The organism is Fibrisoma limi BUZ 3 (assembly GCF_000296815.2).
Lineage (GTDB): Bacteria > Bacteroidota > Bacteroidia > Cytophagales > Spirosomataceae > Fibrisoma > Fibrisoma limi.
In genome coordinates, this window is sequence record NZ_CAIT01000009.1 from 1613690 (window position 1) to 1671360 (window position 57671).

40 protein-coding genes (2 of these 40 running past the window's edge) are annotated in these 57671 nt (G+C 51.7%); 26 read left to right on the forward strand and 14 right to left on the reverse strand.

Annotated features, from left to right (window positions below; translation table 11 throughout):
- Positions 1–1743 carry the 3' portion of a M16 family metallopeptidase gene (locus BN8_RS26490; RefSeq protein ID WP_009285031.1) on the forward strand. It extends 1182 nt beyond the left edge of the window, so the window shows 1743 of its 2925 coding nt (coding positions 1183–2925); its start codon lies off the left edge, out of view; the stop codon is at positions 1741–1743.
- 66 nt (positions 1744–1809) lie between these two features.
- Here BN8_RS26490 and BN8_RS26495 read toward each other — a convergent pair whose 3' ends face one another.
- The 3 genes from BN8_RS26495 to BN8_RS32090 form a co-directional block, all read right to left on the reverse strand.
- Positions 1810–2565, reverse strand: a complete 756-nt coding sequence (locus BN8_RS26495; protein WP_009285032.1) for a LytR/AlgR family response regulator transcription factor — start codon at positions 2563–2565, stop codon at positions 1810–1812.
- Positions 2566–2636: 71 nt separating this feature from the next.
- The gene (locus BN8_RS32085) at positions 2637–4565 is read right to left on the reverse strand and encodes a tetratricopeptide repeat-containing sensor histidine kinase (RefSeq protein WP_009285033.1); all 1929 of its coding nucleotides are present in this window, start codon (positions 4563–4565) and stop codon (positions 2637–2639) included.
- Complete coding sequence (locus BN8_RS32090; RefSeq protein ID WP_009285034.1) at positions 4562–6601, reverse strand: sensor histidine kinase; 2040 nt, start codon at positions 6599–6601, stop codon at positions 4562–4564. The genes BN8_RS32085 and BN8_RS32090 overlap by 4 nt, the downstream gene beginning before the upstream one ends.
- Before the next feature lie 321 nt (positions 6602–6922).
- Between BN8_RS32090 and BN8_RS26510 the strand changes: the two genes are divergently transcribed.
- From BN8_RS26510 to BN8_RS33715, 9 genes are all read left to right on the forward strand, one after another.
- Complete coding sequence (locus BN8_RS26510) at positions 6923–7372, forward strand: hypothetical protein (RefSeq protein WP_009285035.1); 450 nt, start codon at positions 6923–6925, stop codon at positions 7370–7372.
- Between the two features lie 20 nt (positions 7373–7392).
- A complete protein-coding gene (locus tag BN8_RS26515; RefSeq protein WP_009285036.1) occupies positions 7393–7992 on the forward strand; it encodes a hypothetical protein in 600 nt (199 codons plus the stop codon).
- A 47-nt stretch (positions 7993–8039) separates the two neighbouring features.
- Positions 8040–10502 (forward strand): outer membrane beta-barrel family protein, encoded by a 2463-nt coding sequence (locus tag BN8_RS26520; RefSeq protein WP_009285037.1) that lies wholly within the window; start codon positions 8040–8042, stop codon positions 10500–10502.
- 322 nt (positions 10503–10824) lie between these two features.
- Positions 10825–11901: a hypothetical protein gene (locus BN8_RS26525; RefSeq protein ID WP_009285038.1), complete on the forward strand. Its 1077-nt coding sequence runs from the start codon at positions 10825–10827 to the stop codon at positions 11899–11901.
- 12 nt (positions 11902–11913) lie between these two features.
- Complete coding sequence (locus tag BN8_RS26530) at positions 11914–13401, forward strand: MBOAT family O-acyltransferase (RefSeq protein ID WP_009285039.1); 1488 nt, start codon at positions 11914–11916, stop codon at positions 13399–13401.
- 279 nt (positions 13402–13680) lie between these two features.
- On the forward strand, positions 13681–14943 hold the full coding sequence (locus BN8_RS26535) for a DUF418 domain-containing protein (protein ID WP_009285040.1): 1263 nt from the start codon (positions 13681–13683) through the stop codon (positions 14941–14943).
- A 60-nt stretch (positions 14944–15003) separates the two neighbouring features.
- Entirely contained in the window at positions 15004–15567 is a 564-nt protein-coding gene (locus BN8_RS26540) for a cupin domain-containing protein (RefSeq protein ID WP_009285041.1), read from the forward strand.
- Between the two features lie 137 nt (positions 15568–15704).
- Positions 15705–17000: a serine hydrolase gene (locus BN8_RS26545; protein ID WP_009285042.1), complete on the forward strand. Its 1296-nt coding sequence runs from the start codon at positions 15705–15707 to the stop codon at positions 16998–17000.
- 14 nt (positions 17001–17014) lie between these two features.
- The gene (locus tag BN8_RS33715; protein ID WP_009285043.1) at positions 17015–18778 is read left to right on the forward strand and encodes an amidohydrolase family protein; all 1764 of its coding nucleotides are present in this window, start codon (positions 17015–17017) and stop codon (positions 18776–18778) included.
- Between the two features lie 46 nt (positions 18779–18824).
- Here the strand turns inward: BN8_RS33715 and nadC are convergent, their stop codons facing one another.
- A complete protein-coding gene (nadC, locus tag BN8_RS26555; protein WP_009285044.1) occupies positions 18825–19673 on the reverse strand; it encodes a carboxylating nicotinate-nucleotide diphosphorylase in 849 nt (282 codons plus the stop codon).
- A 142-nt stretch (positions 19674–19815) separates the two neighbouring features.
- Between nadC and BN8_RS26560 the strand changes: the two genes are divergently transcribed.
- From BN8_RS26560 to BN8_RS26580, 5 genes are all read left to right on the forward strand, one after another.
- Complete coding sequence (locus BN8_RS26560) at positions 19816–20187, forward strand: hypothetical protein (RefSeq protein WP_009285045.1); 372 nt, start codon at positions 19816–19818, stop codon at positions 20185–20187.
- Positions 20188–20296: 109 nt separating this feature from the next.
- Entirely contained in the window at positions 20297–23377 is a 3081-nt protein-coding gene (gene secDF, locus BN8_RS26565; RefSeq protein WP_009285046.1) for a protein translocase subunit SecDF, read from the forward strand.
- Between the two features lie 148 nt (positions 23378–23525).
- Positions 23526–25037, forward strand: a complete 1512-nt coding sequence (locus BN8_RS26570; RefSeq protein WP_009285047.1) for an APC family permease — start codon at positions 23526–23528, stop codon at positions 25035–25037.
- A 114-nt stretch (positions 25038–25151) separates the two neighbouring features.
- Positions 25152–25955, forward strand: coding sequence for a sulfite exporter TauE/SafE family protein (locus BN8_RS26575; protein WP_009285048.1), 804 nt, complete (start codon positions 25152–25154; stop codon positions 25953–25955).
- Between the two features lie 24 nt (positions 25956–25979).
- Positions 25980–27383, forward strand: a complete 1404-nt coding sequence (locus BN8_RS26580) for an MBL fold metallo-hydrolase (RefSeq protein ID WP_009285049.1) — start codon at positions 25980–25982, stop codon at positions 27381–27383.
- A 38-nt stretch (positions 27384–27421) separates the two neighbouring features.
- Here BN8_RS26580 and BN8_RS26585 read toward each other — a convergent pair whose 3' ends face one another.
- The gene (locus BN8_RS26585; protein ID WP_009285050.1) at positions 27422–27781 is read right to left on the reverse strand and encodes a hypothetical protein; all 360 of its coding nucleotides are present in this window, start codon (positions 27779–27781) and stop codon (positions 27422–27424) included.
- A gap of 188 nt (positions 27782–27969) precedes the next feature.
- Positions 27970–28950, reverse strand: a complete 981-nt coding sequence (locus BN8_RS26590; RefSeq protein WP_009285051.1) for a pyruvate dehydrogenase complex E1 component subunit beta — start codon at positions 28948–28950, stop codon at positions 27970–27972.
- A gap of 313 nt (positions 28951–29263) precedes the next feature.
- Here BN8_RS26590 and BN8_RS26595 point away from each other — a divergent pair, with 313 nt between their 5' ends.
- A complete protein-coding gene (locus tag BN8_RS26595; RefSeq protein ID WP_009285052.1) occupies positions 29264–31708 on the forward strand; it encodes a TonB-dependent receptor in 2445 nt (814 codons plus the stop codon).
- Between the two features lie 6 nt (positions 31709–31714).
- Here the strand turns inward: BN8_RS26595 and BN8_RS26600 are convergent, their stop codons facing one another.
- The 4 genes from BN8_RS26600 to BN8_RS26615 all read right to left on the reverse strand — a co-directional run bounded on the left by BN8_RS26600 (position 31715) and on the right by BN8_RS26615 (position 36650).
- Positions 31715–32659, reverse strand: coding sequence for a nucleoside hydrolase (locus tag BN8_RS26600; RefSeq protein WP_229368332.1), 945 nt, complete (start codon positions 32657–32659; stop codon positions 31715–31717).
- Between the two features lie 63 nt (positions 32660–32722).
- On the reverse strand, positions 32723–33706 hold the full coding sequence (locus BN8_RS26605) for a phosphotransferase (protein WP_009285054.1): 984 nt from the start codon (positions 33704–33706) through the stop codon (positions 32723–32725).
- 76 nt (positions 33707–33782) lie between these two features.
- The gene (gene porZ, locus BN8_RS26610) at positions 33783–36017 is read right to left on the reverse strand and encodes a type IX secretion system anionic LPS delivery protein PorZ (protein ID WP_009285055.1); all 2235 of its coding nucleotides are present in this window, start codon (positions 36015–36017) and stop codon (positions 33783–33785) included.
- Between the two features lie 6 nt (positions 36018–36023).
- Positions 36024–36650 (reverse strand): thymidine kinase, encoded by a 627-nt coding sequence (locus tag BN8_RS26615; protein ID WP_009285056.1) that lies wholly within the window; start codon positions 36648–36650, stop codon positions 36024–36026.
- Positions 36651–37509: 859 nt separating this feature from the next.
- Here BN8_RS26615 and BN8_RS26625 point away from each other — a divergent pair.
- The 6 genes from BN8_RS26625 (at position 37510) to BN8_RS32630 (ending at position 45374) form a co-directional block, all read left to right on the forward strand.
- Entirely contained in the window at positions 37510–38790 is a 1281-nt protein-coding gene (locus BN8_RS26625; RefSeq protein ID WP_009285057.1) for a DUF8457 domain-containing protein, read from the forward strand.
- A 141-nt stretch (positions 38791–38931) separates the two neighbouring features.
- A complete protein-coding gene (locus BN8_RS26630; RefSeq protein WP_009285058.1) occupies positions 38932–41010 on the forward strand; it encodes a ComEA family DNA-binding protein in 2079 nt (692 codons plus the stop codon).
- Positions 41011–41257: 247 nt separating this feature from the next.
- Entirely contained in the window at positions 41258–42481 is a 1224-nt protein-coding gene (locus tag BN8_RS26635; protein WP_009285059.1) for a S8 family serine peptidase, read from the forward strand.
- Between the two features lie 220 nt (positions 42482–42701).
- On the forward strand, positions 42702–43154 hold the full coding sequence (locus BN8_RS26640) for an ABA4-like family protein (RefSeq protein ID WP_040006546.1): 453 nt from the start codon (positions 42702–42704) through the stop codon (positions 43152–43154).
- Positions 43155–43259: 105 nt separating this feature from the next.
- Positions 43260–44756 (forward strand): S41 family peptidase, encoded by a 1497-nt coding sequence (locus BN8_RS26645; RefSeq protein ID WP_009285061.1) that lies wholly within the window; start codon positions 43260–43262, stop codon positions 44754–44756.
- 75 nt (positions 44757–44831) lie between these two features.
- A complete protein-coding gene (locus tag BN8_RS32630; protein WP_009285062.1) occupies positions 44832–45374 on the forward strand; it encodes a 3'-5' exonuclease in 543 nt (180 codons plus the stop codon).
- Here BN8_RS32630 and BN8_RS26655 read toward each other — a convergent pair.
- On the reverse strand, positions 45362–48607 hold the full coding sequence (locus BN8_RS26655) for a sensor histidine kinase (protein ID WP_009285063.1): 3246 nt from the start codon (positions 48605–48607) through the stop codon (positions 45362–45364). The two genes, BN8_RS32630 and BN8_RS26655, sit on opposite strands and share 13 nt — an antisense overlap.
- A gap of 206 nt (positions 48608–48813) precedes the next feature.
- On the opposite strand from BN8_RS26655, the gene BN8_RS26660 reads away from it, so the two are divergent.
- On the forward strand, positions 48814–50934 hold the full coding sequence (locus tag BN8_RS26660; RefSeq protein WP_085950554.1) for a prolyl oligopeptidase family serine peptidase: 2121 nt from the start codon (positions 48814–48816) through the stop codon (positions 50932–50934).
- A 65-nt stretch (positions 50935–50999) separates the two neighbouring features.
- Here the strand turns inward: BN8_RS26660 and BN8_RS26665 are convergent, their stop codons facing one another.
- Together BN8_RS26665 and BN8_RS26670 are read right to left on the reverse strand one after the other, a co-directional pair.
- Positions 51000–51512, reverse strand: coding sequence for a hypothetical protein (locus tag BN8_RS26665; RefSeq protein WP_040006551.1), 513 nt, complete (start codon positions 51510–51512; stop codon positions 51000–51002).
- Between the two features lie 277 nt (positions 51513–51789).
- Positions 51790–52083: an ArsR/SmtB family transcription factor gene (locus BN8_RS26670; RefSeq protein ID WP_009285066.1), complete on the reverse strand. Its 294-nt coding sequence runs from the start codon at positions 52081–52083 to the stop codon at positions 51790–51792.
- Positions 52084–52766: 683 nt separating this feature from the next.
- Here BN8_RS26670 and BN8_RS26680 point away from each other — a divergent pair.
- On the forward strand, positions 52767–55199 hold the full coding sequence (locus BN8_RS26680) for a TonB-dependent receptor (RefSeq protein WP_009285067.1): 2433 nt from the start codon (positions 52767–52769) through the stop codon (positions 55197–55199).
- Between the two features lie 164 nt (positions 55200–55363).
- Here BN8_RS26680 and msrA read toward each other — a convergent pair whose 3' ends face one another.
- Positions 55364–55936: a peptide-methionine (S)-S-oxide reductase MsrA gene (gene msrA, locus BN8_RS26685; protein WP_040006897.1), complete on the reverse strand. Its 573-nt coding sequence runs from the start codon at positions 55934–55936 to the stop codon at positions 55364–55366.
- A gap of 194 nt (positions 55937–56130) precedes the next feature.
- Between msrA and BN8_RS26690 the strand changes: the two genes are divergently transcribed.
- Both BN8_RS26690 and BN8_RS26695 read left to right on the forward strand, forming a co-directional pair.
- Positions 56131–57024, forward strand: coding sequence for a PPK2 family polyphosphate kinase (locus BN8_RS26690; RefSeq protein WP_040006553.1), 894 nt, complete (start codon positions 56131–56133; stop codon positions 57022–57024).
- Positions 57025–57061: 37 nt separating this feature from the next.
- Positions 57062–57671, forward strand: the 5' portion of a protein-coding gene (locus tag BN8_RS26695) for a PPK2 family polyphosphate kinase (RefSeq protein WP_009285069.1). Its footprint extends 266 nt past the window's final position; only the first 610 of its 876 coding nucleotides appear in the window; the start codon lies at positions 57062–57064; the stop codon falls past the right edge of the window.

A 57671-nucleotide genomic window follows, 5' to 3' on the forward strand; every position in this document is an offset into this window, starting at 1 on the left:
AACGCCCGCGTGAAGCAGTTTGGCTTTACCGAAACCGAGCTGGCCCGCGCCAAGCAGGAATTTTTTACGGGTGTTGAGCAGGCGTATAAAGAGCGCGACAAAACCCGCTCGTCGAACTTCGTCAACGAATACGTACGGAACTTTACCGACAAGGAACCATACACAAGCATCGAGTTTTACTACGACTTCCTGAAGAAAGAGCAGGCAACGATCAAACTGGCCGAGGTGAATGCACTGGTTGATCAGTTCATCCGGAACGAAAACCGGGCGGTGGTCGTGATGGCTCCCGATAAAGACAAGGATAAGTTACCCAGCGTTGAGCAGATTATCAGCTATATCGATAACGCCGGTAAGGGGCTGACCGCCTACAAGGACGAAACGCTGAACAAGCCACTGCTCGCCAAAGAGCCTGTTCCCTCGCCCGTGGTTAGTGAGAAGCCCTTGAAAGACATCGGTGCAACCGAATGGACGCTCAAAAACGGGGTGAAGGTTGTCGTGAAACCCACGAACTTCAAGAATGACCAGATTCTGTTCTCGGGTACCAGCTACGGCGGTACGTCGCTCTATGCCCTCAAGGACTTTATGTCGGCCCGGTTTGCCTCGACGTTGGCAACCCTGGGTGGAACCGGCGAATATAACCAGATTCAGTTGGGTAAGTTCCTCGCCGGAAAATCAGTTAGTGCGTTTCCATACATCGGGGAACTGAACGAAGGTGTCAGCGGCAGCGCAGCGCCCCGCGACCTGGAAACGGCCATGCAACTGTTGTATAGCTACCTGACGCAGCCCCGGAAAGATGCCGACGTTGTGAAAGGGTTCCTGTCGAACCAAAAGAGTGCGTTGCAGAACCAGATCAACACGCCTACACCGGCACGGGTGTTCCAGGATACGGTATCGGTGACGCTCGGTAACTACAACCCACGCCGGATGCCGCTCAAACCCGAGGATCTGGACAAGATCGACCTCGACCGGGCATTGACAATTTACAAGGAGCGCTTCGCCAACGCCGGTGATTTCACGTTCTTCTTCGTGGGTAACTTCGACGAGAAAACGCTGAAACCGCTGGTCGAGAAGTACCTTGGTGGCTTACCCACCAATGGCAAGCCCGAAAAATTCAAAGACCTCGGCATCCGAATTCCGGCCGGGCAGATCAGCAAAACGGTGTACCGGGGTGTTGATCCAAAGGCTACGGTTCAGTTGGTGTACAGCGGTGACTTTACCTGGACGACCGATAACACGACTCAGCTCGATGCGCTGGCCGAAGTGCTTGAAATCAAACTGATTGAGAAACTACGCGAGGAAGAAAGTGGCGTGTATGGCGTTGGGGCCAGTGCGATTTACAGTAAGTACCCCGTACCACGCTATACGTTCCGCATCGGCTTCGGTTGTGCGCCGGAGAACGTCGAAAAGCTGATTGCCAAAACGCAGGAACTGATCAACGATCTGAAGCAGAAAGGCGCTGCCCAGGGCGATATCAACAAATTCAAAGCCGAAACCCGACGCGAGACGGAGTTGCAGTTAAAGGACAATCAGTTCTGGCTCAGCTACCTGGCAAATCAATATTACAATGACGACGACCTTAATGAAGTGTTGCAGGAAGACGAGCATCTGAAGAAGGTAACCGTCGAAAGCACGAAGGAAGCCGCCAACAACTACTTCGGCAACAACTTTGCCCGGTTCGTGTTGATGCCGGAGCAAAAAGCCAGTACCAGCACCGCCAGCCAGCAAGGTGGAGGTAAGCAGTAATCATTGATTAGACAGCAAAGCCACGTAGCCAGTCCAGTTACGTGGCTTTGCTGTTTTTATACCCGCTCATACCCAGCCAAACCGCTCCATGAGTCGGTCTTTCTGCTGACGAGCTACAGGGATGCTGACGCCGTTGGTGAGCAGGAGGTAGGTGCCTTCACCTTTCACCAGCTTCTGAATGTGTTCCAGATTGACCATGTACTGCCGGTGTACCCGCAGGAAATCGCGGCTTTCAAACACTTCCTGTACATCCCCAAGGGTTTTGGCTACTACGTACTGCTGGCCTCCTTCGAGATGAAAGCGAGTATAATTACTATCGGCTTCACAATAAACAATCTGCTTTGTATCGACAAACACCATCCCGCTGGCGTGGGGGAGAGCAATGCGCCCTCTCGCGGGAGGGTTAATCCCCGCTGTGCCGGTGGGGTAGTATTGCCGCATCAGTTCCAACTGCTGGGGATTGATGCGGGCAGTCGTTTCAGCCCGGCGCACGGTAGCAATCAGGTCAACGGTATCAATAGGCTTGAGCAGGTAATCCAGCGCTGAAAACCGGAACGCCCGCACAGCGTATTGATCATAGGCTGTTACGAAAACGATGTGGAAGTTGATATCCCCCACTCGTTCGAGTAGTTGAAAGCCGTTCATAATCGGCATCTCGATGTCGAGGAACACCAGGCCGGGCCGCAGGGTCTGAATGGCCCGCAGTCCTTCGGTACTATCGGTAAACTGCCCAACCAGTTCAACCTGTGGGCAGTGCCGGTTCAATTGCAGGGCCAGCAGCCGGACGTTGTCGGGTTCGTCGTCAATGATGAGAGCGCGCATGTCTTTAAATAGTGAAAGAGTGAATGAGTGATTCAGCCTTTCGCTCTTTCACTCATTTACTCGTTCGCTCTTTAGATAGGTATCTGTAAAATCACTTCTGTTCCGGCGGGCTGACCCCCGGCACCAACAAGATCCTGAATGGCTACCTGTGCCTGAGTCTGGTACAACTGGTTGACTAAGGTGATGCGCTCGGAGGTTAACTTTAAACCAAATGACTTGCGGTGGCTGGCCGATTTACTGCGTAACTCGGCAGCTCTGGCCCGGCCTATGCCATCGTCGGTAATGGTCAGTTGAAGCAGATTTTCTTGTGGCTGGCTGGCCCGGACGCGGACAGTACCGCCTTCGGGTTTGTGCATCAAGCCGTGCCAGATTGCATTTTCGACGTAGGGCTGCAACAGCAGGGGCGGTATCTCGACGAAGTCAGCATCAATACCCGGTTCGAGCTCCACCACAAACGACAGTTTTTGCTTGAAACGCATAATCTCCATATCAGCGTAGAGCCGGAGCATATCTAACTCGTTACGAAGTGTCACGCGCTCTGAGCGGGAGTTTTCCAGTACCATGCGGATAAGCCGGGAGAACTTAGTCAGGTATTCAGATGCTTTTTCTGAATCGTTCTCAGTGGCGTAGAGTTTGATGGAGTTGAGACAGTTGAAGATAAAGTGGGGATTCATCTGCGCCCTTAACGCAACCATTCGCTCTTTTTCGATTAGCTGTATTTGAGTGGCTTTCAGCGCATCAAGCGTTTGTTCCAGGGCTTTACGTTGTGCCTCAACTTGTTCGTTCTGACGATTGAGGATATGGTTAGCACGTTGCTGTTGTTGTCTGCTTCGCCATAGGAAGAAAGCAACTAGAATAGATACTGCCAATCCTACTAACAGGCTTAAACGAAGTACCCGACTATTAGATCTTTCCTGCGCTTGAAGTAACTCATAACTGCGTTGCTGCTCATTCAGAATGAACATTTGCAGCCGACGAAATCTATCTGCACTAAATAGGCTGTCTTTGACTTTGGAAGCTACTTCCTGAAAATAGAAGGCACTATCTATCTGGTTTTTTGATTTATACAGTTGAGCCAGCAGGCTGCTTGTACTTAACAACAAAGGCTTCTGTAAGACTTTTTGGGCATCCTGAAAAGCCCCTCTGGCATAATACAAGCCGGAGTCGGCCTTGCCCAGAGCAGCATACACCTCCGCAAGCTGATACTTACTTCTTGTTTTGTTGAGCAAATCATCTACCTGGCTTGCCACTATAAGTGCCTGATGGTTGTAAACCAGGGCACCCTGCAAATCATGTCGAAGCTGTTTAATCAACGCTAACCGTTCCAGAATCAAGGCTTTCAGCCCTTGGGAGGGAATATAACTTAAGCCGGAGCTGGGCATACGCAGCGCTTGCTGCTGGAAGAAAAGAGCCGAGTCAAGCATGCCCAATTGTTGATAGGCGTCACCAATATTTGATAATCGAAATCCCGCGTAGGCCGCTCTCTTACCGAACGGTCTGTAGGCTCGCGACTCAAAAGGACTTTGGTGATAGATACGCTCCGCTTGGAACAAGTAATCAAGCCCTCGACGATATTCACCCAACTCGTTGTAGACTATAGCGGCAAAGCTCAGCGTATTAGCTTCTTCCGATAAATCATTCGTTTTCCGACTCACAGAAAGCGCTTTAAAGTGAGTGTCCAGCGCTTTGGCATAATCGCCCCGAAGTCTGTACACTTCACCCAGGCGGGTTAGTGCAGCCGCTTCCCCTTTGGGAAAGTGACTGCGGACGGCAATTTCAGAGGCCTGTTGCGTCAGTAAAATGGCCGTATCCGCGTTGAAGAACTGATAATTTGCTGCTAACTCCGTTAGTAATAACGACCGAACGTCGTCCTGCTGCGAGTGCGCTAAGTTAAACTTCAGACTGTCAATAACCTGTCGCTGTGCAAAAGTACAAGTAAGGCTACTGTTCAGTCCTGCCAGCAGATAAGATAACCACCTATACTGTCGCAACGCTCTCATACCGGTATCTCTAACGTTACGCGCGTCCCACAAGCCTCCCCGAAACTATCTACCAAGTCCTCAATCCGGGCCTGGGTCTGCATGTTATACAGTTGGTTAATCATCCGGATGCGGTCGGCCGTTACCTGCATGCCAAACGACTTGTGCTTGCCCGCCGACTTGCTTTTCAGCTCAGCCGCCCGCTGCCGCCCTATGCCATCGTCAGTGATTTCAATATGCAGCAGGCTCTCGTGCGGTTGCTCAATCTCGATGGTAATGATGCCGCCTTCGGGCTTGTGCATGAGCCCATGCCAGATGGCGTTCTCTACGTACGGTTGCAACAACAACGGCGGGATACGTAGATACTGCTGGTCAACGGCTGGGTCCACCTGGATACTGTACTGAAGTTTATGTTTGAAACGCATGGCCTCCAGTTCGATGTAGAGCCGCAGGGCTTCGAGTTCATTGTGCAGAGTGACCAGTTCTGATCGGGAGTTTTCCAGTACCAGGCGAATGAGCCGGGAGAACTTGGTTAGGTATTCCGAAGCCCGTTCTGCGTCGTTCTCCAAGGTGTAGAGCTTGATGGAGTTGAGGCAGTTGAAGATAAAGTGCGGGTTCATCTGGGCACGCAGGGCGGTCATTTCGGTATCGGCCAGCTTCTGCTCAAACTCGGTTTCAAGCTGGCGGATGTGCTGTGCTTCGATAAGGCGGCTTTGGGTTTCAATTTCCCGGGTACGTTCGGCTACCTGCCGCTCCAGGTTTTCTTTTTGGCTGATAAGCAGTTGCTGCTTTTCAGACGCTAATTGTTGTATTTCGATGAGCTTGGCTGATAAACTCCGGTTGATAAAAGCAAAGTTTTCGCCCAAAAACCACGATATACAAAGCGGGATACTCATCACCCCAATGAAATCTAATAAACTTGCAATATGCCCTTTCCACAATTGGGGAAAATATCCATAAAGGTGTATCAGGTATCGTATCTCTAAGGCCACCATCGATAGCACCATGCCACAAAGAATCAGGAGGGCGTTTCGCTTCTTGTCTAAAAGGGCCTTGATCGCTACGTAAAAGCAGGCCAATGCACTTATGTTGGTCGTCCAGACTTCAGACAATCGTACGCCATTGTAATAATCAGTATAAAAGAGTACCAGAAGGAAAATGCAACAAGCAACTGTACTCCAGAAAATGAAATCCGGTTTGTAATTAAACAGGGCGAATAAAGCCCGTAGCAGCAGCAGGTAAGTAAGTGTATAGACAGGGCCACGCAGCAAACCACAATACAGTATGAGGGGCAGATTGTCCATTGGTTTGTTATACACAAACAGAACCCACATCAGAATGTGGATTCCGTAACATAGGGCCATGCCGGAAAAATAGAGGTTGGCTTTCTGAACCGGATAGAAGGTGTAGAAGGTGAAATGCAAGAAAAACAAAAGCAGGAAGGCACCTACTTTAGTGAACGCAAACGCCATCATTGTTCCAATAAAATAAAGATTGAAATTTTCAACCTCCTCAACCGGAACCAGTGAAGCATTAAAGAAGAAATTGGGCACACTACCAAATCGGTTATATGGTAATCCTTTCTGAAAAGCACCCCGAATCGCTATCAAGACATTAGAACGGCTGATAGGTAACCCAAGAAACGTAGAATAACAGCCGGCTTTTACAGATGAAGCGTTCAGGGCACCAAACCGTTTTATCAATTGTCCATTAACATAGACTTCGGAAGCCCCGACATGAGAAATTTTGAGTGCTAACGATTTACCCGGCAAGACCGTATCAAGGCTTATCCTGAGCCGCATCCAGACAATCTTACCGTCCTGAATCTGGGATAAGTCCATAACATCCTGAGTAGGGTCAATGGGAGGCCATTGACTGTCATCAAATTCTGGTCTTGCCCACGCCAACGTATCGCCTGGATGCCACTTCCAGCCTTTACTGAGCTGTAGCCCCTCCATAGGAAATCTCATCGACATCTTCTCTATTGGAGCCGTTAGCCCCCAATACAATATAGCCGTAATAAAAGCCAGCCAAATGAAGCGGTAGCGATTCCTCATGCGACGGTTTAGATAAGGCAGTCTCTAATTCATATACTCCCTGAGGTAAGCTACTAAAATCCAGATCATTACAATACTTCAAGCAGCGTGAATGGTCAGTCTTTTGAGTGACTGGTCGTTTTTCTGAGTGGGGCAAGCGAACGGTCGTGTTCGCTACCGTTCGTTCAGTGGCTCATAAATGCTACGCTTTACGCAGAAACTTAATACGCTCGTCCTGAAGTGTTTTCGGGTGCGAAAGCCGACTTATACGTTTGTCAGCATAATTCTGTTACCAACTACCTGTCTATCAACGACTCAGCAAGAAAGCTATCTATTCACCCCATGAACGCACTTTACCTACGTCCGTCACTGCGGAACCTGATCAGTTGTGTACTGTTCCTGGGTTTCGCTCTGACTACGCCTTCGCTCTACGCCCAGACCTTCGCTGGTCGGGATTATCTGACCGAGTCACCGGTTAGTATTCGTGCTTTTATTCACCCTGATGCCCGAAGAACCGCCATTATAGTTCGCCTGGACGGCTACCCGAGCGGTGCCGTACGAATCCATATCACGAACGAAAAGCAGGAAACATTTTACAATGACTACGTATCAAAACCGAAGTATGCCGGCCGACTCGACTTGTCAGCTTTACCTTACGGGGTTTACACAATTGAGTTGAGCGACCGCTTTGCCCGGTATACGCAGCAATTCCGGATTGAACCGAAAATGACTGATCGTATCGTGATGATCACTGCCCCTCCTAAGTCAGACAGCTTATTGGCAAGTCATTAACTACAACCTCCACAACCCATATGAAAACGACCGTAATCCTCCCCCTCCTTTTTAGCGCCCTGACGTCAGTACAGGCGCAGGACTTTCGGGCACTACCGCCTTTGGAGCAGCCTAACGCGGCCGAACTGGCTTACTTCAGCGGTAAGTATCCTGATCTTACGGCTGAGAACATTCTGGACTCCGCCAGTGTGCGACTGGTTACCGGATTTATGAATGACATCATGGAGGGTCAGTTTGAAGCCGCCCATGAACGAATCGCCAACAATTTTCGCGCTTATGGCCCTGGACTTTACGAGTTCCTGATAGCTGACGAGTTGTTTACCCAGTGGGAACACAACGGGCGGCTGTTCGCAGACCAGCAGTTCATTATTGAAGATAAGAAGTTTGTCAGCGTCTCGGATGGCGACCGGCAAGGTACATGGGTGTTCATAAAGGCAGTCTGGTCAGCGCAGGATAAGCGCTACCAGTGCAAACCCGTTCGGATAGCTTTCTACGAACTGGCGCATGTACGGGACAACAAGATTCTGAAAACCTACACCAGCTACGGCAACGATCAGCTCTTCTACGACCTCGGCTTTCCGCTCTATTCCAACCGTCCGGAGGTAACGCAAAACAGATAACAAATGGTACCGCTGGGCTACCCCTGGCCTTACAACTCTTTTTAACCATGAAAACAACATTACTTCTTTTGCTCATTATATCTGTGCCGTTCACGAGAGTCTGGGCACAGACGACACTGCATGGATTGGTCCACGACAACGCGGGTAAACCATTACCCTTCGCGACGGTGGCTCTACTCAACGCCCGAGATTCAGGCGATACGTTGGACCGGCTCGTTAAAGAAAGGAATAGTGACGCGCAGGGGCTGTATGCCTTTGAGAACGTACAGGCGGGAGAGTATCTGGTGCGGGTTACGGCGGTTGGCTACCAGAAAGCCTACTCATCGGCTATTAGCGTAACAAACGAACCTGTCAACGTACCTACGCTGACGTTGACGGAAGCCACCAGCAAACTGGCCGAGGTCAAGGTTACGGCCAAGAAGCCGTTTATTGAGCAGCAGATCGACCGGATGGTGGTCAACGTTGCGCAGAGTATCGTGGGTAGCGGCAGCACGGCGCTCGAAGTGCTGGAGAAAGCACCTGGCGTTACGGTCGATTACCAGAACGAGCGGCTGCAACTGCGCGGCAAAGATGGAGTGATTGTCCAGATTGATGGTCGGCAAATGTACCTTTCCCAGCAGGAAGTGATCACGTTGCTACGGTCGATGTCGAGCGATAATATCGAGACGGTTGAACTGATAACGAATCCCGGTGCCCGTTATGACGCGGCTGGCAATTCGGGTATAATCAACATCCGACTCAAGAAAAACTCGAATGTTGGCACCAACGGCACGATCTCGATAGCGGGGGGCTCAGGGCGGTTCGACCGGGAGCGGGGTAGTCTGCAACTGAATCACCGGGCCAATAAGCTGAATCTGTTCGGCTCCTACAGCCTGAACCGGGGCGGTAACTACTGGGACTTCCTGATGGACACTAACCAGCCTGACCCGACTCAGGATAACCCCAACCAACGTAATTTTGGCCGACAGACGACTTACCTGCGCTTCCGCGACCTGGGCCAGAACGCCAAAGCCGGGCTGGATTTTTCGCCTAACCAACGTACAACCATCGGTCTTGTCTGGACCGGCCTGTGGAGCGACCACCGGGAACGCGGCCCCGCCGACGCCGTGTTTCGGCGCACCGAAAACGGGCCGGTTTATCTGCGGGCACGTACCGAAAAAACATATGACACCTTCAGCCAGAATCAGGTCGGCAACTTGAACGTACAGCATTCATTTGGCGAAAAGCACGGGCAGGTTACGGCTGATGTTGATCTGGGACACTTCAGCCGACAGCACGCCAACAGCCTGCTGACCGAAACGCTGGTGGTTTCGGAGGGAGCAACTCCGCCCGTGGGTGGCCTATTGCTGACTCAGCCGACCACCATCGACATCCGCACGGCCAAAGTCGATTACAACCGCCTGCTGCCGGGTGGCTGGAAACTGGAAACGGGCTTGAAAACGGCTTCGGTCAAAACGGATAACGACCTGCGCATACGTATTGGGACGCTGGCCGAAGGGCAACAGGGTCGGTTACAGCCCGATCCTAGCCAATCGAACCGGTTTCAATATACCGAACGAGTCAATGCGGGGTATGTGAGTATGTTGGGGAAACTCCTTAAAAAGACAGACGTTCAAATCGGTTTGCGGGTCGAGCAGACGCATTCAGTGGGTCATTCGCTCACGTTGAACCAGCGCGTGGAGCGGAACTACCTGAAGTGGTTTCCGAGTCTGTTTGTAAACCACCCACTGGCGAAAGGGCAAACGCTGACCTTGTCGTACAGCTACCGCATCGACCGGCCCAGCTACCAAAATCTAAACCCGGCGCGGGGCTTTGTCAATCCGTTTGCGTTCAGCATCGGGAATGCGTATCTGCAACCCCAGTTCACGCACTCCACCGAAGCAAAATATACGCTGAAGAACAACGTATTTGCATCACTGGCGTACAGCCGCACCACCGACCTGATGTTTTTCACGATTCACCCGGTAGAGGGTAATAAAACCTACGTCACGTTTGAAAACCTCGGCCTGATGCGGGGCTATACCCTGACGCTGGGCGTGCCACTGACGGTAATGAAAGGCTGGCAGTTGCAGACCAACTGGCTAGGCTATTACAACCGCTTTCAGTACGATTATGAAGGAACACTCCTGCAGGTCGAGAACGTAGCGGGACGGCTTAACGCCAACAACGCCTTCACACTGGGCAAAGGCTGGACCGCCGAACTCAACGGTTGGGTTAGCACCCCGGCCGTGAACGGCATTTGGCGTACACCCTGGGTAGGATCGCTGGACGTGGGTGTTCAGAAAGCGGTGGGTACCCGGTTGAAACTGAAGCTGAGTGGGCAGGATGTACTGCATACAAACCAGTTTATTCCTACAGCCAACACTCCGGATTATCAGTCCCAAACTCGTTTAGCGTTCGACACGCGCATCGTACTGCTGAATCTAACCTACAGTTTCGGTAACCAGCAAATCAAAAGCGAACGTCAACGGCGCACTGCCTCCGAAGACGAAACCCGCCGGGCTAATTGATTGGCCCGGCACTAGGGTTATTGCTGGCTTAGCAGCTTAATATAACCAGCCGTTCACAAAATAGATTCTACCGTTCGCTCAAGCAAAGCAGCATTGTTACACATTGATTTACAGATTTATATAGATTTTTATTGAGGCCCTTCATCCTACTTTCTGGGAATAGTATGAAGCATAAAATCGAGTAGCTATGGTATCGACTGCGGCAGGCACTAACGATTAATTCGGATGTGGCCGACTCAACCCTGATCGATATGAATTAGTCCAGACAATCTTACCAGCCGACTCAACCATTCTCCTAAACATAAACCCAACCCGTATCGGGATGAACACAACACATTACTCCAAAGCCGCCTGGCTAACCCTGGTACTCGTGCTGACCTGTGTGGCCGGGTGGGAAGCCTATTGGCGGCATAAACACTACATTCTCGCCTATAATGACGACGAAAGTCTTTGGGCTTATACCCGCAAACAGATTTACGAGAGTAGTCCGGCCAGACCTGTCCTGATTGGCTCCTCCCGAATCAAATTCGATTTAGATTTAGCTACCTGGCAACGTATCACCCGTGAAAAACCAATTCAGCTCTCCCTCGTCGGTACGTCTCCCCGACCCTTGCTGACCGATTTAGGAAATGACCCGAATTTCAAAGGAACCTTATTGATCGACGTAACAGAGCCTTTGTTTTTTACGCCATCAGGTTCCTTTCCAGAAAAGGAAGCGAACAAACGAGTCGCTGCTTATCCGAACTGGTCGCTTTCGCAACAGATCAGCTTTCAGATCAACCGCGCTCTGGAAGCGAATTTTCTGTTTCTCGATGATCTGAATCTAGCGCTGAATCCGATTCTGAGTCAGGTGCCGATTCCGGAAAGGCCTGGTACGTGGGGTGGCCCAAAATTTCCGTACGAGTTTTCAGTCAATGAATTTGACAGGCAAACGCACATGACCGATGCTATGGTCGCGGATACGGCCATTCAGAATAAAGTAAAACGAATGTGGCTGGAGATTGGGGCGCATAGCCCCAGAGGAGCTATAGCAGGTCCACCCTTACTGGATATTCTGAAGGCGACTAAGCAGTCAATTGATCAGATTCGGTCACGGGGTGGTCAGGTTCTTTTTATCCGTACGCCTTCGGATGGACCGATGTATGAGACGGAGAAGAAACTGTTTCCGCGGGCGCAATACTGGGATCGACTCCTTTCCTATACGCAAACGCCGGGAATTTACTTTTCCGATTATCCAGCCTTAACCCGCTTTACCTGCCCGGAATGGTCTCACCTGTCGCCTGAAGATGCCGAACGATTTACACAGGCACTAATACCGATCATTGAGCAGAAAATGGGCTGGTCGTTGCAACGAGATTTATCCGCATCGTCATCAAAATCATCTTCCTCGTCGCTTTAACTAACCCCAACCATGGTCTTCAACTCCTACACCTTCATCGTCTTTTTTGCGGTCATTCTGGTGCTGCACAACCTGCCTTTTTCCTGGAAGGTAAAGAAGATAAATCTGTTGCTGGCCAGTTATCTGTTTTATGCTCTCTGGAATCCGCCTTTCATTCTGCTACTGTGGCTCTCAACGGTCGTCGATTTCTACATGGCGAAGCTGATTGCCATTGAACAACGCCCCCGCAACCGGAAACTCCTGCTGACAGTCAGTTTGATACTTAACCTGGGAATGCTCTCTTACTTCAAGTACGGCGGGTTTTTGCTGGAAAATTTCACGGCTTTGCTGTCGGTCCTGGGCGTTACCTTCCAGGCCGCGAAGCCCGACATCATCCTGCCGGTCGGTATCTCATTCTACACCTTCGTTACGCTTTCGTACACACTGGATGTGTACCGGCGCAAGTTTGCGCCCGAGCCTTCATTTCTGAATTTCGCCCTGTTCGTTACGTATTTCCCGCACCTGGTGGCTGGGCCTATCGTACGTCCGGAAGACCTGATTCCGCAATTTAAAACACCTCGGCGGGCCACAGCGGAGCAACTGAGCTGGGGGTTGTTCCTGCTTTCGCTGGGCTTGTTTATGAAGGTGACCATTGCCGACGGATTGCTGGCTGATACGGCTGATCTGATCTTCGGCCTGCCATTTCCGGTACAAACGCTCGATGCCTGGATGGGAGTACTGGCTTTCTCGGGGCAAATCTTTTGTGATTTTGCGGGTTATTCAACCTGTGCTATTGGCGTGTCGCTCTGCCTGGGATTCGTGCTGCCCGACAATTTTCGGTACCCGTATGCCGCTATTGGTTTTTCGGATTTCTGGCGTCGCTGGCACATCACCCTTTCTACCTGGCTTCGTGATTACCTCTACATTCCATTGGGAGGCAACCGCCATGGCACGGTCAGGACGTACATCAACCTCATGATTACCATGCTGCTTGGTGGACTCTGGCATGGAGCTTCGTGGACGTTTGTGGTTTGGGGAGCGTTGCACGGGTTGTTTCTCTGCATCGAGCGATTCTGGCGGGAAAGGGCCGCCCGTCGCCGGGAAATGCGGACGGCAGCAGCAGTCAGTGAATCGGTAGTCAGTCGCGCGGGTGTTATTCCGCCCATAAACGTTTCCAGTCCATTAGCGCAGTTTGGTCTGGCAATGCTGACGCTGTTTCTGGTAAACATAACGTGGGTCTTTTTCCGGGCTCCTACGTTCGGTGGTGCTACTTTACTACTGTTGTCGATGTTCGGGATCATTCCAGACGGTGCACCCATGCTCACAAATCTGGCCATCCTGACGGTCAGTAGTGTTACGGCCGGTATCATCATCTGCCACTGGTTGATGCGAAACAGTTCGCTGCTGGCCCTGTCGCAGCGCCTACCCTGGTGGGGGCTGAGTCTGGGCTGGTCGAGCCTGCTGATTCTGGTGATTCTGACGCAGAAAAGCAGCGGTTCATTCATCTACTTCCAGTTTTAACGCTGCGATGAGTTGGCGTTTGGCCAATCCTACTAATATCACAGGCACCCATTTGACTAATAGAAGAGATGTGCTCTGCCGACCTTCGCTTTCCTGATTGGCCAACTGAAAGAAAAGTCAACGCTATATTGACCATTGTGGGCTAACAAACCCGCCGGGCGTATTAATACGCCTGATAGGCAGATAATTACGCTTTGTGTTATCATACTGGCATTTCGGCATTGAACCGATTGGCAATGAACGTGGCTGGCCTTAATCTTACCACACCATCTGATACATATGGAACCTTCTTCGCTGAAAAATACGGACCGCATTCAGGTCATCGATGCCTTGCGCGGCTTCGCACTCATTGGTATCATTGTCGCCCATAGCAGTGGTCAGTTTCTGGCTGGCCCGTCTCCGGCTACTTACAACATCCTTTTTTCTCCGTTGGACAAGTGGGTCAATGACCTTGGTACGTACCTAACGTTTGGTAAATTCTTTACTATTTTCTCTTTTCTGTTCGGGCTGAGTTTTGCCATTCAGATGGATAACGCAGCTAAAGCCGGGCGTTCTTTTGCAGGCCGAACACGCTGGCGATTAGTTATCCTGTTTGCCATTGGTTTCATTCACAGCCTGTTTTACTCGGGCGATATTCTCAGAATTTATGCTGTTCTAGGTCTTCTCCTGATCGTAGTACGTCGGCTACCCAATTGGGCAATACTAATGCTTGGTACATTGCTGGTACTCAACGCCCCATTGCTGGTGGGTCGGCTAACCTCCGTAAATGCCCCTCCACCAACGGCCGCTCAAGTGGAAGCGAGTCAAAAAGAAGGCGCTGCGTTCGCCCGGATGGCCGAAGAGGGATATCGAATCAAAAGCAGCGGTACACTCGCAGACGTTATCACGATGAATGCCCGGGAGGGATTGATCAGCACGCTCTTTTTCCAGCTTTTCACCGGTCGATTATTCATCACCTTCGGGTTATTCCTGCTGGGTCTGTACGTAGGTCGCAAGCGCTATTTTACCGATAGCCCTGCTCACCGACAATTCTTCCGGCGGCTATTCATTTCGTCTGGATTGATGGCCGTTGTGTCTACTACAGTAGCCATACTGACCGGTGGCGTTACGTTGGGGCCACCGACTCCAGGGTGGCAGGGCGTTATTAACCTGACTGCTTTTGATCTACATCAGGCAAGCCTGTCGGCGTTCTATGTGGCAGCCGTTACGTTGCTATTCTGGCAAACAAAAGCCCAATTTTTGCGGTCGCTGGTAGCCGTTGGGCGGATGGGACTGACAACCTATCTGTGCGGAACCGCTTTTGGCGTACTCGTCTTTCTGGGGTACGGCTTAGGCCAGATCGGCAAACTCGGCATGACTACGTCGGTTGGTTTAGGACTGGCGTTTTTTGCCTTGCAGATTCCTTTCTCAAACTGGTGGCTAAGCCGTTATCAATTCGGTCCGGTCGAGTGGCTGTGGCGGTCGCTGACGTACGGGAAAGCGCAGCCGTGGCGAAAAAAGGCCCGGCTGAATCAGTCAAGCGAATTACTTACCGCTGAATAAAGAGCTGACTATCAACAATTGACAAATCTGTATCTTTTATTACGCAATCGCCCCTTAGTCATGCAACGACGCTTGTTCCTCCAACTACCCTTTGTCGCTACTTCGTTCGCTTTTGTCCTGCCGCCATTAGCCGAAGCACATGATGCCAGCCGGAAAATCCCTAAAAAAGGTGTATTGGTCAGGGCTGGTCAAGATCGAATTAATCAACCATTCAAATTTTTAGATGCCACCTTTACCGTGAAAGTATCCGGTAAAGACACCGATGGGCGCTGTGTTATTTTCGACACCCTCCGACATGAGAAGGTTGGCCCGTTGCTACACGCGCATACCGACTGCGATGAGTGGTTTTTTGTCATGGATGGTGAGTTCAAATTCCAGGTGGGCGATGACATCCTTCGACTGAAAGCGGGTGATTCGTTGTTAGCACCGCTGGGTGTACCTCATGCCTTCGTAAAAACCAGCGAAGGCACCGCCCGTCTCGTTATTATGCACCAGCCTGCCGGCACGATGGAAGAGCACTTCCGCACGGCCAGCCAGGAACCAGACCAGAGCCTGGAGGCCCGTCGGGCGCGGGCAGAAAAACACGGCATACGATACGTCGGCCCTCCGCTCAAACCAGATTGACGTCATAACCCGAAGCAGGTCGTTTTACTGCCTACATGTAAGTTCAGGCTGTAAAACGACAACCGGGAACATGGCCATTTCGTCGGGGTGATTTTCAGGAGCAGGCTTTTCTGCCCGAATTTCGTATTTTGTTGGCCATGCAGCGACATAAGACCCTCTTGTCTGGGCTTCTATCCCTATGTTTCTTTACGAGCTTCGGACAGCCCCGAACCGACTCGTTCCTCACCAAGCTCTTTGCTACCAACCGCAATGCTACGTTCCAGCAGGTCATTCAACACCCGGCCCAATACCGGTTGCAGATTATTTACACGCAGATAAATCGGGACAAAAACAACGTACCCACCTTCACGAACTACTATTTTCGGGTCGACAGTACGGAATATTTTAATCCCGCTTCTACGGTCAAATTACCGCTGACGTTGCTGTCGCTGGAGAAGCTGAATAACCTGAAAAATCCGCAGGTGACGAGGTCTACGGCCATGCAGTTTGATAGCGCCTACAGCAAACAAACCAAAGAGTGGACCGACACAACGGCGCAGTCGGGTTATCCGTCCATTGCGCATCTGATCCGGAAAGCCTTTCTGGTCAGTGAGAACGATCCATACAGTCGCATGTACGAGTTCGTTGGTCAGCAGGCTATCAATGAGTCCCTACACGCTCGCGGCTACCTCGATACGCGCATCACGCACCGCTTCGTGCGCATGACGGCCGACGAAAATCGGCATACCAACCCGGTCCGGTTTATTCAGGAAGATGGTAAACTGATCCTGGCGCAACCAGCGGCTTACAACACCGTTCCGTTTGATTTTAGTCGGTCGGCCAAACTGGGCAAAGGGTATTACGTCCGGGATAGCCTTGTCAACGAACCGTTTGACTTCACAACGCGCAATAAGCTGCCGCTGGAAAGCCTCCACCAGATACTGAAATCGGTCATGTTCCCCAACGCTGTGCCACCCCGTCAACGATTCAATCTGACCGACGACGATTATACATTCCTGTACCAGTATCTTTCTCAGTATCCCGGCGAAACCAATTACCCCAAATACGACGCAACGCAATATTACGACAGCTATGTCAAGTTCTTCTTCCGCGACAGCCTGCATAAACAGATGCCGGACGGCCTTCGGGTATTCAATAAAGTGGGGTGGGCGTATGGCTTCCTGACGGATGCCTCCTACGTAGCTGACTTCAAGAACAAGGTTGAGTTCATGCTGTCGGCCACGATTTACGTCAACAGCGACGGCATTCTGAATGACGACAGGTATGAATACGAACAAGTGGGCCATCCGTTTCTGTACCAACTGGGCCAGACCATCTACCAGTATGAATTAAAACGCAAACAACCGAACGCTCCTGACCTCAGCCGCTTTCGCGTACCGTATGAGAAGCGGCTGAACGACAAGCGGCCGGTGATTAAGAATGTTGACAATTAAAACCGAACAGATTCATGAAATACGTTTTACTGATTTTGGCCCTCAGTACTACCTTGATAGGGTGGGGACAACCTACAGCCCGTGATTCCAGCCGGGCCGTTACGTTACCCAGCCAACCCGTTGTTGTTGTGGGTGGCAACCTCATCGACGTTGAAACGGGTAAGGTACGTGAGAACGTCAGCCTGTTGATTGAACAGGGAACCATTACCAGGATTGGCAAGAACCTTAAAGCCCCCGCCGGTGCTACGGTCATTGATGCCAAAGGCAAGTGGCTGATACCGGGTATGATCGACAGCCATATTCACCTGTTTCAGTCGGGAAGTATCTACACACGCCCGGATGGCTTTAATTTAACGAAGTACCGACCTTACGAAACCGAACGCCAGTGGCTGCGCGACAACATGGGCGACCTGCTACGCCGGTATCTGGCCTGCGGCATCACGACCGTTATCGACGTCGGCGGGCCGATGTCTCAGCTCCCCTACCGCGACCGTTTCAACCAGCAATACACCAGCCCGAGTATTTTGCTGACGGGCCCTCTGGTCTCGACCTACCAGCCCGATGCATTTAAGGTTGATGACTCGCCCATTCTTAAAGCCAACACGCCCGAAGAAGCCCGCGACATCGTCCGTAAGCAACTGCCCTACAAACCCGATTTCATCAAAGTCTGGTTTATCATTCGCGGCATAGGCAAGTCCAACGATGAGATGATACCGGTTGTGCAGGCTGCCATTGACGAAGCACACAAAAATGGCCTTAAGGTAGCCATTCATACGCAGGAGTTGCTGGCGGCTAAACTAGGCGTTAAATATGGTGCCGACTTCCTGGTACATAGCCCGGAAGATGGCGTTGTGGATGACGAACTGCTCGATCTGATGCGCAAAAACAAAGTCAGCTATTGCCCGACCATGATTGTTAATCGGGGCTATGCCGATTTTTTTACTACGGACCGCATCCTTACTACGTATGAATTCAACAAAGCCAATCCCTACGTGCTGGGTACCCTGTTTGACATCAAACACCTGCCGGAACCCGAACTCCGCAAACGATACACTGGTGTTTTTACCAGTACGGCCTACAAAGAGCGAGCAGCCCGCATTGACTCACTGAAGCGAATCAATTTAAAGAGGGTGTGGAACGCGGGTATCAACGTAGCGGCCGGAACGGACGCCGGTAATCCGGGTACATTTCACGGTACGTCATTCATCGATGAACTAAAAGCCATGCAGGCGGCCGGGCTAACCAACGCCGATTTGCTGAAATCGGCCACCATAAACGGAGCCCGGATTTTTGGTAAAGAAAATCAGATGGGAAGTTTAGTCGAGGGGAGGCTGGCCAACGTAGTTATCCTGAAGCAAAACCCGCTCGAAACCATCGACGCGCTGACCAGCATCGAAACGATCATCAACCGCGGCTACGTAACAACCCCTGAAAAGCTCCTCCCCGACACTCCTATCGATCTGGCGCAGCGGCAATTGAACGCCTACAACGCCCGCAACATCGATGCCTTCCTGGAACCCTATGCCGACGACGTTGAAATTTACGCCTTCCCCGACAAGCTTCAGTACAAGGGCAAGGAGACTATGCGGAAGCAGTACAGCGGTATGTTTGAGCGGACTCCGATTCTCCATTGCGAACTCGTCAACCGCATTGCCGTTGGGAATACAGTGATCGACCATGAAAGCGTGACATTTGCTGCGGATCAGGCGCCCGTGAAAGCCGTGGCTATCTACAAAATTGAAAACGGTAAAATCGCGAAGGTCTATTTCGCCAGATAAGTCTGTTGATGCGCAATGACTGGAAGGCCAGCCATTGCGCATCTTTTCAGTACGCTTTCAGGCTCAGGTCCAGACTCCGGACACGGTGCGTTAACGCACCTGACGAGATGTAGTCCACACCGGTTTCGGCATAGGCGCGGAGCGTCGTTTCGTCAATGCCTCCGGATGCCTCCGTGATGAACCGGCCGTTGATGAGCCGTACCATATCCCGAACGCCATCGGGTTTGAAGTTATCCAGCAATATGATGTCGACTTTGGTGCCTTCAGATTGACCAATGCGCAGCACCTCTTCCACTTCGGCCCGGTTCCGGGTCTCAACCTCGATCCGTAGTGAACGGCCGGTTTCGTTCAGGTACGTGTTTGCTTTACGAATAGCCGCTTCAATTCCCCCGGCGTAGTCCACGTGATTATCCTTGATCAAGATCATATCGAACAGGCCGAACCGGTGGTTAATGGCTCCGCCTATCTTCGTCGCCATCTTTTCACAAATGCGGAAATTAGGCGTGGTTTTGCGGGTATCGAGCAACTGTGCCCGCGTGCCTTCCAGTAAGTCTACCATCTGGCGGGTATGGGTGGCAATGCCGCTCATCCGCTGCATACAGTTAAGAACCAATCGTTCGGCTTTCAGGATCGACTGTGCATTACCACTGACGATCAGCACTACATCGCCGGGATTGATGGCTGCACCATCGGTGAGCAGTACATCTACTTGCAAAGCGGGATCAACTTCCGCAAATATGGCCAGCGCAACATCAACGCCAGCCAGAATACCCGCTTCCTTTACCAGCAGCCGGGCTCGCTTCTGCGCGTCGGCCGGAATGGTTGATAATGAAGTATGGTCACCATCGCCGACATCTTCAGCCAGCGCTAATTGAATAAATTCCTGCAGATTCATGGGCGAAAGTTAACGGTTTCTTTACAAAACGACCTGTTGAACTATTGTTTCGCCTAATTAAAAACCTACCAAATTAATAGATTATCAAACACTTGCATTGTTCATAAAATGGTACGAAATTTGTCTTCCTTTTACCATTTCTATGAAGCAACCGCGTGTCATACAGCGTCTTTCGAGCCTGCTTCTGGCCACTTTTCTGCTTTTCACGGCAGTTTGGGGGCAGGGAGGCCTGATGGCACAGCACGCCATGTCGGCGAAAGCGGTAAAAGAGCAGCAGAAAGCCACTGATTCACACACGTCGGATGCACAACTGACCACGGCTTCGTTCGAGGCCGTCGTTACGCCGGCTATTTCCTTTGATTTCAACCAGACGGCGTTTCTGCTTCCTGCGCCTACGCTGCTCATTCTTCTGCTGTTAAGCGTACCCCTGCTCCGGTATTTTACCATTCCGCATTATTATTTCTCGTTTTTTCGCCACGTCTTTGGGCATCATATTGCCACGAACGCGCCCTAACGTTTCGTAGCGCGGACGCATCACCTCCGTGCCGATTCTGTCTTTCTATCTATTTCATTTTTACCAATCAATTATCTCTCCGCACGGACTAACCGTCCTTGCTACTTGTATGCAAAACCGAACCGGAATAATCATTCTGACGGCGGTGATTGCTCTACTGAGCATTTACTACCTGTCGTTCACGTTCGTATCGCGCAGCATTAAGGCCGATGCCGAAGCTTATGCGACGAACAAACAGGGCGTGGTCGACCGCGCCAAAAAACAGCGCTACCTGGACTCTCTCTGGAAAGAAGAGGTCTATCTGGGCAATACGCTTCAGGAGGTAACTGAACGAGAACTGGGCCTGGGTCTTGACCTGCAGGGCGGGATGCACGTAGTGCTGGAAGTGTCGCCGGCCGACATTCTACGTGGCTTGTCGGGCAACAACCGTGACCCGAAGTTCAATCAGGCGCTGCAACAAAGCATTGAAGACCAGAAGCGGAGCAGCGCGAGCTTTGTTGACCTGTTTGTTGACAATTACAAAGAACTGGCACCGAACACCAAGCTGGCCACGATCTTCGCAACCAGCGCAAACCGGGGCAAAATCAACTACCAGTCGACGGACACTGAAGTTCGTCGTCTGCTGAACACCGAGGTTGAAGATGCCATCAGCCGGGCGTATCAGATCATTCAGGCCCGTGTCGATAAGTTTGGGGTTGCAAACCCGAACATCCAGCGGCTGCCGGGTTCTGGCCGGATTCAGATTGAATTGCCGGGTATCGACAACCCCGAGCGGGTACGTCGCCTGCTGACCGGCGCGGCCAAGCTTGAGTTTGTGGAAGTGTACCGCCTGAACGAACTGGCCCCGGCTATTGAAGGGATGGGCGCTTACCTTGTGAAGCAGGAAGCCGCTCGCAAAGAGACCCAGAAGGCAACGACACCGGCTACCACCAGCGCAACCAGCGGCAGCGGTACGTCGAGCCTTGAGTCGCAGTTGGCCCAGCGTAACCAGCCGACCGATTCAACTAAGAAGGACACTACGGCTCAAGCTGCTCAAAGCACAGCGCTGACGCAACTGTTCATTCCTATCTCGCAGGATCAGCTCGGCGTATACCTGAAAGATACGGCCCGCGCCAATGACGTGCTGAACGATCCGGAAGTACGGACTCTGTTCCCGGCCGACGTAGCCTTTTCCTGGGACCGGAAAGCCATTGAAACCAACGACGGCAAGGAAATCCTGCCGCTGTATTTCCTGAAGAAGCCGGGTGGTCGCGCTCCGCTGGAAGGTGACGTCATTACGGATGCTTCTAACGACTACGATGATCGTGGCCGGCCTGAGGTGACGATGAACATGAATGCCGAAGGAGCGCGCAAGTGGCGTAGCCTGACGGCCGCTAACGTAGGTCGTCCGGTAGCTATTATGCTCGATAACCTCGTGTATACCGCGCCGAACGTACAGAACGAAATACCGAACGGTCGTTCGAGCATCTCGGGTAACTTCACTGTTGAAGAAACCAAAGACCTGGCGAACGTATTGAAAGCGGGTAAGCTGCCCGCACCGACCAACATCGTGGAGGAAAGCGTGGTGGGTGCTACGCTCGGTTCAGAAGCCGTTCAGGCCGGGGTTCTGTCGTCAATCATCGGTATTCTGCTGGTGCTGGGCTTCGTGCTGTTCTACTACAACCGCGCCGGTCTGATTGCCGACGCAGCGTTGCTGGTCAACCTCTTCTTCCTGCTGGGTATAATGGCCTCATTGGGCGCCGTACTGACAATGCCGGGTATTGCTGGTATCGTTCTGTCAATTGGTATGGCCGTCGATGCGAACGTGTTGATTTTCGAGCGTATTAAAGAAGAACTGGCGGAAGGTAAAGGCTTCAAGCAGGCCGTACACGACGGTTTCAAGAATTCGCTGTCGTCAATCATCGACTCGAACGTAACAACCTTCCTGACCGGGGTGGTTCTGTTTATCTTCGGTACGGGTCTGATTCTGGGCTTTGCCACTACGCTGATCATTGGTATCCTGACGTCCCTGTTTGCGGCTATCTTCGTGACGCGACTGCTGCTGGATTCGTACATCCGGAACGGCAAAACGCTGACGTTCAGCTCATCGTGGGCTAAGAACCTGTTCAAAGATTCAAACTTTGATTTCGTATCCCGGCGTCGTCTCTACTACACGCTGTCGTCGGCGATTATCGGCCTGGGTATCATCTCGGTTATCTTCAAAGGCTTTGGCCTGGGCGTTGACTTCAAAGGAGGGCGTTCATACGTCATTCGCTTTGAAAAATCGATCAGTACAGACGACGTTCGGAACGCGCTGGAGAACGTACTGGGTAGCTCACCGGAAGTAAAAACCTACGGCGGTACGGGGATTGGCGCTAACCAGGTGAAGGTTACTACGCCGTATCTGGTTGACGTGAATACGCCGGAAGCCGATAAGCAGGCTGAAGCAACGATTTACAAAGGCCTGGCTACCATCAGTGGTAATCCGGCAAAGATTGAAAGTTCGCAGAAAGTTGGTCCAACGATCGCTAATGACATTCTGACTTCGGCTATCTGGTCGATCCTGCTGGCCGTAGCAGTTGTATTTGCGTACATTCTGATCCGGTTCAAACGGCTGGCCTTTGGTTACGGAGCCATCGTGGCCATGTTCCACGACGTACTGATCATTCTGGCAATTTTCTCGATTTTCAACGGCTTCCTGCCGTTCTCGCTCGATATTGACCAGGCGTTTGTGGGCGCTCTGCTGACCATCATGGGTTACTCGATGAACGATACGGTGGTGGTATTTGACCGGGTTCGGGAATACCTCAACGAAAACCGGGGTAAGCGCGAAAGCATCGCTACGGTCATCAACAATGCGTTGAACAGTACGCTGAGCCGTACGGCCGTAACCGGTTTCTCAACAATTCTGGTCCTGCTGGTCCTGTTCATCTTCGGGGGCGAAACCATCCGGGGCTTCTCATTCGCGATGCTGATTGGGGTTATCGTGGGTACGTATTCGTCGCTGTTTGTGGCTACGCCGATCGTGGTCGACTCCCTGAGTCGCGACCAGGAGAAGGAAGGTGATGCACCGACTGGTGGAACAGGTGAAAAGCGGCTGGATCCGATCCCGGCCGATTTCACGACGAAAGCCGCTCCTACGCCTGAAGAATTTACGGCCAAGAAGGAGAAAAAACCGAAAACACCCCTGATCCGGCCGTCGCAGTCCTAATCGATTAGCGAATGAGTGAACGAGCGGCCATTTTCCAAGGCATACATTCGCCCGTTCACTCATTCGCTAATTAAATTTTGTATCTTCCCAGCGTTTTACGTGAGAATCTTTTTCCGATCGGCATCCCAACCAAACTAAATTTTCCTGCATGGAAACCAAACTCAAACCAGTTGACACCAGTATCTGGCGCAAGAAGCCGCTTGCGGCCTATGAGTCGGATGTTAAAAAAAGTGAACTCAAACGCGTACTGACCCGCTGGGGTCTGACGTCGCTGGGTATTGGTGCCGTCATCGGGGGCGGTATCTTCGTTTTGACTGGCATTGCGGCCCATGACTGGGCTGGCCCGGCGTTGGCACTTTCGTTCGTGCTGGCTGGAGTAGCCTGTACCTTTGCAGCACTGTGCTACGCCGAATTTGCGTCGATCCTGCCCGTTGAAGGGTCAGCTTATGCTTATTCGTACGGTACAGTCGGCGAGATCTTTGCCTGGCTTATTGGTTGGAATCTCATTCTGGAATACATGATGGGGGCCACTACCGTAGCCGTGAGCTGGTCGGGTTACTTCGAAAAGCTGATGCATCTTTTCGGGATCAATCCGCCACTTTACTTGATGAACGACCCCATTACAGCCCGCGAAAAAGCGGCTGCACTGCGGGCCGCCGGTGAAGCCGTACCCGATTATGCCTTCGCGGTCAATCTGCCTGCTTTTCTGATTGTACTGGTCGTGACATACATCCTGGTCCGGGGTATCAAAGAAGCAGCCAGCACCAACAACCTGATCGTTATGATGAAGGTAACGGCCGTAATTTTCGTAATCATTGTCGGTGCCTTCTACGTTGATGCTGCCAACTGGACCCCCTTTATTCCGCAGCCGGTAACGGACAATGGCAATCAGGTTCACTACGGTTTCAGCGGTATCGTAACAGCCGCCAGTATCGTGTTCTTTGCCTACATCGGGTTTGATGCCGTATCAACCCAGGCCGGCGAAGCCATCAACCCAAAGAAAGACGTACCATTTGCAATCATTGCGTCGCTGATTATCTGTACGCTGCTGTACATCCTGGTATCGCTCGTGCTGACGGGTATGGTACGTTACGATAGCCTTGACCTGAAGGCACCGGTAGCGCAGGCCTTCGCCGACAAAGGACTGACGTGGGCAGTGTACATCATCACGATTGCGGCTATTGCCGGTCTTACTTCGGTTATGCTGGTGATGATGCTGGGCCAGACACGGATTTTCCTCGGCATGGCTAAAGATGGTTTGCTGCCCAGAAACCTGTTCGCGTCGATTCACCCGACGTTCAAAACACCCTGGAAAAGCACGATTCTGGTAGGCCTGATCGTAGCGACCGTTGCAGCGCTGACTCCGATCGACAAGGTGTCGGAACTGTGCAGCTCAGGTACGCTGCTGGCCTTTGCCATGATCTGTGGCGCTGTTTGGCTGCTGCGCGTTCGTGAACCGCAGTTGGAGCGCCCATACCGGACTCCTGCCCTGCCGGTTATTGCTACGCTCGGTATTCTGGCTAACCTGTACCTGATGTACAACCTGCGGACCGACACCAAGATTTCATTCGTTATCTGGTGTACGCTGGGTATTATCGTGTATTTCGCCTACAGCCGTCGGCATAGCAATTTGAATAACCCGACTGACTATAACTCATAATCGGTTTTTTCACAGCGGATACGCTCGTGGCTTTACAAGGCTCCAGACTAAACGTTTGGAGCCTTTTTGCTTTGCTAATGAACATCTTCCCCGTCCGTACTAGTTTTGTACTGGATGGATACACACTACTCTATAGGCTATACACTGGCGTTGGTAGTAGGGCTGGTTATTGGGCTTGCCGGGGGCGGAGGGTCCATTCTGACTGTCCCCATCTTTGTCTATGCCTTTGGCATACCGCCTATTCTGGCTACTACGTATTCCCTGTTCGTTGTCGGCACTACGTCGCTGGTTGGCTCGGTAAACCACCTCTGGCAAAAACGGGTCGACCTTCGGATTACGGCCGCCTTTGCTCTTCCCTCCTTCGTTTCGGTTTACCTCAGCCGCCGGTTCCTGGTTCCTGCCATCCCAGACCCCTTGTTTCGCGTAAATGAATTCATTCTACCCAAAGACAACGCGATCCTTTATTTCTTTACCATCGTGATGGTGCTGGCGGCCCGGGCCATGATACGTAACGACCAGCCCGAACGAGGAGAAGCCGCCGACGGTCGCCCCCGATACATAACCTTGGCGCTGGATGGGCTGGCCGTGGGTCTCCTGACTGGGACGATCGGTGCCGGGGGCGGCTTCCTTATTGTACCCATGCTGGTGCTACTGGCGGGGCTTCCCATCCATCGGGCCGTGGCAACATCTGTGCTGATTATTGCGGTTAATTCGTTCGTTGGGCTGCTGGGCGACATCCACCACACCAACCTTAATTGGAATTTTTTATTGCCCTTTACGGGTTTGTCTGTTGTAGGAATCTTCGTGGGAATGTACCTGGCGCGTTTTGTTGCGCCCGAACAGTTAAAAAAGGGATTTGGCTGGTTCGTGCTGGCAGTGGCCATCTACATTCTTTCGCGAGAGATTTTGCAGTATTGATCCGGGTCTCAAACCGCCTTCCTCATGATTGTTGAACAGTTGTATACCGGTTGTCTTGCCCAGGGGGCTTATTATATCGAAAGCAAGGGCGAAGCAGCTATCATTGATCCACTTCGCGAAACCACCCCTTATGTGCGTCGGGCGGAGCAGAGCCAGGCCGTTATCAAATACGTATTTGAAACGCACTTCCACGCCGATTTTGTGTCGGGGCATCTGGATCTGGCCCAGAAAACCGGGGCGACCATTGTGTATGGACCTAACGCCAACACCCACTACGATGTATATCAGGCCCACGATGGCGAAGTTTTCCGGCTAGGCGACGTAGCGATCAAGGTTCTTCATACGCCGGGTCATACACTGGAATCTACTACGTATCTGCTGCTTGATGAAGAAGGCAAAGACCACGCTATTTTCACCGGCGATACCTTGTTCATCGGCGACGTTGGCCGACCGGATCTGGCCATTAAAGGCGATCTGACCGAGCGTGATCTGGCCGGTATGCTCTACGATAGCCTGCAAACCAAGATCATACCCCTGGCTGATGATGTTATTGTGTATCCGGCCCACGGCGCCGGGTCGGCCTGCGGCAAGAACATGAGCAAGGAAACTACCGATAAGCTCGGCAATCAGAAACGGTTCAATTACGCGCTTCAGGCCAAGTCCAAAGAGCAGTTTATCGAGCAGGTACTCGACGGTCTGACCACGGCTCCGGCCTACTTTACCGAAAATGCCCGGCTCAACAAAGAAGGATACGAACCGCTGGAACGCGTTATGCAACGCGGCAGCCAGGCTCTGTCGCCGGACGCGTTTGAAGCAGCCGTGAACGAAACAGGAGCGTTGGTCCTCGATGTTCGGAAGGCCAGCGAGTTTGCCAGCGGATTCATACCCAATTCGGTAAACATTGGCCTGGATGGACAGTTTGCTCCCTGGGTAGGTGCCTTGGTGCCTGATCTGCGCCAGCCAATAGCCCTTGTAGCTCCTGCCGGTCAGGAAACGGAAACCATTCTGCGGCTGGCCCGGGTAGGTTATGATAACTGCATTGGCTACCTCGACGGAGGCTTTGATCACTGGCGGCAGGCAGGTCGGGAGATTGACCGGATCGACTCTATTTCGGCCGACGAATTTGCGAACCGCCTACAGCTAAACCCCGATCTGACTATTGCTGATGTTCGCCGGCCAGCCGAATATTCTACCGAACACGTAGCGAGTGCAGAAAATATGCCCCTCGACAATCTTAACGATTTTATGGCTGGTCTGAATCGTGATGAACCTATCTATGTTCACTGCGCCGGCGGCTACCGGTCGATGGTGGCCAGTTCCATTCTGAAGGCTCGTGGTTTCGAGAACGTGGTTAACATTGACGGGGGAATGGCCGCCCTTCGGAAAACCGGCCGGGTTTCGTTCACATCCGAATCATTAGCCCACTGAGCGTTTTCCGGGTGAATTGAGTATGACCGGCACTGGCTTTAACGGGTGGGATTATCGTCTATTTCCAGCCGCGGAAGAGCTGGATTCAGTACTCGTGGCACAATCTTGATACGAAACACCCGTGTTCCGGCTACGTCAAAGTCACAACTGTAGAAGCCTCGTTGCTTAACTCCCCGGTATACCGCCATGTAATTCACTTTGGCCGGCCAGTTGGTCATTGCCAGTTCGGCCGTGACAGCATCAACGGCTTTTCTCAGGTTTGAAAAGAAAATAACCGTCGGATCTCGCTGACGTAATACGTTCAGCGAACCGACATGCTGAACTGAAACCTCATAAATAATTCGGCTTGTTGTTTTTATACCACTGTTTTCTTTGGACAACTTTGCCTCTTTATCCACATTCGTTAAATTTTATGAAAAATAGTTTTACTATTTTTCAATAGCTAAACTAAAATACGTCTTCAGGCGTTTTGACATCAATAACAAAGCAAAAACCCGGCCGTTCTCGACCGGGTTTTTGCTTTTCCGCCAACAAATAAGCCGGAGTTCAGGCCCCGGCTTATTTGTTTTTATTGAGTAGGTTGTTTTTACTTCTTATACATCACCGCATCTACGGCCTGTAGCGTTTTCTTCACGTTCGGCAGAATAGCTTCGATCAGCGTTGGTGCATACGGCAGAGGCAGGTCGAAACTGTTAACGCGAACCACCGGTGCATCCAGATAATCGAATGCATTGCGCTGGATGTTGTACGTAAGTTCCGATGATATAGCAGCCAGCGGCCAGGCCTCTTCTACAATCACGCAGCGATTCGTTTTCTTTACTGAGTTGATCACCGTAGCATAATCGATCGGGCGAACTGTACGCAGGTCGATAACTTCGGCCGATATGCCGTTTTTTGCCAGTTCTTCGGCGGCCTGAATAGCGACCTTCAGAATTTTACCAAACGACACGATCGTTACGTCGTTGCCTTCCCGAACGATATTAGCCTGTCCGATGGGAATCAGATACTCCTCTTCCGGAACCTGACCTTTATCACCGTACATCAATTCCGACTCCATGAAAATAACCGGGTCGTCATCGCGAATGGATGATTTTAACAGTCCCTTCGCATCGTAGGGATTCGACGGTACAACTACTTTCAGACCGGGCGTATTGGCGAACCAATTCTCAAAGTTCTGCGAGTGCTGCGACGACAGCATCCCGGCATTACCCGTTGGGCCACGGAATACGATGGGTACTGAGTACTGACCGCCTGACATGGACATCATCTTAGCGGCCGAGTTGATGACCTGGTCAATGGCTACCAGCGAGAAGTTGAAGGTCATAAACTCGATGATGGGGCGCAGGCCGTTCATGGCCGAACCAACACCAATACCGGCGAAGCCTAATTCGGCAATGGGCGTGTCAATAACCCGCTCCGGACCAAATTCATCGAGCATGCCCTGGCTCACTTTGTAAGCACCGTTGTATTCGGCAACCTCTTCGCCCATCAGATATACCTTTGGGTCCCGGCGCATTTCTTCCGTCATGGCCTCCCGCAGGGCTTCGCGGAACTGTATTTCTCTCATGCTGAGTGCGTTAAGTTAGATGTAGTCATTCGACGACCTGATGTCATGCGGATAACTAACGCGTTGGCTGAAAAACCGGTCAAAATTAGGTAAAAGTGGCTGATTCGTCAAATGACACGCCAAGTTGCTGACTGGATGTATGCCCCGGACAATTGACACAAATAAAATTCTGATTCTAAGCAACCTTACCGGTCGGCTTGTCATCATTCGGACGTGAGCAACCCGCACCCGCTGTTAAATAATCTTAATGCACAAGCAAGCCTTTTGACCGCACTCTACATTTGCTCCGGCAACCATTAACCTTCTCTCCTCTATGCGCTTTCTACTCATCGTTATACTGTTGGGCTGCGTTATCAGCGCGAGCGCTCAATCTCCGTCAAACCCCGGAAAAATCTCCGGGACGATTGTTGATTCTACGTCGGCAAAAGCAGTGCCCTATGCCACGGTAGCGCTGCTGGATGGTACCAGGCTCATTACGGGCACCACGACCGATGGAGCCGGTGCGTTTATCATGCCCAGTCTGCCACTGGGCAGTTTCCAGCTCAAACTGTCGTTTGTTGGGTACCAATCAAAAACTCTTCCTCTACAACTCACAGCTACGCAGCCTACGCTCGATTTGGGTACCGTTACCTTGTCAGTTGAAGGCAAAACGCTCGGCGAAGTAAACGTTACGGGCCAGAAAGCGCTGATTGAGGACAAAGGCGATCGTCTGGTGTACAATACCGAGAAAGACATTTCGAATGCCGGCGGTACGGCGGTTGACGTTCTACGAAAAGTACCGATGCTGACGGTTGACCTGAATGGTAACGTATCGATGCGGGGAAACAGCAACCTGAAAGTGCTCATCAACGGTAAGCCCTCGGCCATGATGGCCCGTAACCTCGCTGATGCCCTTCGGCAAATGCCGGCCAATACCATTAAATCAGTGGAAGTTATCACCAGTCCCGGCGCGAAGTACGATGCCGAAGGGGCTGCCGGGGTTATTAACATCATCACGAAGAAAGCTTTACAGGGGTTTAATGGCTCCGTCAATGCCACAGCGGGGAACTTCAACAATTCAGTCGGAACCAACCTTAACCTGCGCAAAAAGAAACTAGGCGTTGCGCTGTCGGCCAATCTGTACAACTACCGAAACATTAATGAGAGCATCGCCCGCCGAACCAGCCTACAGAACGGCGTACCAACGAGTTTCCTGACGCAGCAGAACCAAATGGACAACTGGGGCGTGGGCGGCTACGGTGAGATGAGCGCTGATTATGACTTTGACAGCACAAGCCGAATCAACTTTGCAGCCAATGTCTGGGGTGGCAATTTCCCCAATAACTCAACTTCGACGGTTCAGTTAACGGACCCCTCCGGGCGCGAGCTACAAGCGTTTCGCAACAATATTCAGTTTCGGAATCCGTATGGCAACGGTCAGCTGGACCTGGGCTATACCAAGACATTCAAACGACCGACGGGTGTTTCCTCCGACAGGGAGTTTTCTCTCTTAACGCAGTTTAGCCGGATGCCCGACAATTATTTCTACGATACTGACCGCTATTCAATCACGGGCGAATTGCTGCTATACCGCGAGCGCAGCACCAATTACAGCCGTAACAAAGAATACACGGTACAAGCCGACTACACCCATCCGTTTGCGAAACGGGGCCTAAAAGATACCACGACGTTTACGCTTGAAGTAGGTGCCAAAACCATCCTGCGTGATATTGGTAGTGAATTCCGGGTCGAACAGTCGGCCGACGGTCGCCAACCTTTTGTAGCAAACCCAGCACTGTCGAATGATTTTGGCTATACGCAGCTTATCTACTCCGGTTATGCCTCGATGCGGATGGAAACCAAACGCGGCTGGAGCCTGAACGCCGGTGCCCGGCTCGAACATACAGGCATCCGCGCCGACTTTATCACGACGCAGACTAAATTCTCGACGGATTACCAGAACCTGATCCCAAGCCTGACACTGTCCAAGAAAATCAAGCAACAAACGGTCAAGGTTAGCTATACGCAACGGATTACGCGCCCGCTTATCTGGTTCCTGAATCCCTGGGTAAATGCTGCGGACCCGAAAAACATCAACGTCGGTAATCCGTATCTGAATCCGGAACTCATGCACGCGACGGAATTATCCCATAGCATCACGACCAAGAAAGGGATGTCGGTTAACTCGTCGCTGTACTGGCGGCAAACCGACAACGCCATTGAATACCTATCGACAGTTGATACGGCCGGCGTTTCGACCAACAGCCCGCGGAACATCGCCCAGCGGAAAGCCTATGGCCTGAACATCAACCTGTCGGGCCAACCCAACAAAGACTGGAACCTGAGCGGGGGAATCGACGGACGATACGTGTCGCTCAACAGCCCGGCTCTGCAACAAAGCAACAGCGGGCTAATCTGGAGCTTCAACCTCAACAGCACCTATAAATTACCCAGGAATTACACCCTACAGGTCAACGGCAATTATGGCACGGGCTGGGTGTCGCTGCAAGGCAATTCGACCGGCTGGCTATGGTACGGCATTTCGGCTAAACGGGAATTTTGGGACAAAAAGGCCAGTCTGACACTGGGCCTGAATAACCCGTTTGCCCGCGGCTTTACGCAAGTCAACCGGCAGGAAGCACCTTCGTTCGTAGCCGAGAACCGCTGGTCAATTATCAACCGCTCGGCCCGCCTGACGTTTGAGTGGCGATTCGGGCAAATGACCGCGGGCGGTGGCAAACAAAGCAAGAAGATCAGCAACGACGACCGGGGCCGCTAAGCCCTATCATCGGTTGCCAGCCGAAGCCCGCTTCAGGTCTTCAATGACAATCTCCTCAAAACCCGGCAATGTTTTGTAGGCGTACGTAGCCCGCCAGGGGGTGTCGTTGAAATCGTAGGAAACCTCCAGATACGGTTTATCACCTTCAGCATCCGTATCGCTCGCACGGACATTGATCCGAACCGGTATGTCGTGGAAATACTTGAAATAATTCGGGTGAGTCAGATACCCCAGGGGCGTTGTGTCCCAGGGCACGAATCCATCAACGCCAAACAACGACTCGTTGAACTGCTGCCACGGACGTAGCTGATCGTACACCCACTTATCTGACTCAGTTGCGTTGTTCAAAAACTCGATGTCCGTTTTTCCCAGCAACAGATACACACTGCATTCGTAGCCGGATAATACGATCTTCAGCCCCGCGTCGAACAGGATTTTGAACGATTCCGGGTCCATCTCGAAGTTATAATCCCCGACCGACATTTTTTCCAGCCCGGGCCTGAAAGGCAAACCCGGCGTCCGACCCGCGCAGACAACCACTTCTTCGATTTGCGGAATCAGTTCCGGGTGGTTCTGCACAACCGTTGCTACGTTTGTCATTGGTCCGATAGCCAGAATCGGCATCTTCTCAGTACGTAGTGCATCCGCCAGTGCCCGGGTTGCATCGTTTTCGGTACCGACGTCCTTAGCTGTATCCGAGCCACGATAGACCGGAATATTGCGCCCTGTTTTGTTGTACCAGGCCAACAGCTTCTGCGTTACGTCATACCCATAGTTTGCGTAGGTGATCGTACTGATCCCGACCAGCTCTACCTTGTCTGGATGTTGCAGCGCCATCATCAGTGCGATGGCATCGTCCACCTCCCGGGGTGTCTGGTCTTTCATGCCAATCATGATGTCAGTATCGAGCCAGATGCGCCGGGGACCGGACGTCGTTGAGGATAAAGTCATAAAAAGAAACCGGTGTCCTACCGGCATTGATGTAAGCAACGTTTCTGCCTGAGCGGTCTTTTATCAAACCAGCAATGACCTGGCGTCTTCGAGTAGATGCTGTTTCTGTTCCAGCGATAAACTCAGCGGTAATTGCGCCAAACCAATAAGCCGACGCATGATTTCAACCCCGGTAAACCGACGTAGCAGCGTTTCGTCAAAACCGGCGGGTCGTTCATAATTGGCCGTCACCGTATCCCGGATCGAAGCAGACTGTTGGGCCATTATCAGATGCGCCTGCATCACACCCAGATCAAACTCAGCCGGCCCGTAGAAGCAAAACTCGGGATCGATCACTTTTACCCCCCCGGTGGTTTGCAGCCAGCTACCGGGGTAATAATCGCCGTGAAGCAGAATCGGGCCGTCGGCCAGGTAACGTTCGCCCAGCTCACGAACGTTTTTTTTCAAGGCCGCATCCTGCTTGTACGGCATAGCCACCGCCTGCAACCCCGGCTGAATAATATCCAGATCGAAACCGTTGTCTTCCAGAAACGGGTAGTTGAAAATGTGTTCGTGGTTCAACGCCCGCATGGACCGGTTCGCAAAGTCCGGGTCTGGTTTGGTGCTTATAAACTCCTGGTGCAGCTCAGACAGGTAGGTTGTTAAAGCCTGGGTCTCTTCCTCACTCAGTTGTCGGCCGGGCTGGTACAGAAACGTGTAATCGCTTGACGTACCAAGGTCTTCGAGAACCAGAACACTGTTTGCTTCGTCCATCCCCATCAGCTCGGGCATATAAGCCGACAGCATTGGTACGGCTAACGCTTTCTGATAAAAACGCCCTTCAATGACCGCCCGCTCGGCCGGGGCCGGAATGGTCGGGTATTTTTCAACGTAGGCACGAGCCTGTTTTACGATCAGCGTCCGGACCGGGGTAATGACCCGGAGGGTATAATTCATGTTCCCCTCGCCGGGTTTTTCGAGACCGGTAATAGTTTCATCGGGACCAAGCCACCCCATCCGAAGAAGGTAATCCTGCAGGGCGTCGGGTTCCTGAGCGTTTACGAGCATGAGCTATTTGATTCAAGGATTATAGAGAGGATATTCGAAATCGCCAACGGGTTGGATTTACAATCGATACGTTTAGTCAGCGCACCACCGCCAATTTTCCGGCAACGCCCTCTACCCCATCGCTGCTCACCACCACAACTAGATAAACACCGGTCTGTGCCGAACGGCCTCGGTAATCGCGGAGGTTCCACGAGGCCGTACCGCCTTCGGACCGGGTTTCGTAGACCAGTTGCCCACCGGCGTCGAAAATTTTGACAGTTGCGTTATCGGTCAAGCCGTTGATCCCCACAGTTCCGCCGTAATCCGGACGTACCGGGTTAGGGAAAATAGTAAGGTTACTCAACATCTCCGCCGGCTCCGTCGCGGTTCCCCGGTACGACAACAATCCCCGATCTGTAGCCACGAACAGCTCGCCGGATACCGGCTCAACGGCCAGTGCCCGGATCGCGTTAGCTGGTAGCGGACTGGTAGCTGCGGTAAACGTCTCGAGCAGTTGCGACCCGTCGGGAGCGACCCGGTACAACCCATTCTGGGTGCCTATCCACTTGCGGTTGCCGCCATCAATCACGAGGGCCGTTATGGGTTCGTTGGCCAGCAGGCGACGCCGGTTCAGTATGGGTGGATTTGCATCCACGCGCCCATCCAGTACGGCCGATGGATTATCGAATACCGTAACGCCGAGATCGGTGCCTACCCAGATAGCGCCATCACGGTCTTTAGCCATGGCCCGAACCCCACTGCTGGGCAGATTACCAGTGCCGGGACCGCTGTCGAGAAAGCGCGTGCGGTTGGTTACCGGATCAAAAACCAGAATACCACTAAATGAACTCAGCCGCATCCAGACGTAGCCGTTATCAGCGACTACCAACTGCTCAATCAACTGACCACCAATATTAAACGACTGGAACTGACCATCAGCCCGGCGCACGTGCAATACGTTCCGTAAGGTCGACGTCGCCGTTGTAGCCATCCATAAATCACCGTTTACGTCGGCGCTCAGGCTGGTAATCGTGTTGCCAATACTCGCCGGAAGCGTAACGGGCGCGAGCTGCCCGTCGGTCTGGCTCCACAAGCCCCGGCCATTACTGCCGAGGTATAGCCGCTGCTCAGCCGGCAGGTAGGCTGCGGAGGTGAAGCGGCTCGGAAAACCGGGAATGGCAAGCGCCTGCCAGCGGCCATCTGGTACGCTGAACACTTCGGCCGACAACGGATTCGTTGTTGATGGAAGCGCCACCATCGTTTGCGGGTAAGCATACAAGCTTGCAAACTGATCCTGTGAAGGTCCTTCCGGAGCAATCCGGGTGAAGGTGCCGTTACGTACGTCGAGCAGGCCATTCTGTTGATCGGCAACCCAAACGCGGTCGGTACCGTCGGCTACAGCCTCACGTGGCAAAGGCGAAAGCAACGGACTGGTAATGATCGTCCCATTAGCTAGTCTGACGCCATTGTCGGTGACCAGTACTAAGCCATCCGGGCTCGGAAATTGAAGAATGGTTGTATCGGCCAGCGCCTGGGTGAGCGACCAGCGACCAGCCTGTCGTTCAAAAATTCCCTGCTGGCTGGCGGTAGCGAACAACCTCCCCTGGTTTGAAACAATTGATAGCGTCACGGGCCCCGGCCGGGCAACGGAACGCCAATTGCCCGGATCGGCCAGATTAACCGTAGGTGCCAGCCGGACCGCCCGCAGTTCAAAATTGGTGGTAGTGCCACCCGGCGGTCCAACCAGTGCGAACAAACTATCGGTTGTAGCGGCTGTCTGGTAAATAGGTTCCGGCTGTCCGCTGGCCGTTCGGCTGAAATATGTATCGCGGATTTCGTCCCGGATCAGATCAAGCACGACTATGCCGAAATCTGTACTGAGGTAGGCCGTATTGCCAATGCGGTTGATGTGATTGATTGCCCGGGAAGCGGGTAATTGCTGCGCTACGGCAATGGTGTTGACATTTTTTACATCGCCGGGCTCACCCGTGTCCGACAGGCTAAGGAAATCGAGGTTTCCATTTTTGTAAGCAATCAGTAAGCGTTGCTGATCGTTAAGATACACGACCCGACTAATACCGACGTCGCTCAGGCCGCTTTGTTTCGTCAGTACGGTTGTCTCGCCAGACGCTTTGTCGTAGTAAAAGAAACCATTTAGACTGGCTGCGAAGACGCTCTCTCCCACAACGGCCACCGACTGAGCCGATCGGTAGCTGACATACGTACGCCAGGTACCGATCTGGGCCATCGACGACGTATGAATAATAAACGACAGTAGTGCGGCTAACCACCATGCCCGTTTGATCACCACGAAAGCGCCGTACTCGTTCATCGGCCATCATTCATTATTTACGTCTTCGTAGGCCCACTCCTTGCGACCGGCTTCGTCGCCAAGGTTAAAGCAGCGTCGGCAACGCGCTTCGTAGCTGTCGGTTTCGCCCAGGAGCACCCGCTCCTGTGAGGGCACCAGCCGGTAAGAATACTGCGCAATGTCGCCACAAACGACACAGATAGCGTGAACCTTGGTCACGTACTCGGCGATGGACAGTAGCTGTGGCATACACCCAAACGGCTGCCCGGCGAAATCCATGTCCAGCCCCGCCACAATCACCCGTTGCCCCTGGTTAGCGAGGGTATTGCAAACGGCAACGATGTCTTTATCGAAAAATTGAGCTTCATCAATACCCACTACGTCGCAATCGCCCGCCAGTTGAAGAATTTGACCAGCCGTATGTACCGGTATGGACTGGATCGACAGCGCACTATGCGACACGATATCGGCTTCGTGGTAGCGGGTATCGAGGGCAGGCTTAAAAATCCGGACATTCAGTTTGGCAATCCGGGCCCGATTAAGCCGACGAATCAGTTCCTCAGTTTTACCGGAGAACATGGAGCCACAAATGGCTTCAATCCAGCCAGTACGGAGATGAGGAGGCTCGCGTCGCCGAGTAGGTTCAATAAACATACGGTGTCGTTTGTTGGAAAGACGTCTGTTCGGCCAGAACCGGTTCAAACGGCCTTCTTCCTGAATTGTGGGTGCGTAAGCCCCTTTTTCGGACGAGTTGATCCTTAAAACGGCGTACTACCCATCGTCTCTATTTTACAAAAGTAAAAACCCTGCCGAAGAATCGACGTGGCTACAATAGGTAATACTGTAAATTTTGGGCGGAGGTATTTGGTGTAGGTTGACTCACAGAGATTACTGTACGCCTAATGTACAAGGTCTTCACAAGCGCTTTTATGAATTGAGATTTGGGCAGCTCTTGGGCTAAAATCAATTAAAAAGCCTGACATCATCGATATCAGGCTTTCTCATATTACATCCACACTAACAAGAACCTTTGAAAGGCGCATGTCGTGTACGCGCAATATCGATGGATAAAATTACATTATGGTTTCATAGTTACTAATTGGTCATGAATTTGCTTTAAATGTTAATTGTGACACTAATTCAGGCTTTATTTACTCGGGCTTTCCTACTATTTACCGTATCTATAGCACTTATATACAACACTTTTGTCGTCACTTCACAACATTGCTCTTACCAGGAAATTGATCTGACTTATCTTATACAGATGCAGACTGTATATTTGAGGATGAAGCAGCCGGTTGCCGATGACTATTTAGGCAAGGCGATCGTATTACCGCACAAAATTTGGGTAACTGATTCTTATTGAAGTCAACAGTGGGACAATATTTGTGATTACTACCGAATAACCGTAGTTTTCAGCAATAAACCAGTGGCTGGAAATTTGCGGTGGCCAATAAACAATCCATAGTCAAAATCAACTAAGACAGTAGATAGTTAATAAAGACTTTTCCCAATGTCGAACAAGTTCAACGCTAACGCCCTTACTGAGTATTGCAAGTCGTATGCCCGCCGGGTGGCCGCCGATTTTTACCAGCAGCATTCCACAATCAGCGGTCAGCAGATTCTGAAACTAACGCCCATTAGCCAGATCAATTTGTTCGTCATCAGTACATTATCTGACAAATGGAAGTCGGATGCTGAAAAGTTTCGCAGTCCTTACTTCGACTATACGAATGCGGATGTGCAAGAGGCTTTACAGAATTTCATGAACGTTGTCTCGCAACATATTTCGGTGCGCCGGGAGCATCTTGAGCCGCTGCTGACCGAAGCCACGCGTCGGACGATCATCATGATTTTTGACCCTCGTTATTACTTTGATGAATTGCTTCGTAGCCAGCCCGATTTCACGCTCACGGCTGATGCACTCAAGCAGATCACCCGCTACACGCACATCAACAAGTTTATTCCGGCTCACATTGCCCAGCGGATGAACGGAAAGCCGTTCGTGTACGTCAATCAGGCCCTGAACTACCTCGACGAAGCCCTCACCCAGCGCGGTCATGAACTCGAGCGTTATGATAAGTTCGTGGCACTGTTTTCGGAGAAAGTACCGATGGACGTAGCCGCACTACTCCGCAGCCATGTTCCCGATGATATTCCGGCGGCACCCAACCGTTCGTTTTTTGATTCGGCTATCGAACCGGCGGTTCCACCGGCCCCGCTGGTTCCGACAGAGCCTATAACAGAGGCCATACCGGCCATGCCGGAGCCAGAGGTCAAACAGGAAACGGCCGAATTTGTACCGGTAGCCGGCGAGCCAGAAGAGGCAACCATTGGCGGAGGCCCCAAGTTTCTGAATGGTGGAGCGGGTCCGGAGCCCGTAGCTCCCATCAGCCAGCCAAGTCCCATGCCGGCCGGAGCCATCAGCCTGCCAACATCAACCGAAAGCACGCCGGTTGTTGCGGCTACGGAGTCGGCTCCAACGCTTAACGACCGCCTGCGCGAGGCCGCAGCTTCGGCCGCCCAGGCAACCGTTGGCGAATCGTTCAACCGGGCACCGATCGAAAGCATTGCGCGTAGTATCTCCCTGAATCAGAAGTTCCGGTTCATCAACCACCTGTTCAACAACAGCCCCAGTGCCTACAATCAGGCTATTGAGGAACTGGATAAAATGAACAATTACGGACAGGCCCTCGATCTGATTTCGTACCGCTATGCTTCACAATACCTTTGGGACATGAGCAGCGACGAGGTTAGTGAACTGGTTGAAATTCTGAAACGCCGGTTTGCCTAAGTACCTACGGCAGTCATTAAAATATGATAAAGTCAGGGGTTTCCTCATCCCAATACTTTTCTTTGCCTCCGAAAAGAAATGCCGGATGATGCGCCCCGGACTGTTGGCGTTACCGTAACTTGACAGAATATCTTGCGAACTATGTACCTCCTGCTGGCGGCTGGTTGCCTGCTGGCTATGCCTGTCTACGCCCAAACGCCAACTCCCCGACGCGACGCCGATTTGAATCGATTTCTTCAGGACCTGTTTCCTGTACAAACGGAGGGCATCGACTATCAATCGGTTTTTGATGCCTTAACGCAATTACACGCCAACCCGCTCGATCTGAACACCGCCACTCGGGATGAGCTGGCGGCCATGTATCTTCTTTCGGAACGGCAACTCACTAATCTGCTTACGTATCGAACGGACAATGGCAATCTGCTGTCAGTGTATGAACTTCAATCCGTTCCCGACTTTGACCTGCTGACCATTCGGCGGCTTCTACTCTTTGTGACCGTTGCGAGCGACACCCGACTGTTAGGCAGTTTACCGACGCCAACCGATAACTACCTGATCGTACGTTACGAACAGATTCTCGAACAGCAAAAAGGATTTTCTGACGCGACACCCGATAAAAACGGAAAAATGCCCACCCGCTACATGGGCGATTCAGGGCAATGGTACGTCCGGTACCGTTATAGTCGCCCGCGGGCATTCAGCCTCGGCCTCACCCTGGAAAAAGATCCCGGCGAAGTACTTCGGTGGCAGCCGTCAGCGTCTCGGTACGGTGCCGATTACGTATCATTTCACGCACAGGTGCAAAATCGCGGCCGGTGGCGCAACCTGCTGACAGGCGATTATCAGGTCCAGGCCGGGCAGGGTCTGGTACTGTCTGCCGGTTTTGTGCTCGGTAAAAGCACAGAAACGATACAGACCGTCCGGCGACCTACGATAGGAGCCCGTCCCTACACATCCCTTACCGAATACGGCTATTTCCGGGGTGCCACCGCAACATATGCCCTGCATCCAACATTCGACCTGACACTGCTGGCGGCCCGTAACCGCCGGGATGCCAACACGACTACCGGAAAAGGGGATGAAGGCGTCATCGCTACGTCGCTGCTGACATCCGGCTTGCACCGAACGCAATCGGAATTAGATGACCGCGCCAGCCTTCTCGAAACCAACCTGGGCGGACATTTACTGTACCACAACCGGCACCAGCTTCAACTGGGGCTAACGGTCCTGCACACTACGTTCGATAAAACGTACCGAAAGCGCAATCTACCGTACAACCAGTACGACTTTACCGGCAAACAAAACCTTGTCGTTGGTTTCCACGGGGGCTACGTCTGGCATAACCTGAATTTCTTTACCGAAGTTGCGCGTAGCGCCGGTTCGCAAACTTACAGTGGGGGCATTGGGGGTGTGGCCGGAGTGCTGGCCAGCCTGACCCGCCGGCTTGACCTTTCGGTAGTCCTGCGCCATTACGACCGACATTTTCACAGCTTTTATAGCAACGGGTTTAGCGAAGGGAGTCGAACTATCAACGAATCTGGAGCATACGTTGGTCTTAAATACAGTGTGTATCGGCGCTTAACCGCCAGTGGTTTCCTCGACGTTTATCGTTTCCCATGGCTGAAATACCTGGTCGATAAGCCATCGCGCGGCTATGACTACATGCTTCAGACAACATACACGCCAAACCGCCGGACAACTTTCTACGTCGTATACCACGAAGAGCACAAGCAGAAAAACCGCCCTGGAAGCAAAACCACGCCTAAAGAAGTCGTTGGCACTTTGCGCCGGAGCCTTGCGCTAAACGCTGAGTATACCCCCTGGCGTAGTGTTACACTACGGTCGCGGGCGCAATTGGGCAACTTTGCTTACAGCGGGCAAGCGGCATCCGCCGGGTTTGCGTTCGTACAGGATATTTCGGTTGAGCAGGGCCGTTTGAGTCTGAGTGGGCGCATTGCCCTGTTCGGTACCGACGACTACGATAGCCGTCAATACGTGTATGAACGCGACGTGCTGTACGCTTTTTCATTTCCGGCTTACTTCAACCGGGGTGTCCGGCATTACCTGTTGGCTCAATACACGCTAAATCGCCATGTAGACATTTGGGTACGCTGGGCCAGAACTGATCTAACCAATCAGGAGACGGTTGGCTCCGACCTTGATCAGATAAATGCGCCCCACAAATCGGAGGTAAAAGTACAGGCGCGTTGGCGCTTTTGATTGGTCAACAGGACCCGCTTATTACTCTGTTTTGTTTGTAGCTTCTATAGAATATTTTTTGTTAATGTTTTGAGAAATAAATAACTGATTTCTAGTTGCTACTTCAACTTTTGAAAAAAATATCAACTAAAAAACGATAGTAAAAAGTTACCATTTTTCATATTTTATTTTGTACAAATCATTTTAATTTCTAATTTTCAGACGAGGCCTCACAAAAATCTAAGCAAACTTTACCTTCTGAACTTTTATGTCACACTTTTCAAAAAGTGCCTTAGTAGGCCTATGCCTGCCACTTTTGCTGGCCTCCTGTCAGGTAAACGAACCTGTGGCCGTCAGTACAAATACACCGGTGCCGAACGACCTCGTGCGGTACAGTTCCGGAGATGCTTCGGGACGAGCATCAGCAGACGAAGACCTGTACATTGTTACCCTGAAAGAAGACGCATCGCTGGCCGACCTGCTGCCAGAACAGTCGGGCGCTTACGAAACCCGGCTTGTTGGTATGCGTGGCCTGATTGCGCGTCTTGCCGGATCAGACCTTGCCCAGCGTGCTAAGCAAATCTATGTTTCGGCGTTGAAAGGTTTTGCGGTTTCATTGACGCCCAAGGAAGTGGCAATCTTGCAGAGACTTCCGTTTGTAGAATCGGTGGAGCCGGATCAGACAATCCAGCTCCGGTTGCCGGGTGGTGGCGTAACAGCTCAGGCCCAGACGACCCCCTGGGGGATTACCCGGATTGGTGGGGCGGTTAACTACACGGGCTCCAATGTAGCCTGGGTTATTGACACGGGTATCGATCTGGATCACCCAGACCTGAACGTTAGCCAGACACGGGGCCGGAGCTTCATCTCGACCGAACCAACCCCCGACGACCTGAACGGCCACGGTACACACGTTGCCGGTACCATTGCAGCCCGCAACAACACAGTGGGTGTAGTAGGCGTAGCAGCCGGTGCGACGGTGATCCCGATCAAGGTTTTATCGGGTAGTGGCAGCGGGTCTAACGCGGGTGTCATTGCAGGTGTCGACTACGTAGCGGCTAATGGCCGGGCAGGCGATGTAGCCAACATGAGTCTGGGTGGCGGCATCTCATCGGCGCTTGACAATGCGGTTCTGAATGCTTCCAACAAAGGGATTTACTTTGCGCTGGCGGCCGGTAATGAGTCGCGGAACGCTAACAACTCATCGCCGGGCCGGGTAAACGGCTCACGGATTTATACCGTATCGGCGTTCGATTCAAACAACCGGTTTGCCAGCTTCTCGAACTACGGCAACCCACCGATCGACATCTCGGCACCGGGCGTAAGCATCCAGTCAACGTATAAGAACGGCTCCTACGCGACTTTAAGCGGCACGTCAATGGCCACTCCTCACGTAGCGGGTATCCTCCTGGCCAACGCCGGCCGGCTGTATTACAGCGGTACGGTAACTGGTGACCCGGATGGAAACCCAGACAGACGAGCCGTCCGGTAAGCTTGTTCTGAATGAAGTGTTGACAGTCCACGTCTTCGGGCGTGGATTTTTTTATACCTGTGCTGCTCTGGTCCGTGCTATCAACCAGAGTCCTAGTTATCCACAAGTGAATGTGGATAACTGTTAACAGTGTGAAAAAACAAGGCCGAATGTACCCTTAGTGATCGTTTCGGGAATGTGTGCAAATTTTTGGTTAGCTTCACCGACAAACCACCATACCATGACTCCTGAAACCGCTTTTCAATACGCCAATCTGCTCGTACTGCCCCAATGGCTGCTGATGATCGTTGCCCCTCGATGGCGCATGACCCAGCTCCTGGCCCGAATGCTGCCAATTCCGATGATCCTGGCAGGCATGTATCTCTATTGGCTCTTCACCATTCCATCATCCGGCAATGGCCCCGGACTTGACTTCCGAGCGTTTTCGACATTGGCTGGCGTACAGTCACTTTTCACCGGTCAAAAAGAGGCTGTGTTAGCTGGCTGGATTCATTATCTGGCTTTCGATCTGGTAGCCGGAAGTTACGTGTTGCGCGACGGCCAAACCCGGGGCATTCATCACGGTTGGCTGGTCCCCTGCCTGATCCTGTGCTTTATGCTTGGTCCGAGTGGCTTGCTTCTGTACGGGTTGCTTCGATTAGCATTGCCGAATCAGGAAGACACAAAATTTTAGGGAGACTGTAAACAATTTTTATTGAAAATTGTTTCGCCATTTTTTATCTTCACGGTTCAACATGACCATGTCGACAGACCTGGTGTTATACCGTGACTTTAAGCAATGAAATTTGGCCATCTGGTGTTTCTGGCAGGACTGTGGATTGGGTTGGTCCATGCTTCAACTGCGCAAACGATTACCCCTAAAGAAGCGCGTGAGGATTTTAATTTCCTGAAACGCAAGCTCGACCTCCTCCATCCCGGCATTGGGTATTACACCCCCAAGCCCCGCATGGAACAGTTGTATGATTCGCTGTACAACAGCCTGACGGCTCCCATGGATTACCTGACATTCTTTCATCACGTCAGCCCATTGGTTGCCGCAATCAAGGATGGGCATACAAACCTGAACCATCGAAAAAATTACATTGGACGATCCACCCGGTTCATTCCATTTTATATCCGTCAGGTCGGTACCAGCGATAACTATTTTATTACGCACAATGTATCCTCCGATACATCGCTAATACGTGGCACGGAACTGCTGACGATCAACGGTCGTACGGTAGCCAGCCTGCATCACGAACTAATGGAACACGACCGATCCGGCTCCGACGGTGATAACCTGACCGGTCGTCGGCAGTGGAGCCTGGTACAGTTCGCTGATTATTACGCAGCTTGGTTTGGTTCTGCCGATTCGGTTTCTATTTCCTACCGGCAACCCAATGACACCACTACCCGCTACACTCGGGTACGCTGCCCGACACTTGACGGCTTCCGGGCGCGTTTCCGTCGGCGTTACTCCCACGAGATCGACACCCGACCTAACCTGTCGATTCGGATTGTTGATACGTTGACGCACACAGCCGTACTGCGCATCTCGTCGTTCATGGGGCTTAAGAAAACCGATCCGTTCCAGTGGTCGTTTAACCGACGGCTGAAGCAGGCCTTTGAGCAGATTCGTGACCAGAACGTTCAGAACCTGATCGTTGATATGCAGGGCAATGGCGGAGGACTGGTTCTGAACTCGGCCCAATTGCTTCGCTACTGGATGCCTAACTCGTTTACGATCATGCAGCGGGAGCAAATGAAGAAAGCCGCCCGGGCCGAACTGGTGACTCGCTGGAATCCGTTCTCGGCGTTGAATTTTAGTCTGCGATACAAGCCTGATGGAGCCGGTGGTTTTGCCAGTCGGTCGTCGCGGCATCGCTACAAGCCCCATAAGCAGCAATTTAAGGGCAATCTGTACTTCCTGGTCAACGGGGCTTCCTTCTCGGCAACGACATCGGTTCTGGCCAAGACGCTCGATGCAAACATGGGCACCTACATCGGCGAAGCCAGTGGCAGTGCCTATTGGGGCGACTTTGCCGGTCATTTCAAGATGGTTACGCTTCCCAATTCTCGGATTCAGGTCCGGATTCCGTTGAAAAAACTGGTGCATGATGTGGATGCCGACCGGGCCAACGGCTTTACGGTGGAGCCGGATTTCATGGTTAAGCGAACCTACGATGATCTGATGCTGAACCGTGACTACATTCTTGATTACACCCTACGGCTGATACGGCAGGGAGTTGTGGCCCGTCGTCCGATGGAGCTTCGGCCCCTCCAGGCCTCTCGATAATACGCTGTTGATAAAGGCGGGACAGTGAGTCTGCTCCGCCCAACGGCGAACGTATATTTTTCGTATCTTTAAGGCGTGTATTGTATCGTTGACGTTGAAACTACCGGGGGCGTAAAAGGCCCTACCCGCCTAACTGAAATAGCCATCTTCCGTCACGATGGTCATCAGATCGTCGACTCCTTTCATTCCCTCCTGAACCCGGGTCAGCCAATTCCCCCCTTCATCAGTCGTCTGACAGGTATCACCGATGAGATGGTTCAGTACGAACCAACCTTTGAAGATATTGCCAATGACGTGATGACCATCACTCAGGACGCAATCTTCGTGGCGCACAATGTTGGCTTCGACTTCAATTTTATCCGAAAAGAACTGAACTGGCTCGGCTGCGACTACTTCCGGCGAACACTCTGCACGGTACGCCTTAGCCGAAAGCTCTTTCCAGGTCTGCCCTCTTATAGCCTGGGCAACCTCTGTCAATCGCTTAACATCCCGCTTACCGACCGCCACCGGGCGCAGGGCGATGCAGCCGCAACTGTCCGGCTTTTCGAAAAAATGCTCCTGAATGATCCTTCCGGACATATTCCCCGCGTTGGACTACTGTCGGCTCATTGTGGCTGAGACAAAGGCTGGGATTTATTAGGCGGCCACCGGTACGTACGATTAATCGGTATTTCGATGGTGATACGGATTCCGCGACCGGGCTGCGTCTGCCAATCGGCCCGCCCGTTTAGAATAGCCACCCGCGATTCAATGTTACCAATGCCAAGCCCGGAACCAGCCTGCCTGGATTTGTCGTAGTCAAATCCTTGTCCATTATCGGCATACACCAGCAGCAACCGATCCGGAAAACCTTGAACAGACAGGTCGATCCGGCTGGCGTTTGCGTGCTTCAGCGAATTATTTACCAGCTCCTGCGTGATCCGGTATAGCATTACTTCCACGTCGGCAGGCAATCGGTTACTCAACGAACTTTCTGAGCCGGTATCATCCTCCGGTACATCCGCGCCCGGTGCATTGGCAAGTTCCAGATAGGCGTTAAGCGTTCCGGTACTGGTGGCATTAATGCGATTGAACAACTCCTCAACGGCAGCTACATAGCCATACTGCTCCAGCGTCTGTGGATTTAATTTTCGGAGGAGATCTCGTACGTCACTGATGGTATCGCTGATCAGCCCAAAGATGTTCTCCTTAAGCGAACGCACTTCGGCGGTTTCATCAACGAATTGAGCCAGTCGGGTCGTGTACAGCTTCAGCGTCGCTAATCGAGTGCCAATTTCATCGTGCAGATCACGAGCTATGCTCTTTTTGACTTGTTCCTGTATGTCGTAGGCGAGCCGGAGCCGATCGGCCTGCTGATGCCGGATGGCGTTTTCGCGACGCCGAATCCAGGCGAAAACCAGCAACCCAGCCGTTAACACCATGAGCAGTATGAACGACAGCGTTTGCCAGAAGGGCGGCCGGATATGAATGATTAATTTACGTACCTGACTATCCCAGTGTCCATCGCGGCCGGCGGCTTTAACCTGAAACACATACCGGTCGGGAGGCAGGTTTGCGTACCGCACGTAATTACGTTCGCCGGCTGAAACCCATTGTCCATCATAGCCGGTAAGCTGATACTGGTACGTGTTATGCCCGTTACTGAAGTAGTCGAGTGCGGCAAACTCAAGCGATACGGTATTCTGATCGTAGCTTAAGTCAATCTCACTGGTTTCGTCAACGTTTTGTTCGGTTTCAAACGGTTCTTCGTTGATCCGAAGGTTGTAAATATGCACCCTGGGATTAAACGAATTCGTGCGGTAGTGATCCGGCTGGAACCGGTTAAACCCATTGACGCCCCCGAAGAAAAACTCGCCGTTAGCCGTTCGGCAAAACGCATTTCCGTTGAATTCGTATCCCTGCAACCCATCGCTGAGCGTAAAGTTCTTGAACGTACTGGTTGATGGATCGAACCGGGATATGCCCCGGTTAGTACTCATCCATACCTTCTGCCGGCTATCGGAAAGCGTACCATACACAAACGCGTTGGCCATTCCGTGCTGAACGCTGTACAAGACGGTTCTAGCAGAAACCGTATCAAACGTAGCCAGGCCACGATCGGTGGCTAACCAGAGCTTCGGCTGACTACCATCCCGCCGGATGTGCAGGACAGTGTACCCATTCAGACCTGCATATATTCGTCGCCATTGACTGGGGCCAGCAGCCGATGAAAGCTGGTAGCAAACAAACCCGTTCAGGTAGGTACCGACCCAAAGTCGTTGCGCCTGGGCATCGAACCACAAACTGAAAATATTTGACCCGGTCAATACGGGTAGGACTGACCAGGTGCGCCGACGTGTATTCAGGGCATACAGACCGTCTTCGGTCGCGGCTACCAACGTACTATCGTTTATGTTGATCAGGTTACGGACGTAGTTGGAGGTAACCAGGCTGGACGAAGCCGAAAATAGAACCGGCTCAAACGTTTCGGTTTCGGGTTTGAACAGCAGTACCCCTCCCAATGAACCAACCCAGATGCGCTGTTGCGTATCGCGATACAGGCATTTGATCAGATTATGCATGGGCAGCTTACTACGTCGTTCGATTTCCTGGATACCATTGATCAGATAGCGTCTTACTACCCGATTTGTAGCCAGGTCCAACACATTGATCCCGTCTTCGGTTGCCACCCACAATCGGCCGGGCCGCTCTTCCAGAAACCCTCGGATTGAATAATGGCTCAGTCGCTGGTCGTCGGGTAGCTCAGTGGCAGTCTGGCTCTTGATCAGACCACCAAACACAAACGCATCCGGCACAATGCGAGCCAGTCCATCCGGATCAGCGTTTGCCCAGATTATACCGAGATTGTCGACGTAAACTTTGCTGATTTCAAAGTCGTTCAGCCTCCTGAAATCGTTGGTGAACGTATTGACCTGCCCAAACGTTCGAGCGCGCTTATCGAAGTACAACACACCATCGCGCTGAGTACCAAGCCACAGCCGCCCACGCTGATCAGCTGCTATACTGTAAATAGGGCTCAGGGGCATATTGCCCATTGTTTCATACGTCTGGTACGTCTTCTGCCGGTAATCAAATCGGATCAACCCGGAACTGGACCCAATCCAGACTATATCATCGGCATCCACGTAGAACGAAAAAACGGCTCTTGCTGGCCCCATCTGGTCGTCAGGCAACCCGCTGAAATAGTGGTGCAGGGTTCGGTCGCGCAGATTATACCGCATCAACCCCTTGGGAGCATGCAGCCAGACATCGCCCGTTGGTGTACGGGCGGTGGAGCTTTGCAGGTCGTATTCTTTAGTTGGGTGGAGCGAGGCATTGAGGATCGTTTTCTGGCCCGTATGATAGTCAAGTCGGACCAGTCCTTCAGCATCGTTGATATAAAGCAGTTCCGTTTTATCAACGTAAAACGGTAACGTCCGACTCAGTACAGGCTTTCGACTTCGTCCTGGTTCGCCTTGCATAGCCGGCCTCGTTGCGTAAAAACAGGCGAATCGATCACGCTGCCGATCGTAGCGATTCAGTCCGGCTTCAGTACCCACCCAAAGGTTACCGTCTGGGTCCTCGATAATACCAAAAATATTGACGCCCTGGATGTGGCCTGGTTCATTCGACGACGGTCGGAAGTTTCGGAAACGATGGCCGTCGTAGCGGTTGAGGCCGTCCTGGGTACCAAACCACAGAAAGCTCCGGCTATCCTTGAGCATGTAATACACCGACCCCTGCGTCAACCCATCGTTAACGCCGATATGATCGACACGAAGCGTCGGGCCAGTCTGTGACCATGCAGGTAGCGCCAGCGCCCCAAACCAGCCAATCAGGCAGCGAATCACAGTATACCGACAACGGGTCATTCGGACGAAAGCCTACCAGGCAAGATACTTGTAAATGAGCTTACTATTTAAAAAAAATCCAACAAAATAGGATGATTGATCTCAATTATTCGCTCCTTTTTGGAAAAGGCATTGCACTGCCACGACAAAAGCCAGAACTTTATCTAATGATACGGTTTTTAACAATAGAGCCTATGCGACTTCATATTCAGACTGGCTTACTACTCATGTCAAGTTCATTTGCTGCCTTTGCTCAGACATCAGGCGCTACTACCTCAGCATCATTGACTTACCCACAGACCCGGCGTGTCGACCAGGTCGATACGTACCACGGCACCCGCATAACCGACCCATATCGGTGGCTCGAAGACGACCGCTCCGCCGAAACTACGCAGTGGGTCAAAGCCCAAAACCAGGTTACGTTCGATTACTTATCAAAAATTCCGTACCGTAGTCAACTACAGCAACGGCTGGAAGAAGTTTATAACTACCCCAAGTACTCGGCTCCGGTCCGTAAAGGCGACTGGTTCTACTTCTACAAAAACGACGGGTTACAGAATCAATCGGTCTTGTATCGTCAGAAGAGCCTGAACGGTACGCCCGAGGTTGTAATTGACCCGAACACGCTTTCCCCCGACGGAACGACCCGTCTGGTCGAGTTCGAGTTGTCGAAAGACGGAAAATATGCCGTAGTAGGCTTTTCCGAAGGCGGCTCTGACTGGCAGAAGTTCCGTGTTATGGATCTGACGACAAAACAGTACCTGCCCGAAACCATTGACTGGGTGAAGATTTCGAACGCAGCCTGGCAGGGTAACGGCTTCTACTACAGCCGCTATCCAAAACCGGAAGGCAGTGCGCTGGCAGCTAAGAATGAAAATCATCAGGTTTTTTTCCATACGCTGAATACGCCCCAATCGGCCGATCGGCTCGTGTACGAAGACCCGAAAAATCCACAGCGGTTTCACCTGGTCCGCACAACCGACGACGAACGGTTTGCTATCCTATCAATCAGTGATCGTGGCCAGGGTAAAGATGGTAATGCTCTTTACGCGCTGGACGCCCGCTCGACAAAGCCTGCGTTTGAACCGGTTGTAACAGAGATCACAGACTATACTTACAGCGTAGTTGACAACGACAACGATCGGCTCATCATTTCGACGAACGAGAAGGCACCTAACGGAAAAGTGCTTGCATACGATACAAAACGAAAAGCTTTCGCCACGCTTATTCCGGAAAAACCCGAACCCATTGCTGAGGGGGGCGTCAACGCGGCCGGTGGCAAGCTGTTTGTGGAATACGCCAAAGACGTAACCTCGCGGGTGTACGTGTATGCCTACAATGGTAAGCTCGAAAACGAGATTGAGATGCCCGCCATCGGCTCTGTCAGTGGCTTTGGGGGCGAGAAGGACGATAGCTACGTATTCTACAACTTCTCTTCGTTTACGTTCCCGCCCACGATCTATCGCTACGATATAGCCACCCGGAAAAGCACCGTTTTTCGAGCCCCGGAGGTAAACTTCAAGCCGGCCGATTATGAAACCAAACAGGTTTTTTACACCAGCAAAGACGGTACAAAGGTTCCCATGTTCGTAACGTACCGTAAAGGCGTGAAGTTGGACGGCACGAACCCAACGCTGCTGTACGGCTACGGCGGCTTCAACATCAGTCTGCCTCCATCGTTTAACGCGCTGCTGGTACCGTTTCTGGAACAGGGTGGCATCTACGCCCAGGCTAACCTGCGTGGTGGTGGCGAATACGGCGAAAAATGGCACGAGCAGGGTATGAAGCTGAAAAAACAAAACGTTTTTGACGACTTCATTACGGCTGCCGAATACCTGATTTCTCAGAAATACACCTCACCTCAGAAATTGGCTATTCGGGGTGGATCTAACGGAGGACTGCTGGTTGGAGCAGTTATGAACCAGCGCCCTGACTTATTCCGCGTTGCCATTCCGCAGGTAGGTGTGATGGATATGCTGCGTTTCCATAAATTTACTATTGGCTGGAACTGGATTGCCGACTACGGCAGCAGCGAAAATCCGGAAGAATTTAAGGCACTTTATGCCTACTCTCCCATTCATAACATCCGGGAGGGTGCCAACTACCCAGCAACGTTGATCACCACCGCCGACCACGATGACCGGGTTGTACCCACCCATTCGTTCAAGTATGCGGCCACGCTGCAACACGCGTACAAAGGGTCGAATCCGGTACTGATCCGCATTGATACAAACTCCGGTCACGGGGCCAGCAACACAAAGAAGAATCTGGAAACGATGGCCGATATTTACTCATTCATCCTCTGGAACATGGGCGTGACGAGTTTGCAGGAACCGGCCAAGGAATAACCGATAGCGTAAACACAAAACCCCCAACGCTGGTGAGCGTTGGGGGTTTTGTGTTTGTGAAATAACTAGAATTTGAAGGTGACGCCGACTTTTAGAGTGGCAAGACTTGAACCAAGTTCTGCAAAGCCACCGATGTTGTCACTAAACAAATAACGCGCCCCTAGGTGGATAGGGACATAAACCGTTCCATAGTTATCAAGATAGCCTCCGTACGAAAATGAAAAGTACGAAATACCCACACCAGCATATAAATCCACTTTATCGCTAGTTAACTTAAGCAATTCGTTGAAGTGATACGATCCACGGGCACCAATGTCAAAGGACCGATAGTTGTAAGTCGAAACACTCCCATAACTCCGGTATCCAGCAACACCGCCGACGGTAATATTAGGTGCTACACCTGCGTCAAAAGCAGCTGTCAGCGCTACACCACCCCCACCAGTATAGTATCCGTACCCGCCAACGCCAACACCGGCATTCAAAAATTTAGTGCCTTTATCAATGCTCATCTGAGCAAAAGCTTGAGTACAAGTCATCAATAAAGAAGCCACTACCAACGAAGCGAAGAATTTTTTCATATGTCTGTTTCTAATTTAGTTGAACTTTAGGCAAAGTAAACAACATTAGACAGATGCGTCCAAACTGATTATGTATGGTTTGAGTAATCGGTATGATAATATGTTTTGGCTTACCGCTTATAATTGATCCTTTGTCTATTAGTAACCTCCTCGTTAACAGCAAGTTTACTAACACGATATTCCTAAATGAGGGCTTCGAAGATAACGAATGAATTGATGATTTTGAAGGTTGAAATGTAAGCCGATTCAATTATATACCTGTATAATCGGCTCATTGTCAAGAGGCATAGGCAATCGTATCCAACAGCATAGCAATACTGTTGGCCAGACCTGGCTCGACTAAGGAGTAGTACACATTCTTACGCTGCCGACGAGTTGTTAACAACCCTTTGCTTTTCATGAAGAGCAGGTGATGTGATGTCAGCGACTGATCTACCTCCAGGTACTCCTGGATAGTCGTGGCAGTCAGCTCCTTTCGCTGCCTTAATAAAAGCACAATCTGCAAACGTATGGGATGAGCAATCGCTTTGAACATGTGAACAGCTCTATCAATTCGTTGCTCCTGCTCCATAATAGAATCGAAAAGAATAATGCCCTAATCAGTGTGATGGACACTGCTGCCTATAACTCAGGTAGCAGTCTTTGGGCAAAAGTAGGCAAATGTCATGCCATTGCTCTATTAACTATCTATTAATGAATAGCTTATAAAAGTTTTTAAACGCTCGTCCCGTTACTATTATGTTAATGCCCACACACGATTGTAAATAACAAACCTACTTTAATTGCCTTTTAACTACGTCTCATCTCTTTATCACCAGTTTTGTCACGCCGTTTACTTGTTAGTTTATAAGCATTTATTTTTTACCCCACTTATGCAGTCAGACTGTTACGATTTGTTGAAAGATGCCGACGAGTCACCTACTACGTTTCACCGTCGGTTAAATGAGTTCGCCATAACCTACCGATTAGAACGACCAGCCAACTGTCGGTATGTAGCCGATCAGATTATTCGCCACAACCTAACCAAACAATTTAAGGCGTATCAACTCGTAATACGTTAGGCAATATGAAACTGCAAGCCAAACCCAGAATTCTGGCCTAATTGCGCACGCTTCATTCCAGAGTTGGCAGCTACACCATAAGGCTTCCTGTTGGAGCTGACATCAAAGTTTTTCTAATTGATTTCTAATGAGCGCTTGTAATTATGGAAAACAGAGCGTTACATTTGCCGTTGTTTATATTTAATCTAAATAAATGAAGCCGCTCTATTTTTACTTTTTTACGCTCTGTTTTTGCCTACTCTTCACTACAATTAACGCTGTTGCTCAGGATACGGGTTCTATAGCCGGTGTTGTAAATACGCTGGATGACAAGCCGGCTGCTTACGTGAACGTAGCCATTAAAGAAATACGCAAAGGAACCATCACGGCCGACGACGGTACGTTCATCCTCAAAGCCATTCCGAGTGGAACGTATACGCTGATCGTTACGTATGTTGGCCTGCAACGCCAGGAGAAGACGGTGACGGTTGTTGGCGGTCAGACGACCAGGACGGATGTAACGCTTTCTGAAAATGCAGCTCAGCTTAATGAGGTTGAAGTTACAGGTACACGTCAGGTCGTTACGCTTGGTAAAGCCAACATCGCTCCGCTCGACTTACCCCAAACCACCGGCGTTGTCAGCAGAGCTGTTATTGAGAACCAGCAGATTTCACGGTTGGGCGATGCCCTCAAGAATGTGAGTGGTGTGTCGCTGACCCAGCAGCGGGGTGGCGTTGCCGAAACGTTTTCGGCCCGTGGCTATAGCATCAGCATTGCCGGGGCAGCCGGGAGTATCTTTAAAAATGGCGTCATTTCCAACACGGCCGGTTTTCCGGAAGCCAGCACGCTGGAATCAGTGGAAGTTTTGAAAGGCAGTGCAGCGCTGCTTTACGGAAACGTATCGGGTGGTTTGGTTGTAAACATGATTACCAAGAAGCCTAAGTTCACCTATGGCGGTGAACTTTCTATGCGGGCCGGCAGCTACAACCTTTACAAGCCCATTGTGGATGTATACGGACCACTGGCTAAGAACCTGGCCTTCCGCGTGGTGGGCACGTACGAGCACGCCAAAAGCTACCGCGATGTCGTCAAAACAGACCGGGTTTACGTTAATCCGTCGCTCCTGTATCGATTGGGCCAAAAGACAACCGTTCTTCTACAGGGCGACTACCTACGCTCAAATCTTACACCTGACAACGGTGTTGGGTCATTAAACGCCAATCAGCAGGCTGTTATTCCGACCAATATTCCCCGGTCTCGTTTCATCAATACGCGCTGGGCCTACAATAACATGGACCAGACGAGTGCATCGCTTACGGTCGACCATGCCCTCAGCAACACCTGGCGGCTGAACTTCATTACGTCGGCGCAACGTACGGACATAAGCTCGTACGGGGCCGGTGTTCCAAACAACAATATCGCTGCCAATGGCGACTGGAACCGCTCGCTGAGCCGCGCTAAAACCAGGGAGCTAAACTACACCGGACAGCTTAACCTGAATGGCCGGTTCAGCACGGGACCCGTTGAACATCAGACGCTGGTTGGCGCTGATCTGGTCAATATTATCAGCGTTACCAATGCCTTTACCATTACAAGTGGCGGCAAACCAGTCACTACCTACGACAAGATAAACATCCTTGACCCGAATAAATATGAAGTTCGGACCGACATTCCGGATGCTACGGCTATTACTCGTACAACGTCGCCCTCATACCGGATGGGTGTTTATGCCCAGGACCTGATCAGCCTGACCGATAAGTTCAAAGTATTTGCCGGTTTGCGCTGGTCGTATCAGAAGGCGGTTCAGCCCCAGATTCTCGATCTGCGCACCAACGCCGAATCACGGAGCGCTACTGCCACGAAGTATGACCGGGCGTTTTCGCCAAAAGTCGCCCTGATTTACCAGCCACGGCCCACAAATTCAGTGTTTGCCAGCTACTCCAATAATTTTACGATCAACAATGGGGTTGACATTTATGGGCAGTTGTTAAAACCATCCATCGTTGACCAGTATGAAGTCGGGTCAAAGAATGAACTCCTTGGCGGCAAGTTATCGGCCAATGTTAGTGTCTATCATATCGTCAACAGTGACTTCGCACAGATGGCACCGCTCAAACTCGACGGTACGCCCAACACGGATACAAACGTGAAAGAATTTACCGGCGAAACCACCAGCGATGGTCTGGAGGTAGACCTCAACGGCAATCTGTCCCGAAATCTGTTCTTCATGGCTGGCTACGGCTATAATTACATGCGATACACGAAAACGTCGACGGTAAAAGGAGCACCAATTTTAGGAGAACGTCTGATTAACAACCCCGCTCACACCGCCAACGCCACTATTTTTTATACGTTCAGTCTGCCCCAGCTTCGTGGTTTGAAACTCGGCGCATCAGCCTTTTATACCGGGGCTCGGAATGGTGGTTTGAACAACATGGTAGGCCAGACACCGGAATTTAACCGGTTAATTCCGCTGAGTGGTTTCACCACGATCGATCTGACAGCCGGCTATACGTATCAGAAGATATCCTTGTTGGCCAAGGTATCGAACATCACGAACGAATTGAATTATCTGATACACGATCGGTATAGCATCATGCCGATTCCGCCCCGTCAGTTCGTTACGACACTGTCATACCGGTTTTAGCAGACGCTGTTATAGAGGAGAAAAGATCACCAATAAAGGCATGAAATACCGTCCTGAATCATTGAACCTGTTCAGGGCTAATGACAGGAAATGAGCGAAGGCCCTTTTTGTCATTTCGGTGTAAACAAAACGCCCCGGCATCGATGCCGGGGCGTTTTGTGCTCTTAGTGGCTCGCAGCCACATCCGTTTTCAGCTTTTCCTTGAAAACTTTTTTAAACTTGTCCAGCTTCGGCGCAATCACAAAGGCGCAATAGCCCTGGTCTGGATTCTGGGCAAAATAATTCTGGTGGTACGCTTCAGCTTCGTAAAAGGTAGTAGCCGGGCTGATTTCGGTCACGATCTGTTTGTCGTAGGCACCTGACTTGTTCAGCTCAGTTTTTGCGGTTTCGGCCAGTTGCTTTTGCTCATCGTTGTGGTAGAAAATCACCGAACGATACTGCGTGCCTACGTCGGCACCCTGGCGATTCAGCGAGGTTGGGTCGTGGCTGCGGAAGAAAGCCTCCAGCAACTCCTGATACGTAATTTTTGACGGATCGTACGTCACCTCAACACACTCGGCATGGCCGGTCGTGCCGGTGCAGACCTCTTTATACGTTGGGTTAGCCTTTGCTCCTCCCTCGTAGCCCGACACAGCCGAAATGACGCCGTCGAGCGTTTCAAACATGGCTTCCGTACACCAGAAGCAACCCGTTCCGAAGGTGGCCTTCGCTACGTTTGTCGATTGATTTGTAGTCATACTGCTTTTTTTCTTATGATTTGCCGATTGAGCCGGCTGTCCACATGCCGTCATCACGGCAACGGATAGAAAAGCGGAGGCCAGGGCAACCGTCTTTTTCAGGAATGGGGGCGCAACCATGAGGGTTGGATTGTGGTTGTTAGATACTAGCATAACGTAACTCATTCGCGTAAAGTTTACGCACCCCTTTATCTGTGAAAGACCTCGACACCAACCGCTTCCGCTACGATGGCCACGGCTCAGACACCAAGCCATTCGACATTAAAAAGGCTCCCACCAAAGTGGACGACCTGTACGACGACGATGATGATTATGAGAAACTGCTTCGCCAGCAGGTCGACGAGATCGACAAGCTACAGACCCAGTTATACGTCGATAACCGCTACGGCCTGCTGACGGTGTTCCAGGCACTCGATGCAGCCGGTAAAGACGGTACTATCCAGCACGTCTTTACGGGTACAAATCCGCTGGGGCTGCGCGTTCACTCGTTCAAACGGCCTACCGAGCAGGAGCTTGAACACGATTTTCTATGGCGCTGCTGGCGGGAACTGCCGGAACGTGGCACCATCGGCATCTTCAATCGGTCGTATTACGAAGAAGTGCTGGTTACCAAAGTGCATCCTGAGATCGTAACGCAGACCCAGCGTTTACCCGAGGTTCTCATCGAGGATATGGATAAAGTCTGGAAGCAGCGGTACGAAGCCATCCGCAACATGGAGAAGTATTTGTACCACAACGGCTTCCCGACGCTCAAGTTTTTTCTGCACGTATCGAAGGACGAGCAGGCCGACCGGCTCATTGCCCGGATTAAGGACATCGACAAAAACTGGAAGTTCGACGAGGGCGACGTGACAGAGCGTAACTTCTGGCACGACTACCAGCGGGCATACGAAGATGCTATCAACGAAACGGCTACCGAACATGCTCCCTGGTATGTTATCCCGGCCGACGACAAAAAGAACATGCGTCTGCTGGTAGGCCGTATACTTATTAACGAACTTAAAAAACTACCTATCAGCAAGCCGAAACGGAACGAAGAACGGTTTGATGAATTACAGAAACTGATTGAAATCATCAGGACGCAATAGCCCTCGTTCAGGCAGAATTGATTCGACAACCCACGTTATGAAGAAATTAAACAGCGCCGAGTTTCGGTACGACGGTCGGCGGAAGTTTTCAAGGGATTTACCGACCAACATCGATCCCTTCTACACGGACGAGGCCGACCGGGGCCGCCAGCTCGATGACCTGTCGGAACGCATGGACCAGGCCCAGAACGCCATGCACGCCGACGAGGAATACGGCCTGGTTGTGCTGTTTCAGGCGATGGATGCCGGTGGAAAAGACAGTAGCATCCGGCACGTATTCAAAGGCCTGAACCCCTCGCGGTTTCGGGTTGCCGAGTTCAAAAAGCCGAGCGAAGAAGACCTGTCGCACGACTTTCTCTGGCGGTTCTGGAAAGAATTACCCGAACGGGGTTATATCGGTATCTTCAACCGGACGTATTACGAAGAGGTGCTGGCGGTCAAGGTACACCCCGAACGCCTGCAGGAGAGTTCGATTCCGAAAGATTTGCTGGCTGATCAGCCCAGGCTCTGGAAGGAGCGGTACACCGACATCCGAAATTTTGAAGATTACCTGTATCGGAATGGCTTCCGGGTCATCAAGTTTTACCTCCACGTCGCCAAACAGGAACAGGAACAACGGCTCATTAGCCGGCTGGAACACCCCAAAA

Excerpts from the sequence above, each read along its gene's own strand:
- BN8_RS26495 (WP_009285032.1), bottom strand. The coding sequence starts at position 2,565 with ATGCGCGCTCTCATCATTGACGACGAACCCGACAACGTCCGGCTGCTG.
- BN8_RS26580 (WP_009285049.1), top strand. The coding sequence starts at position 25,980 with ATGATTGTTGAACAGTTGTATACCGGTTGTCTTGCCCAGGGGGCTTAT.
- BN8_RS26525 (WP_009285038.1), top strand. The coding sequence starts at position 10,825 with ATGAACACAACACATTACTCCAAAGCCGCCTGGCTAACCCTGGTACTC.
- BN8_RS26540 (WP_009285041.1), top strand. The coding sequence starts at position 15,004 with ATGCAACGACGCTTGTTCCTCCAACTACCCTTTGTCGCTACTTCGTTC.
- BN8_RS26515 (WP_009285036.1), top strand. The coding sequence starts at position 7,393 with ATGAAAACGACCGTAATCCTCCCCCTCCTTTTTAGCGCCCTGACGTCA.
- BN8_RS26520 (WP_009285037.1), top strand. The coding sequence starts at position 8,040 with ATGAAAACAACATTACTTCTTTTGCTCATTATATCTGTGCCGTTCACG.
- nadC (WP_009285044.1), bottom strand. The coding sequence starts at position 19,673 with ATGAATCTGCAGGAATTTATTCAATTAGCGCTGGCTGAAGATGTCGGC.
- BN8_RS26570 (WP_009285047.1), top strand. The coding sequence starts at position 23,526 with ATGGAAACCAAACTCAAACCAGTTGACACCAGTATCTGGCGCAAGAAG.
- BN8_RS26635 (WP_009285059.1), top strand. The coding sequence starts at position 41,258 with ATGTCACACTTTTCAAAAAGTGCCTTAGTAGGCCTATGCCTGCCACTT.
- secDF (WP_009285046.1), top strand. The coding sequence starts at position 20,297 with ATGCAAAACCGAACCGGAATAATCATTCTGACGGCGGTGATTGCTCTA.
- BN8_RS26640 (WP_040006546.1), top strand. The coding sequence starts at position 42,702 with ATGACTCCTGAAACCGCTTTTCAATACGCCAATCTGCTCGTACTGCCC.
- BN8_RS26600 (WP_229368332.1), bottom strand. The coding sequence starts at position 32,659 with ATGACTTTATCCTCAACGACGTCCGGTCCCCGGCGCATCTGGCTCGAT.
- BN8_RS26665 (WP_040006551.1), bottom strand. The coding sequence starts at position 51,512 with ATGAAAAAATTCTTCGCTTCGTTGGTAGTGGCTTCTTTATTGATGACT.
- BN8_RS26595 (WP_009285052.1), top strand. The coding sequence starts at position 29,264 with ATGCGCTTTCTACTCATCGTTATACTGTTGGGCTGCGTTATCAGCGCG.
- BN8_RS26535 (WP_009285040.1), top strand. The coding sequence starts at position 13,681 with ATGGAACCTTCTTCGCTGAAAAATACGGACCGCATTCAGGTCATCGAT.
- BN8_RS26630 (WP_009285058.1), top strand. The coding sequence starts at position 38,932 with ATGTACCTCCTGCTGGCGGCTGGTTGCCTGCTGGCTATGCCTGTCTAC.
- BN8_RS26615 (WP_009285056.1), bottom strand. The coding sequence starts at position 36,650 with ATGTTTATTGAACCTACTCGGCGACGCGAGCCTCCTCATCTCCGTACT.
- BN8_RS26560 (WP_009285045.1), top strand. The coding sequence starts at position 19,816 with ATGAAGCAACCGCGTGTCATACAGCGTCTTTCGAGCCTGCTTCTGGCC.
- msrA (WP_040006897.1), bottom strand. The coding sequence starts at position 55,936 with ATGACTACAAATCAATCGACAAACGTAGCGAAGGCCACCTTCGGAACG.
- BN8_RS32085 (WP_009285033.1), bottom strand. The coding sequence starts at position 4,565 with ATGAGAGCGTTGCGACAGTATAGGTGGTTATCTTATCTGCTGGCAGGA.
- BN8_RS26645 (WP_009285061.1), top strand. The coding sequence starts at position 43,260 with ATGAAATTTGGCCATCTGGTGTTTCTGGCAGGACTGTGGATTGGGTTG.
- BN8_RS26530 (WP_009285039.1), top strand. The coding sequence starts at position 11,914 with ATGGTCTTCAACTCCTACACCTTCATCGTCTTTTTTGCGGTCATTCTG.
- BN8_RS26510 (WP_009285035.1), top strand. The coding sequence starts at position 6,923 with ATGAACGCACTTTACCTACGTCCGTCACTGCGGAACCTGATCAGTTGT.
- BN8_RS26670 (WP_009285066.1), bottom strand. The coding sequence starts at position 52,083 with ATGGAGCAGGAGCAACGAATTGATAGAGCTGTTCACATGTTCAAAGCG.
- BN8_RS26660 (WP_085950554.1), top strand. The coding sequence starts at position 48,814 with ATGTCAAGTTCATTTGCTGCCTTTGCTCAGACATCAGGCGCTACTACC.
- BN8_RS32090 (WP_009285034.1), bottom strand. The coding sequence starts at position 6,601 with ATGAGGAATCGCTACCGCTTCATTTGGCTGGCTTTTATTACGGCTATA.
- BN8_RS26545 (WP_009285042.1), top strand. The coding sequence starts at position 15,705 with ATGCAGCGACATAAGACCCTCTTGTCTGGGCTTCTATCCCTATGTTTC.
- BN8_RS26575 (WP_009285048.1), top strand. The coding sequence starts at position 25,152 with ATGGATACACACTACTCTATAGGCTATACACTGGCGTTGGTAGTAGGG.
- BN8_RS26680 (WP_009285067.1), top strand. The coding sequence starts at position 52,767 with ATGAAGCCGCTCTATTTTTACTTTTTTACGCTCTGTTTTTGCCTACTC.
- BN8_RS26655 (WP_009285063.1), bottom strand. The coding sequence starts at position 48,607 with ATGACCCGTTGTCGGTATACTGTGATTCGCTGCCTGATTGGCTGGTTT.
- BN8_RS33715 (WP_009285043.1), top strand. The coding sequence starts at position 17,015 with ATGAAATACGTTTTACTGATTTTGGCCCTCAGTACTACCTTGATAGGG.
- BN8_RS26605 (WP_009285054.1), bottom strand. The coding sequence starts at position 33,706 with ATGCTCGTAAACGCTCAGGAACCCGACGCCCTGCAGGATTACCTTCTT.
- porZ (WP_009285055.1), bottom strand. The coding sequence starts at position 36,017 with ATGAACGAGTACGGCGCTTTCGTGGTGATCAAACGGGCATGGTGGTTA.
- BN8_RS26625 (WP_009285057.1), top strand. The coding sequence starts at position 37,510 with ATGTCGAACAAGTTCAACGCTAACGCCCTTACTGAGTATTGCAAGTCG.
- BN8_RS26590 (WP_009285051.1), bottom strand. The coding sequence starts at position 28,950 with ATGAGAGAAATACAGTTCCGCGAAGCCCTGCGGGAGGCCATGACGGAA.